This window comes from Paenibacillus sp. P3E, from assembly GCF_001909045.1.
Lineage (GTDB): Bacteria > Bacillota > Bacilli > Paenibacillales > Paenibacillaceae > Paenibacillus_AQ > Paenibacillus_AQ helianthi.
In genome coordinates this window covers 1-46,542 of record NZ_LVWH01000185.1, presented here as the reverse complement: position 1 = coordinate 46,542, position 46,542 = coordinate 1, and the positions used below count along the sequence as shown (strand labels likewise).

At 51.0% G+C, this 46,542-nt stretch carries 37 protein-coding genes and 1 other annotated feature; of the genes, 10 read left to right on the top strand and 27 right to left on the bottom strand.

Annotation, left to right across the window (positions count from 1 at the left end; all coding sequences use genetic code 11):
* On the top strand, positions 1-916 hold a 916-nt coding region (locus A3842_RS21340), incomplete at its 5' end, for a stalk domain-containing protein (RefSeq protein WP_218618692.1).
* 340 nt (positions 917-1,256) lie between these two features.
* A complete protein-coding gene (locus tag A3842_RS21335; RefSeq protein ID WP_074102658.1) occupies positions 1,257-2,228 on the top strand; it encodes a tRNA dihydrouridine synthase in 972 nt (323 codons plus the stop codon).
* 155 nt (positions 2,229-2,383) lie between these two features.
* On the opposite strand, the gene groL is transcribed toward A3842_RS21335, so the two are convergent.
* From groL to A3842_RS21300, 7 genes are all read right to left on the bottom strand, one after another.
* On the bottom strand, positions 2,384-4,015 hold the full coding sequence (gene groL / locus A3842_RS21330) for a chaperonin GroEL (RefSeq protein ID WP_074083125.1): 1,632 nt from the start codon (positions 4,013-4,015) through the stop codon (positions 2,384-2,386).
* Between the two features lie 128 nt (positions 4,016-4,143).
* Positions 4,144-4,425 (bottom strand): co-chaperone GroES, encoded by a 282-nt coding sequence (gene groES, locus A3842_RS21325; RefSeq protein ID WP_074083124.1) that lies wholly within the window; start codon positions 4,423-4,425, stop codon positions 4,144-4,146.
* Positions 4,426-4,813: 388 nt separating this feature from the next.
* Positions 4,814-5,587 carry a twin-arginine translocase subunit TatC gene (tatC, locus tag A3842_RS21320; RefSeq protein ID WP_074102657.1) on the bottom strand — a complete coding sequence of 258 codons (774 nt, stop codon included), beginning with the start codon at positions 5,585-5,587 and terminating at the stop codon, positions 4,814-4,816.
* Between the two features lie 199 nt (positions 5,588-5,786).
* Entirely contained in the window at positions 5,787-6,029 is a 243-nt protein-coding gene (gene tatA / locus A3842_RS21315) for a twin-arginine translocase TatA/TatE family subunit (RefSeq protein WP_074083122.1), read from the bottom strand.
* A 129-nt stretch (positions 6,030-6,158) separates the two neighbouring features.
* On the bottom strand, positions 6,159-6,644 hold the full coding sequence (locus A3842_RS21310; protein WP_020429419.1) for a MogA/MoaB family molybdenum cofactor biosynthesis protein: 486 nt from the start codon (positions 6,642-6,644) through the stop codon (positions 6,159-6,161).
* Positions 6,645-6,697: 53 nt separating this feature from the next.
* Positions 6,698-7,204, bottom strand: a complete 507-nt coding sequence (gene moaC / locus A3842_RS21305; protein WP_074102656.1) for a cyclic pyranopterin monophosphate synthase MoaC — start codon at positions 7,202-7,204, stop codon at positions 6,698-6,700.
* Positions 7,195-7,842, bottom strand: a complete 648-nt coding sequence (locus A3842_RS21300; protein ID WP_074102655.1) for a 5-formyltetrahydrofolate cyclo-ligase — start codon at positions 7,840-7,842, stop codon at positions 7,195-7,197. The genes moaC and A3842_RS21300 overlap by 10 nt, the downstream gene beginning before the upstream one ends.
* Before the next feature lie 310 nt (positions 7,843-8,152).
* Here A3842_RS21300 and A3842_RS21295 point away from each other — a divergent pair, with 310 nt between their 5' ends.
* Positions 8,153-10,108: an ABC-F family ATP-binding cassette domain-containing protein gene (locus A3842_RS21295; protein ID WP_074102654.1), complete on the top strand. Its 1,956-nt coding sequence runs from the start codon at positions 8,153-8,155 to the stop codon at positions 10,106-10,108.
* Positions 10,109-10,603: 495 nt separating this feature from the next.
* Here the strand turns inward: A3842_RS21295 and A3842_RS21290 are convergent, their stop codons facing one another.
* From A3842_RS21290 to A3842_RS21255, 7 genes are all read right to left on the bottom strand, one after another.
* Complete coding sequence (locus tag A3842_RS21290; RefSeq protein ID WP_074102653.1) at positions 10,604-12,178, bottom strand: 2-isopropylmalate synthase; 1,575 nt, start codon at positions 12,176-12,178, stop codon at positions 10,604-10,606.
* A 218-nt stretch (positions 12,179-12,396) separates the two neighbouring features.
* Positions 12,397-12,689: a binding site (T-box leader), on the bottom strand.
* Between the two features lie 449 nt (positions 12,690-13,138).
* Complete coding sequence (tsaD, locus tag A3842_RS21280) at positions 13,139-14,188, bottom strand: tRNA (adenosine(37)-N6)-threonylcarbamoyltransferase complex transferase subunit TsaD (RefSeq protein ID WP_074102652.1); 1,050 nt, start codon at positions 14,186-14,188, stop codon at positions 13,139-13,141.
* Positions 14,185-14,709, bottom strand: a complete 525-nt coding sequence (gene rimI, locus A3842_RS21275; RefSeq protein WP_083607010.1) for a ribosomal protein S18-alanine N-acetyltransferase — start codon at positions 14,707-14,709, stop codon at positions 14,185-14,187. Before rimI ends, tsaD begins: the two co-directional genes overlap by 4 nt.
* Positions 14,709-15,527: a tRNA (adenosine(37)-N6)-threonylcarbamoyltransferase complex dimerization subunit type 1 TsaB gene (tsaB, locus tag A3842_RS21270; RefSeq protein ID WP_074102651.1), complete on the bottom strand. Its 819-nt coding sequence runs from the start codon at positions 15,525-15,527 to the stop codon at positions 14,709-14,711. The genes rimI and tsaB overlap by 1 nt, the downstream gene beginning before the upstream one ends.
* On the bottom strand, positions 15,524-16,015 hold the full coding sequence (gene tsaE / locus A3842_RS21265) for a tRNA (adenosine(37)-N6)-threonylcarbamoyltransferase complex ATPase subunit type 1 TsaE (protein WP_074102650.1): 492 nt from the start codon (positions 16,013-16,015) through the stop codon (positions 15,524-15,526). Before tsaE ends, tsaB begins: the two co-directional genes overlap by 4 nt.
* A gap of 335 nt (positions 16,016-16,350) precedes the next feature.
* The gene (locus tag A3842_RS21260) at positions 16,351-16,536 is read right to left on the bottom strand and encodes an H-type small acid-soluble spore protein (RefSeq protein ID WP_074083113.1); all 186 of its coding nucleotides are present in this window, start codon (positions 16,534-16,536) and stop codon (positions 16,351-16,353) included.
* Entirely contained in the window at positions 16,533-16,730 is a 198-nt protein-coding gene (locus A3842_RS21255) for a hypothetical protein (protein WP_074102649.1), read from the bottom strand. The genes A3842_RS21260 and A3842_RS21255 overlap by 4 nt, the downstream gene beginning before the upstream one ends.
* Positions 16,731-16,873: 143 nt before the next feature.
* Between A3842_RS21255 and ku the strand changes: the two genes are divergently transcribed.
* The 3 genes from ku to ligD are packed head-to-tail and all read left to right on the top strand — an operon-like array spanning position 16,874 to position 19,723.
* Entirely contained in the window at positions 16,874-17,848 is a 975-nt protein-coding gene (gene ku / locus A3842_RS21250) for a non-homologous end joining protein Ku (RefSeq protein WP_074102648.1), read from the top strand.
* Positions 17,849-17,851: 3 nt separating this feature from the next.
* A complete protein-coding gene (locus A3842_RS21245; RefSeq protein WP_074102647.1) occupies positions 17,852-18,799 on the top strand; it encodes an ATP-dependent DNA ligase in 948 nt (315 codons plus the stop codon).
* 39 nt (positions 18,800-18,838) lie between these two features.
* Positions 18,839-19,723 (top strand): non-homologous end-joining DNA ligase, encoded by an 885-nt coding sequence (ligD, locus tag A3842_RS21240; RefSeq protein ID WP_074083109.1) that lies wholly within the window; start codon positions 18,839-18,841, stop codon positions 19,721-19,723.
* Positions 19,724-19,915: 192 nt separating this feature from the next.
* Here the strand turns inward: ligD and A3842_RS21235 are convergent, their stop codons facing one another.
* Positions 19,916-20,824 (bottom strand): YitT family protein, encoded by a 909-nt coding sequence (locus A3842_RS21235; protein ID WP_074083108.1) that lies wholly within the window; start codon positions 20,822-20,824, stop codon positions 19,916-19,918.
* 122 nt (positions 20,825-20,946) lie between these two features.
* The gene (gene cls / locus A3842_RS21230; protein WP_074102646.1) at positions 20,947-22,377 is read right to left on the bottom strand and encodes a cardiolipin synthase; all 1,431 of its coding nucleotides are present in this window, start codon (positions 22,375-22,377) and stop codon (positions 20,947-20,949) included.
* A gap of 236 nt (positions 22,378-22,613) precedes the next feature.
* On the opposite strand from cls, the gene A3842_RS21225 reads away from it, so the two are divergent.
* Together A3842_RS21225 and A3842_RS21220 are read left to right on the top strand one after the other, a co-directional pair.
* Entirely contained in the window at positions 22,614-23,765 is a 1,152-nt protein-coding gene (locus tag A3842_RS21225) for a M23 family metallopeptidase (RefSeq protein ID WP_074083106.1), read from the top strand.
* Between the two features lie 70 nt (positions 23,766-23,835).
* Positions 23,836-24,276, top strand: a complete 441-nt coding sequence (locus tag A3842_RS21220) for a bactofilin family protein (protein WP_074102645.1) — start codon at positions 23,836-23,838, stop codon at positions 24,274-24,276.
* A 69-nt stretch (positions 24,277-24,345) separates the two neighbouring features.
* Here the strand turns inward: A3842_RS21220 and A3842_RS21215 are convergent, their stop codons facing one another.
* The 5 genes from A3842_RS21215 to A3842_RS21195 all read right to left on the bottom strand — a co-directional run bounded on the left by A3842_RS21215 (position 24,346) and on the right by A3842_RS21195 (position 34,521).
* Positions 24,346-25,131 carry an ABC transporter permease gene (locus A3842_RS21215; protein WP_074083104.1) on the bottom strand — a complete coding sequence of 262 codons (786 nt, stop codon included), beginning with the start codon at positions 25,129-25,131 and terminating at the stop codon, positions 24,346-24,348.
* A complete protein-coding gene (locus A3842_RS21210) occupies positions 25,124-26,050 on the bottom strand; it encodes an ABC transporter ATP-binding protein (RefSeq protein WP_074083330.1) in 927 nt (308 codons plus the stop codon). The genes A3842_RS21215 and A3842_RS21210 overlap by 8 nt, the downstream gene beginning before the upstream one ends.
* A gap of 336 nt (positions 26,051-26,386) precedes the next feature.
* Complete coding sequence (gene gltB, locus A3842_RS21205; RefSeq protein ID WP_074102644.1) at positions 26,387-30,982, bottom strand: glutamate synthase large subunit; 4,596 nt, start codon at positions 30,980-30,982, stop codon at positions 26,387-26,389.
* A gap of 431 nt (positions 30,983-31,413) precedes the next feature.
* On the bottom strand, positions 31,414-33,768 hold the full coding sequence (locus A3842_RS21200; protein WP_074102643.1) for a YhgE/Pip domain-containing protein: 2,355 nt from the start codon (positions 33,766-33,768) through the stop codon (positions 31,414-31,416).
* A 177-nt stretch (positions 33,769-33,945) separates the two neighbouring features.
* Entirely contained in the window at positions 33,946-34,521 is a 576-nt protein-coding gene (locus A3842_RS21195) for a TetR/AcrR family transcriptional regulator (protein ID WP_143186335.1), read from the bottom strand.
* A gap of 263 nt (positions 34,522-34,784) precedes the next feature.
* Between A3842_RS21195 and A3842_RS21190 the strand changes: the two genes are divergently transcribed.
* The gene (locus A3842_RS21190) at positions 34,785-35,981 is read left to right on the top strand and encodes an MGDG synthase family glycosyltransferase (RefSeq protein ID WP_074083100.1); all 1,197 of its coding nucleotides are present in this window, start codon (positions 34,785-34,787) and stop codon (positions 35,979-35,981) included.
* Positions 35,982-36,120: 139 nt separating this feature from the next.
* On the opposite strand, the gene A3842_RS21185 is transcribed toward A3842_RS21190, so the two are convergent.
* The 3 genes from A3842_RS21185 to tnpB form a co-directional block, all read right to left on the bottom strand.
* On the bottom strand, positions 36,121-37,014 hold the full coding sequence (locus A3842_RS21185; protein WP_074102641.1) for a cell wall hydrolase: 894 nt from the start codon (positions 37,012-37,014) through the stop codon (positions 36,121-36,123).
* An 83-nt stretch (positions 37,015-37,097) separates the two neighbouring features.
* Positions 37,098-37,703, bottom strand: a complete 606-nt coding sequence (gene thpR, locus A3842_RS21180) for an RNA 2',3'-cyclic phosphodiesterase (RefSeq protein ID WP_074102640.1) — start codon at positions 37,701-37,703, stop codon at positions 37,098-37,100.
* Positions 37,704-37,867: 164 nt separating this feature from the next.
* The gene (tnpB, locus tag A3842_RS21175) at positions 37,868-38,986 is read right to left on the bottom strand and encodes an IS200/IS605 family element RNA-guided endonuclease TnpB (RefSeq protein WP_371916016.1); all 1,119 of its coding nucleotides are present in this window, start codon (positions 38,984-38,986) and stop codon (positions 37,868-37,870) included.
* A gap of 135 nt (positions 38,987-39,121) precedes the next feature.
* On the opposite strand from tnpB, the gene A3842_RS21170 reads away from it, so the two are divergent.
* Positions 39,122-40,078, top strand: a complete 957-nt coding sequence (locus A3842_RS21170; RefSeq protein ID WP_074102639.1) for a D-2-hydroxyacid dehydrogenase — start codon at positions 39,122-39,124, stop codon at positions 40,076-40,078.
* 108 nt (positions 40,079-40,186) lie between these two features.
* On the opposite strand, the gene A3842_RS21165 is transcribed toward A3842_RS21170, so the two are convergent.
* From A3842_RS21165 to A3842_RS33410, 3 genes are all read right to left on the bottom strand, one after another.
* A complete protein-coding gene (locus A3842_RS21165; RefSeq protein ID WP_074102638.1) occupies positions 40,187-41,977 on the bottom strand; it encodes a methyl-accepting chemotaxis protein in 1,791 nt (596 codons plus the stop codon).
* 261 nt (positions 41,978-42,238) lie between these two features.
* On the bottom strand, positions 42,239-46,345 hold the full coding sequence (locus A3842_RS21160) for a glycosyl hydrolase (protein WP_256701799.1): 4,107 nt from the start codon (positions 46,343-46,345) through the stop codon (positions 42,239-42,241).
* Between the two features lie 10 nt (positions 46,346-46,355).
* Positions 46,356-46,542: hypothetical protein (locus A3842_RS33410; protein ID WP_256701797.1), on the bottom strand; the 187-nt coding region annotated here is incomplete at its 5' end.

The window sequence follows — 46,542 nt, the reverse complement described above, 5'->3', positions numbered from 1 at the left end:
TAATTTAGGAGGATTAATTTTAATGACTATTTCGAAAAAAGTGTTTGTCTCTTCCATTTTGGTTACCGGATTACTATGTGGGGCGGTTGGGGTCTACGCTTCCAACGGGGTTTCCGTAGTCCAGGCTTACCTGAATAGTACTATTAAATTCACTGTAAATGGGGCTTCCTGGACACCTAAAGATGCTAATGGAAATAAAATTTCGCCTCTCGTCTACAATGGTTCTACCTACCTTCCCGCAAAGGCAGTAGGTGAAGCAATGAATGCGAATGTCCTATGGAATGGCAGCAGCAAAACAGTTGCCATTACAACCACGGGCGGTGACAATGCAGGAGAACCTTACAACGACGCTTCGCCAACTACAACTGCAACAACAACACCAGCAGCAATAACACCAACTGCAACAACAACACCAACTGCAACTGCTGCACCGGCATCCCAGCCAAGCAGCCTTCCAAGTGGGCTTCTCTCATTACCTGCTAATCATGATCTCACAGCTTCAGGTGAAAAAAATAAATCCATAGGGTTGGCTTTTATCCAAGCTTACGGAAAAGCCCTATCCTCTGGATCAAACTCAGATATGAATGCTCTAGTTGATAAGTACGTCATCGATGATTTAAATGACTATGATATGGGTTACAAAAAAAGATCAAAGGATAATTTTGCCAAAGCAGTAGCCTTGGATATCAAAAACAATGATAGTGAAACTATTACGAAATATGCAGATATTCTAAAGAGCGCAACACTTAGTGGAGTAAGCTTTGATTCGGACCACTCTGATAAAGGTGCTACCTATACTACCCTGTGTTATAAAATAGAATTACCTGGTTTCTTTATTTCTAAATTCAGAGTTTATCTAGAATTTAATATGGATAAGGAGACGAATACTTATTTTCTTGTTGCAGCTAATATGTAAACCACAAAAACTAATAAAAAAGAGGCTTCTCAAAAGTTCGGAGAACGAATATAAAACCTCTCATTGCTGATGCTTAAGACGAACCCCCCTGCTGGCGCAAGGGGGTTTTCGTTGTCTTACATCATACCGCCTATACTACCACACTGTTTGCATGTGTTTTCGACAGGTTGCAGGATTGGAATCTATATCACTCTCACGCCAAATCACACTCCAATATGTCTGTCGCTCACACAATTGATTCTGTGCATCAAACGAAAAATAATGATACTATGTATGATGGGTAAAAGACTTTGCTATAGATTATATCGTTTTTATATGTTGCAACAGGAGAAGATAACAGATGGAATCAAACTTTTGGATGGATCTACCAAAGCCGTTTTTTATATTAGCTCCAATGGAAGATGTCACAGATATTGTATTTCGTCAGGTCATTAGAGAAGCTGCAACACCTGACGTATTTTTCACGGAATTCACAAGTACAGAAAATTATTGTCACCCTGTTGGAAAAGAAAATGTAGGTGGCCGATTAATGTTCACAGATGATGAGCAACCGATTGTCGCTCATATTTGGGGCAATAAACCTGCACTTTTTGAACAGATGAGTATGGATATGAAAAAACTTGGTTTTCGTGGTATCGATATAAACATGGGATGCCCAGTACAAAACGCCGCATCCAGTGGAAAAGGGGCTGGATTAATACGCCATCCTGAAGTTGCAGCAGAAATTATTCAAGCAGCAAAAGCAGGTGGATTGCCGGTTAGTGTTAAAACAAGATTGGGTTACTCTAATATTGACGAGTGGCGCGATTGGTTAGGACATATATTGAAACAAGATATTGCGAATCTTTCCATTCACCTTCGTACAAAAAAAGAGAAGAGTAAAGTAGATGCACACTGGGAACTAATTCCTGATATAAAAAAATTACGCGATGAAATTGCTCCAAATACGTTGTTAACCATTAATGGAGATATTCCCGACCGCGCAACAGGATTACAATTAGTAGAACAATACGACGTTGATGGTGTCATGATTGGCCGCGGCATTTTCACCAATCCGTTTGCTTTTGAGAAAGAATCTAAAGAACATAGCGCGAAGGATTTTCTCAATTTACTTCTTTTGCAGTTGGATCTTCACGATAAATATTCAACAGAAACCCTGCCACGTTCATTTAGACCACTTCTTCGCTATTTCAAAATCTATGTTCGTGGATTTAGAGGCGCAGGCGAACTAAGAGACCAACTAATGAATACCACATCAACTGACGAAGTGCGTCGTTTAGTAAAACCTCTTTTAGATCAAGAGTTAGATTGAAGCACCTAAATAGAACTCCAGTTCCGATAACTTGTTTATCAAAAATAATGAGAGACCTCCCAAAAGTTCAATGAACTCTTGAAAGGTCTCTCATTTTTACACTATGAGGTCATGCAATGGTCGATCATCATCGAATTACTTCGATAATGACTTCATTACATCATGCCGCCCATACCGCCCATGCCGCCCATATCCGGCATACCGCCGCCTTTTTCAGGCTCTGGCTTGTCAGCGATAACCGCTTCGGTAGTCAGGAACATTGCAGCTACGGATGCTGCGTTCTGCAGCGCGTAACGGGTTACTTTGGCAGGGTCAACGATCCCTGCTTCGAACATGTTCACCCACTCATCGGTAGCAGCGTTGTAGCCGATACCTACAGCTTCTTTTTTCAAGCGGTCCACGATAACGGATCCTTCTTGACCAGCGTTAGTAGCGATAGTACGGACTGGCTCTTCGAGCGCGCGCAGCACGAGGTTAACGCCAGTTCTTTCGTCGCCTTCAGCTACAACAGCAGCTACAGCAGCATATACGTTTATAAGAGCTGTACCACCACCGGAAACGATACCTTCTTCAACCGCAGCGCGGGTTGCGTTCAGGGCGTCTTCGATGCGCAGTTTGCGCTCTTTCAATTCAGTTTCAGTTGCAGCGCCAACTTTGACAACAGCTACGCCGCCAGCCAATTTAGCCAGACGTTCTTGCAGTTTTTCTTTGTCGAACTCGGAAGTAGTTTCTTCCAGTTGGGAACGGATTTGGCTTACGCGTGCATTGATGTCCGCTTTGTCGCCACTGCCGTCTACAATAGTAGTGTTTTCTTTGGTTACGCGTACTTGACGGGCATTACCCAGTTGTTCCACAGTAGTGCTCTTCAGGTCCAGACCGAGCTTCTCAGTGATCACTTGGCCGCCTGTCAGAGCAGCGATGTCCTGCAGCATAGCTTCACGACGGTCGCCGAAGCCAGGAGCTTTGACAGCTACAGCGTTGAAGGTTCCGCGCAGTTTGTTCACGATCAGCATGGCTTGAGCTTCGCCTTCAATATCTTCAGCGATGATTACCAGCGGACGTGCCTGCTGTACGATCTTTTCGAGCAATGGCAGGATTTCCTGTGTGCTGCTGATCTTTTTGTCGGTGATCAGGATGTACGGGTTCTCCAGAACAGCTTCCATTTTGTCCGTATCTGTAATCATGTACGGGGAAATGTAACCGCGGTCGAACTGCATGCCTTCTACCACTTCAAGCTCAGTAAGGAAGCCACGGGATTCTTCAACGGTGATAACACCGTCTTTGCCCACTTTTTCCATAGCTTCAGCAATCAGTTGGCCCACTTCGTCGTCAGCAGCGGAGATAGCAGCTACTTGTGCGATAGACTGGGAATCTTCAATTGGTTTTGCGATCTTTTGCAGCTCAGCTACAGCAGCTTTAACCGCTTTGTCGATACCTTTACGCATAACCATTGGGTTAGCGCCTGCAGTAACGTTCTTCAGACCTTCGCGGATCATCGCTTGAGCCAGAACCGTTGCAGTTGTAGTACCGTCACCGGCTACATCGTTAGTCTTGGTAGCTACTTCTTTGACGAGCTGTGCGCCCATGTTCTCAAAAGCATCTTCCAGTTCGATTTCCTTAGCGATAGTTACACCATCGTTAGTGATGAGCGGGCTGCCGAATTTCTTCTCCAGCACCACGTTGCGGCCTTTTGGTCCAAGTGTAACCTTTACAGCATTTGCCAAAGCATCAACCCCACGCAGCATTGCGCGGCGGGCATCTTCACTGAATTTAATTTCTTTTGCCATTGTGTTGTTAACCTCCTAAAAGTTTTGTGAGCTGTACTTCATCGTCTACACATCGTGCAAAACTTGCTTCGAAAGCATAGGCTTGTTTGGTAAGTATATTCGGTTATCACTTATGAAAGGCTATCCGATTAGTCGAGAATCGCGTGAATGTCGCTTTCCTTCATAATCAAATATTCTTTGCCTTCGTATTTAATTTCAGTTCCGGCATATTTCGAGAACAGCACGCGGTCGCCTTCCTTAACTTCCAGCGGCACACGTACTCCGTCTTTCAGGACACCGCTGCCTACAGCGATAATTGTACCTTCTTGCGGCTTCTCTTTGGAGGAGTCCGGAAGCACAATCCCGAAAGAAGTGGTTTGCTCTTGCTCGCTTGGTTCTACCAATACGCGTTCACCTAGTGGTTTGATCATGAAAAAATAGCCTCCTTTGAAATATGTTGTTTACCTTGAAAACATAACTGGGATACCGTGAAGCTTAGGCGTTTCAGCGGCAGTTATGAAAAATAGGATTCTCAGCGCGGCAGATACCGGTGATTTCCTTGTTTTTCATCAGCGTTAGCACTCAACCCTCTGTAGTGCTAACAACAATTTTTATGATACTCAACTTGAAGACGGATTTCAAGTCTTTTACGTAAAATCATCCAGCTTTTGCGGAAAAATATGGTCAGAGGGGTTGTCCGGCCCATACTCTCTTACATTCTATCCACCGGAGGGCAAAATATGCCACTTTTGTGAGGGGAGAATTCAGCCCAGACTATGGCCGTGCCCGGGTGCAGTTCCCTAGGTGCGGCCAAGGCCCCTACCTGGACTCCTCTTCCCTGACATATCTCGCCTCCAGCTCATTGTCCATGGCCAGTTGCTTGCGGTAGACGAAGGCGGACAGGAACACGCTGAATTCGTACAGGATCAGGAGGGGTATCGTCACAAGAAAGTCCGAAATGAAATCCGGCGGTGTGATGACCACAGCAATAAAGACGAGTGCAAAATAAGCGTACCGGCGCATTTTACGCAGACGCAGCGGATTAAGAATCCTCAGCTTGGTCAGGAACATGACCACAAGCGGGAGCTCGAACAGCAGCGCCAGCGGAATGACCAGACTGAATAAAAAGCTGAAATACTGGGCAATCCCGTAGGTCTCCTCCAGCCCCATGCTGCGGGTAATCGTAATGGTGAAGGACAGCGCCATCGGGAACACAATATAGTAGGCGAACGCGATGCCCAGAATAAAAAGGATAAAGACGTAAGGGACGTAGCGCAAAGCCGCACTCCGCTCCACCGGCCGGAGGCCTGGGCTGATAAATGCCCATAGCTGATAGACGATGAACGGCACAGACACGGCCAGCGATACAGCCATGGCGATTTTCATGTACATTCCGATGCCGTCCCAGAAGGAAAACGCATGTAGCACAAAACCTTGAGCCTGATCGGCGTGAATCAGATAGAGATAGATCGGTTTGGCCACGAATAACCCTGCAATCAGACCGGCCACAAATACAATAAGCACATAGATAATCCGCTTGCGCAGTTCGGTTAAATGATCCACCACTGACATTTCTTCCGCTTCCTGAGACATGACTGACACCACCCGATGACTATGTATGAATAATAAGGGATTGAAGCCGCGATACTACACATCGCTTTCAGGCATCCGTTCCAACTAGAAAGAGAAGGACCATTTATAGCGTGAAACATATTATTTCTTGTCTTTCAAAAAAAGGGCGCCGCCCAGTCTAAACAGCACTGAGAGAAACGCCCCTGCGTGAAAAATAGTATTATTCCGGCAGACGTCTGTCCTGCGGAAGTTCTGCTGCCATCGTCTGCGGGGCTGCCGCGGCCGGAGCTTCGCTTTTCTTCACAGGTTCCGGATCACTGATAATTTCCCGCGCCCCATCCTTAAACTCACGGAAGGTACGTCCGACGGCACGTCCCAGTTCAGGAAGCTTGTTAGGACCAAAGAGCAGCAGTGCCAGTATAACCAGTAAAATAATCCCGGGAGCACCAATACCACTTAGCATGTGTTATTCCTCCTTCTCATTCTGTCCGTTCATGATATTGTTAATATAAATTAATAATACCATAACTTATGTCACACATCCATCAGTGATCTCTGACGATTCTTGGTGACACGACCGGAGGAAAAAACATTATTGCCGGTATTGGCCAGTTACCATGAGCAACGCTTCCGGCAGCTGGTCCATAATTGCCGCCAGGTTCTCATGTACCCCCTTGGGCGTACCCGGCAGGTTCACGATTAGAGTTCTTCCACGTATGCCGCAAATCCCCCGGAACAGCATAACCGCCCGGTTCTTCTGCATGACCGTGCTCCGCATGGCCTCCGAGAGCCCGGGCACCTCCCGCTCAATGACACGCCGGGTCGCCTCAGGTGTAACATCACGAATCGCAAGATCGGTGCCACCGGTAGTCAGCACCAAATCCGCCTGGAAATAATCCGTTAATTCAATCAGAGCAGCAATAATCTCATCCTGTTCATCCGGTACGATCCGGTATTCAACGATCTCGCCACCTAGCTCCTCTTCCACCAGTTCCCGAATAACCTGGGCGCTCGTGTCTTCCCGTTCGCCTCTGGCCCCTTTATCGCTGGCCGTCAGGATTGCTGTTTTCCACGCCATAGGTTGTCCCTCCTTCTCACTATTCTATGTATAGACGGCCGCATTCACGGCCTTTAATCAGCGCTTTGACCTGCATCTTGCTGTTCTGTTTCCTCCAGCGCATAATCTCCGGTTTTGCCTCCACTCTTCTGTACCAGCAGTGTAGGTCCGATAATCATATCCTTCTGCAGCGCCTTGCACATATCGTATACGGTCAGCGCGGCTGCCGAAACGGCGGTCAGCGCTTCCATCTCGACTCCGGTCTTTCCTGTTGTCTTGACGGTTGCTTCTATATATAGCTGGTCTTCGTTGTTATCCCAGAAGCGGATATCAATACCGGTCAGCGGCAGCGGATGGCACATGGGAATCCAGTCTGCAGTTTTTTTGGCCGCCATGATTCCGGCAACCTGAGCAACGGCCAGTACATCGCCTTTGCCGATCCGGCCTGCCTTGATCGCTGTGAGCGTTCCGGGGCCCATCCCGACACTGCTGCGCGCAGCCGCTGTCCGTTTGGTAATCTCCTTGTCGCTCACATCCACCATGCGCGCTCTGCCCTGCTCATTGAAATGGCTTAACTCCATGGTTTATTCTCCTTCCGGCAGCGAATGATGCCATCTTCCGTAATCAGCATGTCCATAAAGGCATCATGATCATCCATTGGTACTTCAGGAACCAGTTGTTGGCTGAATGCCAAACCGATCCAAACCGGAGGCTTTCGAGCAAGCGTGGACCTCTGCTGCCAGGAAGCCCGCAACCGGTCATAATAACCTCTTCCATAGCCAAGACGTCCGCCCTGCCGGTCAAAAGCCAGCCCCGGTACAAAGACTACATCCGAAAGCCGGAGCGTTCCTTTCTCCTGCTCATTCCCTGTGCTGGCCAATGGCTCCAGAATACCGTAAGCTCCCGGTGCAAGCTCTTCCCAGGAGCTTACCGGATGAAAGCTTATCGTTTCGGCTTCAGACAAGACACGGGGCAACAGCACCTCCCGGCCATGTGCCCAAGCCTCCGCAATTAGCGCACGGCAGTCCAGCTCCGAACGGAATGGAACATAGGCGAGCAGTGAAGCGGCCTTTTCCTTTTGCAGCCACTCGTGTGCATATCTGCAGACCTGAGCGGACTTAAAGTCCCGTACGTCTGAAGCAATCCCATCACGGACTGCAGCTCGCTCTGCACGAAGATTCCGTTTGAGTCCGGCAAGCAGCGCACCGTTGCCTGTCATAGGCAGCCGCCTCCCTTTGGTTATATCCTAGCTTATCATAGTTTGTAAACTCAGTTTACCACTCTTCCCCCCGGTTCGCCAAGGTTGCACTTATTACACTGTTATAGGAACCGTCAGAGGTCTGAATTCCCTATCCTGTGATGTAGCCATTGCCGGGGGAGAGATCACTTGCCCGGGAGAATACAGCTATGCCAAACCGCACCTCCCCTCGCGCAGCAATCGCTTTTCATGTAAACTATAGAATAAGGTTTTTATACAGCCCCGGCTTAGACGCCGTGGTGAAATATGCAAGGGTGGAGGTTTCATCGGTATGCTTCTTCAAGCGACAGGAATTACAAAATCATACGGAGTACAGAGCGTGCTGGACGGCATCAGCCTGCAGGTGAACGAGAAGGAACGGGTAGGCTTGGTCGGTGTGAACGGGGCCGGCAAGTCCACTTTCCTACAGATTCTCGCAGGTGAAATGTCCTTTGACAGCGGGCAGATTCATAAATCCAAGGAAACCACTATCGGTTACCTGGCCCAGAATAGCGGGCTGCAGTCCGACAAGACTATTCAAGAAGAGATGCTGGCCGTATTCGCCCCGCTGATCGAAGCGGAAGCGGAACTGCGGCAGTTGGAGGCAGATATTGCCGATCCGAAGCTGGCAGATGATCCAAAGCGTTATGAGGATCTGCTGGAACGTTACGCCAGACGCTCGGATTGGTTCAAGGATCATGGCGGCTATGAGATGAACACGCGCATCCGCAGTGTGCTGCATGGGATGGGCTTCGGGGAGTTCTCGCCTGATACGCCGATTGCCACGCTAAGCGGCGGTCAGAAAACCCGGCTGGCGCTGGCCCGCATTCTGCTTCAGGCTCCGGATCTGCTGATGCTGGATGAACCGACCAACCATCTCGACATCGAAACACTCACCTGGCTGGAGGATTATCTGCGCAGCTATGCCGGAGGCATTCTGGTCGTCTCCCATGACCGTTATTTTCTTGACCGCCTGGTGACTACAATCGTCGAGATCGAACGACACCAGTCCCGGAGATATACAGGCAACTATAGCCGCTATATGGATCTGAAAGCTGCAGAATATGAGATCCGGCTGAAGCAGTACGAGAAGCAGCAGGACGAGATTTCGCGGATGGAGGAATTCGTGCAGCGCAATATCGTACGCGCCTCCACAACCAAACGGGCGCAGAGCCGGCGCAAAGCACTCGACAAGATGGACCGTATCGATAAGCCGCTTGGTGATTTGAAAAAAGCCAGTTTCTCCTTCGAACCAGACTTCATGTCCGGCAAAGAGGTGCTTCAAGTGCGGGATGTCGCAGTAGCTTTTAATAAAGATGCAGCACCGCTGTTCCGGAACGCCTCTTTTGAGCTGCGCCGGGGTGAAACGGCAGCCTTGATTGGACCGAACGGTATAGGCAAGTCCACATTGCTGCAGTGTATGACCGGTACGCGTGAGCCCTCTGCAGGCACCGTCAATTGGGGAACCAAAGTAAAAATAGCTTACTATGATCAGGAACAGACACGGCTTAATCCGCGCAATACTGTGCTGGAAGAGCTGTGGAGCGAATACCCGATGCTGGAGGAGGCACGGATCCGCACCATTCTTGGTAATTTCCTCTTCAGCGGCGAAGATGTCCTGAAGAAGGTTGCCGCACTGAGCGGCGGTGAAAAAGCGCGTGTGGCGCTGTCCAAGCTCATGCTGCGCGGTGCCAATATGCTCATTCTCGATGAGCCTACCAACCATCTGGATCTGGTGAGCCGCGAGGTGCTGGAGTCAGCGCTGATTGATTTTGAAGGTACCCTGCTCTTCATCTCTCATGACCGTTATTTCCTGAACAAAATGGCCGAACGCGTACTGGAGCTTCATCCGGGCGGGATTGATCAATATTTGGGCAATTATGACGATTATATCGAGAAAAAGAAAGAGCTCGAAGCTATTGCCCTGGAAGAAGCGGAGCTGGCCTCTGCCAAGACCTCCAAAAACGCCAACACGGAGACTCAGGCAGCAGAAAAAGGCACTGCCCTTTCCTATGAAGCGGAAAAGCAGGCAAAACGGGAGGAACGGAACCGCCAGCGGCGGATTTCGGAACTCGAAGAGAACATTGCTGAGCTTGAGGAGACCATCGCCAGGATTGAGAATGAAATGACCAAACCCGAGGTTTTTCAGGATTATATGGCACTTCAAGAGCATGAAGGTGATTTGAAGCTCAAAAAAGAACAGCTTGGAAATTTATTTAGCGAATGGGAAAACCTTGCTGACGAATAATGTAAATACGTTAAATAAATATTTTTTAACCGTTCCCGATTTGTTCATAAATAGTTATCCACAAGACTATCCACAGTTTTCGTGTATAACTCATAGCACAAAAAGGCCCGTGTGGCCTTTTTTTATGCGTAAAATCGCGTTTTTCCTTGTCAAGGACTTTTTATCCACCGAACTATCCACATTATCCACAATTACCACAAGAAATCGCCTCTTAGTAAATCTGTATTTTCCGGGCAATAAAAAATGCTGTTATTGCTGATTTTACACGGTTTTTACACAATTCAGACAGAATATGTGGATAACGTTGTCCACAGCTTGACAAATGATTCTGCTGTTATCTATTTCTGATTTTTTCGTCAAAAATGCTTGAAATTCAGCAACTACATAAAAAAATGAGCCTCCTCCCGGGACTACGCCCGGGAAGATGACTCGTAGATTGTGTATGGGTATTAAAGGCCGCTGCCGCCTGCTTGGAGATCACATGCGTCAGGCAAGCTACTCCGGAATCTGTACCGCTTCTTCCGGAACCAGCTCCACCTGCTCCTCAGAAGAGAGCAGTGCCGAATTACAAGCCGCGATATAAGCTATCCCCGCCGCCATTACAATGTCCTGATGAATAGCCGTTCCCCTAAATGTATTGCCATCCCATTCCACAAGGACCGCCGCCTCGGCTTGTGCGTTCTCCCCGCTGCCGAGGGAATGCAGCTCAAGTCCGGTAAAGTTAATCTCTTCGGCAATCCCCTGCCCAATCGCAGCAATGATGGCTTCCAGCGGCCCGTCGCCGGTGCTGGTATGCGACGTCTCCTCACCGCTTCTCAAATGCCGCACCGTAACAGCGGCTACGCGTCGCGTCGCGCTGCCGGCCAGCACCTGGACCTCGCCCAGCTCATAGACCTGTGCCTGCTGTCCGGTTGTGCTGCTGACCATCCGCAGCAGTTCATCATCGCTGACAGCCTTTTGGCGGTCAGCCGTCTCCTTGAAGGATTCATACAGGGCGTCCAGCTCCCCGGGACTCAGGGCAATGCCATATTTTGCCGCACGGTCCTTGAGCGCATGCCTGCCGGAGTGCTTACCCAGAATGATCATGCTTCGCGGAATGCCCAGCCGCTCCGGGTCCATAATTTCATAGGTGCTCCGGTCCTTCAGCAGCCCATCCTGGTGAATCCCTGATTCATGCTGGAAGGCATTTCTGCCGACAACCGGTTTGTTGTAAGCAATCGGAAAATGCATCGCCCCGCTGATGATACGTGAGGTGTCATAGAGCTTTTCCAGCACAATTCCAGTTTCCGCACCCAGCACATCTCCCCGGGTCTCCAGCGCCATCACCAGCTCTTCCAGCGCACAGTTTCCGGTGCGCTCGCCCACACCGTTGACCGTTACCTCAATCTGCGTGGCCCCGCCGGCGATAGCGGCCAGACTATTGGCTACAGCAAGCCCCAAATCATTGTGGCAGTGAGCGCTGTAGCTCACGGTATCTCCGCCCCTGGCTCCAAGCCGGACCCGGCGGAACATCTCGCCGTATTCCTGCGGGAGCGCGTAGCCTACCGTATCGGGGAGATTGATAATCGTTGCGCCTTCCTCAATAACAGCCTCCACCATTTCGATCAAATCATCGATGCCCGTCCGCGCGGCATCCATAGCAGTGAATTCCACCACGTCGCAAAGTTGCCTTGCATAAGCTGTCATCTCCCGGGCGGCGGCCACCACTTCAGCCCGGTTCTTGCGCAGCTGATGGCGAAGATGAATATCGGAGGAGGAGATGAACAAATGAATCCGCCGCCGCTCAGCATCCCTTGTCGCCCGGACCGCTGCATCAATGTCTCCTTTGACCGCACGGGCGAAGCCGCAGATTTCCACCCCTTGCACCTTCCGGGAGATCGTCTCCACGGCGGCAAAATCCCCCGGGCTGGATACCGGAAACCCCGGCTCCAGCACGTCCACGCCCAGCTCAGCCAGTTTATAGGCCAGAATAATCTTTTGTTCCGGAGTGAGGCTTGCACCGGGAGCCTGCTCACCGTCACGCAGCGTCGTGTCAAAAATCTGAATTCGTTTCTTTACCGGAATAATCATGGAAAACCTCCTGAAAGTTTTGTGTCCTCACCTAAAGTTTCTTGCAAGAGCCCCACGTCGACTTGCGGCTCTCCTGATATCCCGCCCACTGCTGCCGGCAGCAAGTATAGAGTAGCTGACTGCATATTTATGCGACAGCCTTCACTCTCAATTGCTTTTCCAGAATGGTGCTTTAGCCAGCAACCACCTGAATAACACAAAAAACCCGCCATCTCTATTAAAGAGACGGCGGGTCACCCCTCCGCGGTACCACTCTTTTTGACGCACAGCTTTCTTATGTTAGCAAAGCTTCAAGCTGCGTCCAGCTCTTCCCCACAGGATGCCTGCCAAGCCATAGTGGCTCTCAGCACTCCATGAAGGTCCTGTAACGGGGACATCCGTAGCGGCATATCATCTGCTGTTCCGCCGCTCTGCTCCCGGGCGAGGTTCAATGCCTCCGGTGACTGCGTCGCACCAACCCGCAGCTCTCTGTTCACCGTCATCATCTACTACTCCCGTTCATCGCATGTACTCTATATACGTTCCGTGCCAACCCACGCAAAAAAACCTGCCGTCTCATTCAAGAGACGACAGGCTGTTCACCTTCGCGGTACCACTCTTGTTGATATCCCGGTTCAGCCAGCGCTTTAGCTGTTCCTCACGATATCCACTCTACGCCTTTGCAAGCACACCAGGAGCAATCACTTGTTCCATCCTTGCTGTGCAGGGCGACCCTCTTACGGAGGCAAACCGTAACGGTGTACGAAAGGTCCGGCAAACTTACGCACCGGTTGATGTCCCTATACAAGGAACCTCCTGCTTCCACCGTTCCGCTCCCGGACGAGTTCAGGTCTCCTTCGACTGCGTTGCACCTACCCGCAGCTCTCTAATCCCGGAGGCTCCTTACTGCTTCCATTCATCGCGTTTGTTCAAATTATGAATAATGATTGAACTGATTATACCCGCCAGCTCCAAAAGATGTCAATAGGCTCTTACCGACCATTTTTCCAGCGAGAACCCCGGATCGGCAACCATGTCCAGCGGCGTACTGCCGTCATGCTGCCATTTCACATAAGCCGCGGCACCGATCATAGCTGCATTATCGGTGCAGTACACCGGAGGCGGAATGATCAGCTCGATGCCCTCAGCTCCGCAGCGAGCCGTAAGCGCTTCGCGCAGGCCCTTGTTGGCCGCTACGCCTCCGCTTAGCAGGAGCTGCTGGGCTTGGTTTGCTTTTACAGCACGAACCGCCTTCTCCACAAGTACCTCGACCACTGACTCCTGGAAGCCTCGGGCAATACCGGCCACATCCGGCGTAAGCCCCTTCATCTTGCTCTGATTGACCACATTCAGCACCGCCGACTTCAGGCCGCTGAAGCTGAAATCATAGGAGCCCGGCTCCAGCCAGACACGCGGAAGCGGCACAGCTTCGGTTGCCTCGCGGGCCAAACGGTCCACATGGGGACCCCCGGGATAAGGAAACCCGAGTGCCCGTGCAACTTTGTCATAGGCTTCGCCCACGGCATCGTCGCGGGTACGGCCGATAATCCGGAACTCACCTTCCCGCTGCATGCTGACCAGTTCCGTATGTCCGCCGGATACGACAAGCGTCATGTTCGGATATCGCAGCTCTTTTACCAGCCGGTTGGCATAGATATGCCCGGCAATATGATGCGTGCCGATCAGCGGCTTGCCCCAGGCAAGCGCGAGGCTTTTGGCAGCTACAACACCGACCAGCAACGCCCCTACCAAACCCGGTCCCTGAGTAACCGCAACAGCCGTCAGCTGCTCCGGTTGTACGCCAGCCACCGCCAGCGCTTCCTCTATCACCAGTGTAATAACTTCCACGTGCTTGCGGGATGCCACTTCGGGAACGACGCCGCCGAACGCGCGGTGCGTTTCGATCTGGCTTGAGATGATGTTCGAGAGCACCTCGCTGCCGTCTTTTACCACCGCAACGGAAGTCTCATCGCAGCTGGTCTCAATAGCCAGTATTAGCACAGGCTGGACTTCACCCGTTTGTATCTTCATTTCAGGTCCACGCTTCCTTCCGTCATGCCTTGCTCCCCATACTCCGGCAGATCCGCCCACATGATCAGTGCATCCTCGCGATTATCCGAATAATAACCTTTGCGGGTACCTGCAGGGCGGAAGCCCATTTTGCGGTACAAATTCTGGGCAACCTCATTCGAGACCCGGACCTCCAGTGTGATGGACTTCATGCCCAAAAAAGCAGCCGTCTTCATCAGCTCGTCCAGCAGTCTTTCCCCCCATTTACGTCCCCGGTACGCCTCAAGTAAGGCAATATTGGTGACATGCGCTTCGTCGACAATAGCCCACATTCCCGCATAACCAAGAATATGCCCGTTCAGCTCCATGACCATATATTTAGCAAAATGATTATGGGACAGCTCATTGCGGAAGGCTTCCTCCGTCCACGGCATCGTGAAGGCTTCCCGTTCAATAATCAGAACTTCGGGAATATCCTCAAGCTTCATCAGGCGGAACACAAGCTCCGTTCCCTGATCTTTTACCGGCTCCGACTCCATCATTATTGATTCAGGCTCCCTTCACTGCTCCGGCGCAGATTGGCTTCCGCTTCCGAAAGCTGAGTATAATTCGGGATTAGACTGTGCAGATCATCGCTTCCGGCTTGCAGGCGTTCTTCCCCTAAATAACCTGCCCAGCGGCCTTCCAGCTCATAGGGCACAGCCTGTACCCGTCCCAGCTCGCGCAGCAAAAAGGTCGTTTCTTCGCTGCCGTGCAGCTGCGTCTCTCCGACAAACCAAATCACGCGCGGCTTCATGCCTTCTGCCGCCGCCTTCAGTCTGTCGGCCAGGTGCTGCACCCAGTCTGCCATAAGCCGGATAGCATCCGGTTCAAGCCTGCGGGGCGCCCGATCACCGTCCGCAACGAACAGTGCAGTGTAGGCTTGCCCTCGGCGCGCATCCAAGAGAGGAATGATCCAGTCCGGGCCTGTCCCGGACATTGGATTCCCTTCTGCCCCCTCCGGCTGCCCCAAAGCTGCCGCCAAACCGCCCCAAGCCAACGCCTGCAGGCTGGAAATACCGGCTACTGGCACCTTCCAGGCCCAGGCCAGTGTCTTGGCAGCTGTAACAGCGATGCGTGTTCCGGTATAAGAGCCGGGACCCAGGCCCACAGAGACTCCGCCAATCATGGCGGAAGTCGTACCGGTGGCCTGCAGTGCCTGCTCAATGATAGGCAGCAGGTGCACGGAATGGTTCCGTTCCCCGGAAGCATTCGTCTCGTGCAGCAGCTTGCCGTTTTCTGTTATTGCTACTCCGAGTACAGCCGTGGATGTATCCAGCGCCAAAAACCGCTTGCGCGGCTCTTCCATTTGATTCTTCATCTTTCATTACCCCACTTCTGGATCATAGCCCGGCATAATTCACCGTAAGGCTCCCCGCTTCCGGTCACCGTAATCAGCCGTTCCTCCGGCCCGTAAGTTTCCATCGCTATATGGAGATGCTGCGGTGGCATCAAATCCGAAATTATACTGCTCCATTCGACCAGGCTCACACCCTGCCCATAAAAATACTCATCCAGTCCCAGTTCATCCGCTTCCTGAAGCGAAATGCGGTATACATCCATATGATACAGCGGAAGGCGTCCCTGATACTCCTTGATGATCGTAAAAGTGGGGCTGCTGACGATCCCTTCCACGCCCAAATGACGTGCAAAGCTCTGCGAGAACGCCGTCTTCCCTGCACCCAAATCGCCGTCCAGCCCGATTACCGTGCCGGCAGTCACCAAGGCGGCCAGGTCAGCTGCCAGCAAATCTGTGTCCGCCAGGCTATATGAACGGTAAGTGAACACCGTTTCAGCATTGTTGTTCAAGCTGCAACTACCACCTCTACATATTAAAATACTCCAGCTTTCCAAGTAGCAATACTTTCAATTATATCGGTATGATACTGCCACCGCAACAGCCGTCCTTCACTCTTTGCCCCAGTTCCCGCCTGCCAGCTCCATCCTCCGGTTAAGTACACACGTTACGGCAAAAAACAACGCCGAACAAACACCGAGCAATATGGGACGCACCCTAGATTAACTCTTTTCATCATTTTCACAAGTTCAATATAGGGGTTTGGTTCAGCCTCCGTCAATAATAAAAAACCGATTGAACGGGTACTGCCCCCCTCAATCGGTTCATATTTACAATATCTCTGGGCCTAGCTGCCCTGCTCTTCCAAACGCTCCACGCCTACTGTATGCGTATTTGTCGGACGTGAGCCCACCTGCACTGTAGCCATCCCATTATCCGAATCCACATGTTCGATCCAGACCGGCTCTCCGTCCAGATGTACAGAGATCATATCCTCGGAAGCGTAAATTTCCTTTGCCCGCTGTATGTTCATTTTTGGGTCTCCTTAAATAGGTTATCATCCACCGCCGGCAGTTCGCCGATTGTCGCTTCCGCATCCAGCCGGTCGAAATTTTCGCGCAGCTCTTCGTCTTCCCCAGTCTCTACGATACTCTCCCAATCCACGGCTTCAGCCGGGATATCCTGCTCTGACAAAGCATCGATCCATCCGTTTCGTTCCTGATCCATTTCTGCTACCTCCAATTGAACGCAGGGTATATCCTTCATGCCTGAGCTTATTTTTTCCCAACCGGCGCAAAAAATGCATCAGGCTAGAAAAAGACCTGCTGCCGCATACTAAGCCAAAGCACTTTGGATCAGGAGGGATCATCATGCATACTGTTTGGAAAGGGGCCATCAGCTTCGGGCTTGTCCATGTTCCGGTCAAAATGTTCTCCGCTACCGAGGACAAAGACATATCACTACGCTACATCCATAAGGAATGCGGCAGTCCGCTGTCCTATGTGCGCAAATGCCCTGTCTGCGACAAGGAAGTGGCTTGGGAGGAAATCGGCAAGGGCTACGAGTATGAGAAGGGGAAATTTGTCCTGTTTGACAAAGAAGAGCTGGATCAGCTGACAGAGGAGAGCAGCAAAAACATTACCATTTTGGATTTTGTGGACTTAACGGAGATCGACCCGATCTATTTTCAAAAAACATATTACCTCTCTCCAGACCAGGCGGGAGCTAACGCGTATCGCCTATTGATGGAAGCCATGCGCCAGACCGGCAAGATCGGAATCGCCAAAATTTCCATCCGGTCCAAAAGCAGCCTCGCCGCCATCCGCGTGCTGGCTGATTGCCTGGCAATCGAAACTATATATTATCCCGATGAGGTTCGGCCGGTATCTCAGGTTCCAGGACTGCCGGAGCCCGGTATCGTAAGTGATAAGGAGCTGGATATGGCCAAGCTGCTGATTTCTCAGCTGTCCACCCCGTTTGAGCCGGGCAAATACACGGATGACTACCGCCAGCGGATGCTTGACCTGATTACCCATAAGATTGCCGGCGAGGAATTCCATATTGCTCCGGCCCGCCAGGAGAGCAATGTCATCGATCTGATGGCTGCACTTCAGGCCAGTATCGAGGCGGTACAGCATATTCCGACAGATCCGGGACCATCGCCCGCTGCCGCCAAGACGAATCCGCAAACTGGCGCAGCCGGCAGGAAAAAAACACCCACTGCCAAATCATCCAAAGTCCCAGCCGGTACTGCGGTCGTGAATGAGGCCACCGGTCCGATCCCGGTCATAGCGCCGCCCAAACCCAAACGGCGCACAGCCAAGAGCAAAGAAACCGGTGCTTAACCCATGAAGCTGCAGCCGGTAGTTCCTTTCGAACCTATACTGGCATCACAACTGCCGGAGGGTGATCAGTGGATTGCGCAGATTAAGTGGGATGGTGTGCGTATGCTCTCCTATTACGATGGGAAAGCCGCTGAACTGATTAACCGGCGTGGCAACCGCCGTACCCTGCAGTACCCTGAAATCGCCGACCCCAGAGCTTACTGCAGGGCTGAATCGGTGATACTGGACGGTGAAGTCATCGCGCTCAGCGGCGGCAAACCGTCCTTTCATGAGGTCATGCGCCGGGACAGCCTGAAGAATGCCGCAGCCATCAAGGCTGTCCGCCCGCAGGTGCCCGTGCTCTATATGATATTTGATATTTTGTACTATGATGGCTTATGGCTTCTGGACCAGCCGCTGTCGAGCCGGCAGCAGACCTTAGGCCACATCCTGCTTCCCCATCCCCATGTGCAGAACGTGCCCAGCTATACCCGCCCGTCTGAGCTTTTAGCTGCTGCACAGAACGGAAGCCTGGAAGGGATTGTGTGCAAGGACATTAACAGCACCTATGCACCGGGCGGAAAAGACGGTCGATGGCAAAAGCGTAAGATCATCTCCGACGTAACCGCCGTAGTTGGCGGTGTTACGTATAGGGATGGACTTGTGAATGCTCTGCTCTTTGGCCTTTATGACAGCGAAGACAAGCTGCATTATATCGGGCATGCCGGAGCAGGCCGGATGACCGTACAGGATTGGCGCAGCTTAACTGCACAGGTTGAGAAGCTTCGAACTTCAGACATGCCCTTCACCACTGTCCCGCAGCGGAGTAAGGGAGCCGTCTGGATTCAGCCCCAGCTGGTCTTCAAACTGCATTTCCTGGAGTGGAACCACTCGGGAACCCTGCGTCAACCTGTCATCCAAGCCCAATTGGACCTTCCCCCGCTGTCCTGCCGGTTGGAGCAGAAAGGATGACAATGCAAGATATTTCATATTTCCAAAGGAGGATGCCGGATGCCCAAGACTATCCGGGGTTCCATTACCATCGGAGGACAAGAAATCACCATAACGAACCCGGATAAGCTGTTGTGGCCGGAACGCGGCATTACCAAGCGAATTTACCTGGAAAAACTGGCCGCCCTTTCCCCTTATCTGCTGCAATACTGCCGGGACCGTCTCCTAACGGTGATCCGCTATCCGCACGGCGTGCCAGGCATGTCCTTTTATCAGAAGAATGCACCTGAGCCCCTGCCCGACTTTGTCCGTACAGCAACACATGACAACATCACTTATATCCTTCTTCAAGGGCTGCCGGAGCTGCTCTGGCTGGGCAATATGGCCGCCCTGGAGTTTCATCCTTCGCTTCATTACGCGGGAAGTGAGCTGCCCTGCGAATGGATGATTGACCTTGACCCGTCGCTTGAAGTCGAACCACGGATTATGGAAGCGACTGCAGTCGTAGGCGAGGTGCTCCAATCTCTGGGCATTGCCTCCGTCCCGAAGACCTCCGGTGCAACAGGCGTGCAGATTATTGTACCTATCCGCCCCGGAGTCACTTTTGACGGCCTTCGCCGGATCGGCCACTTTGTCGGTCGGTACGTGACAGAGAAACGTCCCGACCTGTTCACCCTGGAGCGGCTGAAGAAGCATCGGGGGGACAAAATTTATTTTGATTACCTTCAACATTATGGCGGCAAAACGCTTGCTGCACCTTATACGCCACGAGCCCGCCCGCTGGCTACCGTATCTACTCCTCTTCTGTGGGAAGAGGTTCGGCGGAATGTCTCGCCTGCTGATTTCCACCTGCAGAACATCGAGGAGCGCCTCAGCCGCATGGGTGATCTGATCGCCAAAGTGCCTGCACAGCCGGTGGAGGCTCTTATTTCCAAGCTCCCATAGTTTCTCCTCTCCAAAAAGCAATAAGCCCGCAAATGCCTTTTCAGGCTGCGGGCTTATCAGACGTCCATCTTACGGACGGAAGGTATTCTATATGAGAATGCGGCGATACTTGATACAGACGCCGAATTGATTACTCTGTCGTTCGTAAATATACCTTCCTTCGGTTAGCGCTCCCGTTAATTACGGGCAAAGCTAATGGATTGATTTTTTCTTAAAGCGGCCGCCCTTAACATCATGGATATTGCCAATCGCGACAAAAGCTTCGGTATCCCAATCTTCAACAATAGCTTTAAGTTTCGCTTCTTCCAAGCGGGTAATCACTACAAAAATCACTTTCTTGTTATCTCCGGAGAAGCCGCCTTCCCCTTCCAGATAAGTAACACCACGTCCGAGTCGCTCGGTCAGCGCTTCTCCGATATCACGGAATTTATCGCTGATGATCCATACCGATTTCGATTGATCCAAACCCTCAAGCGTAACATCAATCACCTTAAAAGCAATGTAGTAAGCGATTAAAGAGAACATCGCATTGTTCCAGCCAAACACAAAGCCTGCACCGGATAGAATAAACAGGTTGAAGAACATGACTACTTCACCTACGGAGAATGGAAGCTTCTTCGAGACCAGAATAGCGATGATTTCTGTTCCATCCAGCGATCCTCCATACCGTACCACCAGGCCAACACCTACACCCAGAATAACGCCTCCAAACACTGCGGCAAGCAGCGGTTCACCCGTTAGCGGGGCTACAGGATGCAGCAGTTGAGTGCCAATGGACATCAGAACTACAGCAAACAGAGTGGATAAGGCAAAGGTTTTACCGATTTGCTTATAGCCGATTACAAGGAACGGCAGGTTAAGCAGAGTTAATATAATCCCCAGCGGGATATGGAAAATATGGGATATCATAATGGAAATACCGGTAATTCCGCCGTCAATCAATTGATTGGGAACAAGGAAAATCTCCAATGCCACAGACATCATCGCTGATCCAAGCACGATCATTACGATCCTTTGAACCAATTTGGCCCTCTTAAAGGCTTCTGATTTCTGAGGTTTCTTCTGTTCCCCATTCGTGAATAATTGCTGGCTTACAGTCATAGAACTCCCCCTGTTAAAAGTATAGTTACTTCTTATACCTTCATTATATCATAAAAGAGGGTCCTTTATGGCATAGAAAATGTTAGAACCTTCGAAAACTCAAGTTTCTATCGCTTAAACTGTCATAAAAGCGGTGATAACAGCTGACAAAGGTTTTCTATGCATTTGACAATTCCTCCTCTTCTCCGAAAGATTGCCGGCTCAATAAATTCACTATGCTCCAGATCCTGTTCAAAACCAGCAGCAAGCAGCGTAATCACCTCCGGACTAAGCATGACGGCTGTCAGCTCAAAGTTGGAGTAAAAGCTCCGCATATCCAGATTGGCACTCCCCACCGTCCCCAGGATATCATCGATAATCATAATTTTGGCATGCATGAACCCTTTCTGATACCGGTAGAATTTCACTCCGGCATCCTGCAGGTTTTCCAGGTAGGAGAGAGACGCATTGTACACCAGCCTGTTGTCCGGTTTGTCCGGAATGATGATCCGCACATCCACTCCAGCAAGCACCGCACTCTTGAGCGCCCGGCAGATCGTAGGATCGGGAATAAAATAAGGTGAGGTAATCCATATCCGCTCTTTCGCCGCTGTAATTGACGCGAAATACATCTCCTGTGAGGTATCCAGCGCCCCGTCCGGTCCACTGGCGACAACGAGAACGGCCTTTTCTTCCGCACAATCATGCGCCGGGAAAAAGCGGGGATGGCTCACTCCCTCACCTGCTGCCAGCCTCCAATCTTTCAGGAAAACATACTGCAGGCTGTAGACCGCATCCCCTTCCAGACGAAGATGGGTGTCCCGCCAATATCCCAGCTTGGGATTTCTCCCCAGATAATCATCCCCTACGTTCATGCCACCGGTGAACCCCACACGCCCATCGACAACAACGATTTTCCGGTGATTCCGGAAATTGAACCTGCGCTCCAGCAGGGAGTTTAATGGCGGCAGGAAGAAATGAACCTCCACTCCGGCATTTCTCAGCCTTCCAATGAAGTCGCGGCCTAGCTTATGGCTGCCGAGTCCATCACAAAGCAGGCGGACCCTCACCCCCTGGCGCGCTTTACGGATCATGACCTCCTGAAACTGCTTCCCGGTCTCATCATCACGAAAAATATAGAATTCCATATGGATATGCTCCCGCGCTGCTTCCATAGCTTCAAGCATAGAGTCATAAGCTTCCTGTCCGTCAGCCAGTACTTGGCACTTGTTCCGGCCGGTGACCGGAATCTCTGACAGCCGGGAGAGCAGGAACAACAGTCCTTTATAGTCTGAGAAATGCGGATTCCCACTCTCTTCCGCATGTTTCACAAGCTTGACTATACCGGACACATGAGCACGGATCTCCCGAAATAACGAAATACACCTCTTCTCGAGCTTGCGATTCTGCCAATAATCCCGGCCGAAAAAATAATAGAACAACAGCCCGAGCGGCGGGCAGCAGAAGGTAACGAGCAACCAGGCCAACGCTCTTTGCGGGCGGCGGAATTCGAGCAGCAGGATTACAGCAATCTGTAGAATAAAAAGACATAGAATAAACGCCAATATTACCAATCTGTCACCCTCTTGAATGTTTTATAGTGAGTCCATTCTCATTCCAGCTGTCGCTGGCACCCGGCAATTTTGTACCTTCTGTTACCTTCATTCTCCCTCTTTGTTCCAGCAAACCGTTGTCATGTTCCCCACGGACATGGAATACATAGAGTAGTAGGACGATTCGGATGAGCCCTTAGAAATTAGGACTTCAGTGAATACAAGGCGGCTGCACGAGCCGCAGGAAAGGAGAAGCTATGAAGAATCAGCCCGATCATAACCGGATCACGCTGCTTGTTGTCCGTGAAGCCGGACGTCCGGTAAGGCAGCTTCAGCTATCCAAGCCACTCGCTCTTGCGCTGCCGGCCGCTGCCGCCCTTTCTCTGTCCAGTCTGGTCACTTCCATGCATTTTCATGCCTCCCGCTCCATTTCCGAGCTGGAAGCAGAAGCCGCGGCACTGTCCCTGACCAATCTTCGTATGGAAATGAAGGTTGCCGATAAAGATCAGGCCTTGCTGCAGCTTCGCAGTCAGGTTACTGAACTATCGGAGGAAGCAGACAGTATCAAAGACAAACTGAAAAGCGTAAGCGAGCTGGAGCAGCAGCTGCAGTCTCTGATTGACAAGGGAAGCAGTCCGGCTGCCAGCGGCAAGGGGGAATCCTCCTCCGCCAAAACATCCAGTACTGTAGATCCCTCTGCACCTGCAGCGGGTACAGAATTATCTCCTCCGGCAGAAACGCATTATTCTGGCGGGGCTTCTTTTACCGCTGTATCAGCTGCTGCCGCATCGCCGGACGGCACATTCACGCCACAGGTGGGCGGGGAATATATCGCTGTCTACGCGAACGATCCCCTGAAGCTGGTGCGGGAAACGAAGGATGACTATGAGGAAATCCGCAGCATGCTGGATGAAATGATGAGCAGGATCCCTGTGACGATTACAGAAGCCCAAAAGGCAAATACCGCTAAAGCTACTCTCCAGGCCAAAAAGGCTATTGCTGAAAAATCCAGGCTGGCACCTGCCGTCATCTGGCCTACGCAGTCCAAGGTCATTACTTCCAGCTTCGGTTACCGTTCCGACCCTTTCAACGGGACTTCAGCCTATCATTCCGGCATCGATATAGCAGGCAGTATCGGCGATCCCGTATATGCTGCCATGGATGGCGTGGTCACCACCGCCGAGCAAATGGGCGCACGAGGCAAATATATTATTATCAAACATGACAATGGGCTGGAGTCCTGGTACATGCATTTGAATGGAATGCTGGTCTCCCCGGGCACCAGGGTAAGCAAAGGCCAGAAGATCGGCTTGCTAGGCAATACCGGACGCAGCACGGGACCCCATCTTCATTTCCAGGTGGTCAAACAAAACAAACCGGTCAATCCTTTGGGTTATGTACAGCCTTAAGCAGGAAGAAAGTGAAGTACGACGTTATTCAGTGGAGTAATCCTAAATAAACACTCAGGAGGATGAACGCATGTGGAATAAAAACAAACAGCACACGCCGGTGAAATCCACCGACTCGCTGATCGGGCACGGGGGTACGCTGGAGGGCAAAGTCACTTGCGACACTAATTTACGGATTGAGGGCAACTTCAGCGGAGAAATCCACTGCCGGGGCACTGTCACCGTCGGTGAACAGGGAACCGTCCGTTCCACCATCAAAGCACAGGACATCATCATTGCGGGCAAGGTTTACGGCGATGTGGTTGCCGATCAGAGGCTAATGATGACGGGTACCGGACAGCTGCATGGGAATATTCTGGCTGGCACCTTAAGCATCATGGAGGGCAGCTTGCTGAATGGCTCCGTTACCATGGCCGAAGAGCCCGCCACAGAAAAAGCGGGCGGACTTCAGAAAAACGGTCATACGGACAAAGCCGGCAAACGCGGCTCCAAACAAGCAGAAACGGCTTAGCCGTCCCTATGAAATATTAATTCTTATTGTACAGAACAACCTTGAATCGGGCTGGTGCAGCAGCCCGATTTATGCAGCAACATCTCTTTTACGGAACACAATCCAGGACACCAGCATGAATAGAAGATAATAGACGGCTAGTACCGCGATGGCAAACCCCAACGTGACTCCACCCGGGCCTTTATCTGATAACAGATAACCATGCAGATCCATATGGGTGAAGATCAGATATTTAGCCCACTCATAACGCTCAGGGCTAAAGATGGCCACAAAAATATCCTTGGCAAACATAATGAACAGCGATAACCCGATCGCCAGTCCGCTTGCACGGAAGACACTGGACACCATAAAAGCCAGAGCAGCGGTCAGGAATAGCTCAGCATAGCTGCACAGAATGCCTAGGAATGTATATTCTGCTGGACTCCATGCCGACATAGAGGCTCCTCCAAGCCCGGAGGAAGAGGAGAAGATAAGCGCAGACACATATCCAAATACGATCAGTACACCCGTGCTCAGCAAGCTGAACAGGATTAGGGAGATGTACTTGGAGAGCAGTATTTTGGATCGGCTCCATGGGCGGATCAGCAGCAGCTTAATGGTCCCCCAGGAAAATTCGCCCGCAACGGAGTCGGAGGCGATCACAACTGTAAAAATCGTATTGAGGAAAAAAGCGATACTCACAGTCATTTGAAAGCTGTTCCACAGCTCTGTCGTGGAGGTATCGCTGCTGGTAAAGTAGAACAGCGCCGGAAACAGCGCGCTCATCACAGCCAAAATAATGAGCATGATCCATGTACGTATACGACTGTAGATTTTAACGTTCTCATTATGTATGAGAGCCGCGAAATTACCCAATGCCTTCACCTCCGGTGATTTCCAGGAATTGATCCTCAAGTGAACGGGCCAGCACTTTAATGCCGTATACCTTGATCCCGCCTGTGACCAGCTTCGCATTCAATTCAGCGATAGCTTCGCGGTCCGCTGCCACGGCAATTCCACCATCCTTCAGTACCCCGGTCCCCAGCAAGGTCAATGCTGCTTCAGGATCACTAACCTCAAACAGCGTCTCACCGACGGGCAGAACCTCCGTGCCTACAGCCTTAAGCTGTTTCACATCAATCAGCTTGCCATTCTGGATAATTGCCACTGTATCGCACATCAGCTCCATCTCAGACAGCAAATGGCTGGAGACAAATACCGTTGTACCTTCCTCCTGGCATAATCGGCGCAGATAGTCGCGCAGCTCGCGAATTCCCTGTGGATCAAGCCCGTTCGTCGGCTCATCCAGGATCAGCAGCTTGGGACGGTGAAGCAGCGCCTGGGCTACACCCAGCCGCTGGCGCATTCCCAGTGAATAGGTCTTCACCTTGTCGTGTATCCTCTGTCCCAACCCTACCAGCTCCACAACCTCTTGGATCCGCTTCTTGTCCACACCTGGCACCATCCGCGCATATTGGCGCAGATTCTGGTATCCGCTGAGGAACTTGTACATCTCAGGGTTCTCCACGATCGCCCCAATATTCGCAACCGCTTCTTCAAAATGATCCTTGATGCTGCGGCCGCAAATCAGGATATCTCCGCGGCTGATCGAGATCAGTCCGACCATCATACGAATGGTAGTTGTTTTACCGGCACCATTCGGCCCGAGAAATCCGAAGATTTGTCCGGGCGGGATATCGAGCGTCAAGTCGCTAACCAGCGTCTTGTTGCCCATTTTTTTGGTTACACCCATTAAACTGGCTACGGGCTTCACCACTTCTGCCGTGTTCGGCATGGTCTCACTTCCTTTCGTCGGTGTATATAAAATGAGCTTGAGTTTCCAATTGAGGTGCATGCGGTTGAAATCCGTGAACTGATAATGCTTCCGTAGCGAGCTTTCCTTTGGAAAGCTTTTAGGCGGTCGCATTCACTCCTCCAGTTCCAATCTTCCCTCCGTTACTTTCACCTTCATTTTTTCACAATTCATTTTATATGGGTTTTATTCTACCACAACTTCCCTTTTTCCTGAAAAGCGGAAAAAAATGCAGCAATAGTAAAAGGGACAACCTCCCTCCGGTTAAGGAGGGGATGTTGTCCCTTGGTTTATCTTTTATTCGAGAGTGGTTAGCATTTAGCCGCCAACACGGGCAAGCTCACGCATATTCGCTTCAAATGCAGCCATCAGGGCAGCTTCGCCGGTCAGACCGGTCTGTTCCACCTTGCGGATCTGCTCCATCATCCGTTTATAGTCCTTCGGAATGACACGGGCAAATTTCGGCAGGGCCTCATCCCATGTATCCAGGATGCGTTGTCCGGCATTACTGCCTGTAAGCTCGGTATGGCGGATAATCAGACCTTGCAGTTCAGCAATTTCTTCAGGCTCCTCCACACGCTCCAAGAGAACCATCTCAATGTTGCAGCGTTTGACGAACGTATTGTCCGGATCATAGACGTAGGCGATACCGCCCGACATTCCTGCCGCAAAGTTGCGACCCGTTGCACCAAGCACAACCACACGGCCGCCGGTCATGTATTCACAGCCATGGTCGCCCACGCCTTCCACAACGACATTCGCACCAGAGTTGCGGACAGCGAACCGTTCGCCGGCAATCCCGCTGATATAAGCTTCACCGCCGGTAGCACCGTACAGGGCCGTATTCCCGATGATGATATTATCTTCGGCGGCGAAGGTCGCCTTAGAGGACGGCTTAATGATCAGCTTGCCGCCGGAAAGTCCTTTGCCCACATAGTCATTGGAATCCCCTTCAACCGTGATCGTGATTCCCTTCGGTACGAACGCCCCCAGACTCTGTCCCGCCGAACCGGTGAAATGCAGGCGGATCGTATCATCCGGAAGACCTGCTGCTCCATATTTACGGGTCAGTTCACTGCCCAGGATGGTCCCTACCGCACGGTTGACGTTCGTGATCGCAAGTGAAGCTTCAACCACAGCACCGGATTCCAGTGCCGGTGCAGCAAGATCGAGCAGCTTGGAAACATCCAATGTTTCTTCCAAGCCATGGTTCTGGGTCTGACTGCGGTAGCGAGTGCTTCCTTCCGGCATAGCCGGAATGTGCAGCAGGCTGCTCAAATCTACGCCTTTCTTCTTCCAGTGACTCGAAGCTTTGACGGCATCCAGGCAGTCCGTGCGTCCAACCATTTCCTGAATGGTGCGGAAACCAAGCTCCGCCATGATCTCACGCAGATCCTGTGCCACAAAGGTCATAAAGTTCACTACATGCTGCGGATCACCGGTAAAGTTCTTACGCAGCTCCGGATTCTGGGTAGCTACACCTACCGGACAGGTATCCATCTGGCATACCCGCATCATAATACAGCCTACAGCTACAAGCGGTGCAGTGGCAAATCCGTACTCCTCAGCACCGAGCAGCACAGCGACTGCCAGGTCACGGCCGCTAAGCATTTTGCCGTCCGTTTCCAGTACAACACGGTCGCGCAGATTGTTCAGCATCAAGGTCTGATGGGTCTCAGCCAGGCCAAGCTCCCAAGGGAGACCGGCATGACGGATGGAGTTCATCGGCGATGCGCCGGTACCCCCATCGTAGCCGCTGATCAGGATAATATCGGCACGGCCTTTGGCTACCCCGGCAGCGATGGTTCCCACACCGACTTCAGACACGAGCTTCACGTTAATATTGGCACGGGGATTGGCATTTTTCAGATCGTAGATCAATTCTGCCAGATCCTCAATAGAGTAAATATCATGATGCGGTGGCGGTGAGATCAGACCTACACCCGCTGTGGAGCCGCGCACTTCTGCGACCCAAGGATATACCTTGCGGCCCGGAAGCTGCCCGCCTTCGCCAGGCTTGGCCCCCTGCGCCATCTTGATCTGAATTTCATCAGCATTGACCAGGTAATTCGAGGTAACCCCGAATCGACCCGATGCCACCTGCTTGATCGCACTGCGGCGGGAATCGCCATTGCTGTCCGGAGTAAACCGGGCCGGATCTTCTCCACCTTCACCGGTATTGCTCTTGCCGCCGATGCGGTTCATTGCAATCGCCAGTGTCTCATGTGCTTCCTTGCTGATCGAGCCAAAGGACATGGCACCGGTCTTGAAGCGTTTCATGATGGATTCTGCAGACTCTACCTCATCCAGTGGTACTGGTGAATTCGCAGGCTTGAACTGCAGCATGGAACGGAGCGTCTGATGCTTCTCGCTCTCTCCTTGCACAAGTGCCGCATACTTCTTGTACAGCCCGTAATCGCCGCTACGCACGGAGTGCTGGAGAAGATGAATGGTCTGCGGATTGAACAAATGCTCTTCCCCGTCACTGCGCCATTGGTATTCACCGCCGGAATCGAGCACCTTGTCACTGCCATCCTTGTCAGTAAAGGCGCGGTTATGAGAGACAAGCGCCTCTGCTGCCACTTCTTCCAGGCCAATGCCTCCGATACGGGAAGGTGTCCAGGTGAAGTAACGGTCCACGAATTCCGAATTCAGGCCAACAGCTTCAAAAATCTGCGCGCCCCGGTAGGATTGAATCGTCGAGATGCCCATTTTAGACAATATTTTCACTACGCTCTTCGTCGCAGCTTTAATATAATTCTTCACAGCCTTCTCATGTGAAATGCCGCGCAGCAGGCCCTGGCCGATCATGTCATCCAGACTCTCGAAAGCGAGGTAAGGGTTGACCGCACTCACCCCATAGCCGAGCAGCAGCGCATAATGATGCACTTCACGCGGTTCGCCGGATTCCAGCAAAATGCTGACCTTGGTACGGGTTCCCGAGCGGATCAGATGGTGATGCAGGCTGGAAACGGCAAGCAGTGCCGGAATAGCCGCATTCTCACGGTCTACGCCACGGTCAGACAGAATCAGAATGTTATGGCCTTTGGCCATAACTCGGTCAGCCGCTTCATTCATCCGCTCTAGCGCGATACGCAGCCCTTCCGCACCCAGCTCAGCCGGGAACAGAATCGGAATCGACATCGACTTGAACCCTGCGCGGCGGACATGGCGGATCTTCGCAAAATCCTCATTGGACAGGATTGGTGAATCCAGTGAAATCTGCCGGCAGCTCTCGGGTTCCGGCTTAAGCAGGTTGCGTTCAGGTCCGATAGTTGTCGCTGTCGAGGTCACCAGCTCTTCACGGATCGCATCGATCGGCGGATTGGTTACCTGGGCGAACATTTGTTTAAAATAGTTATAGAGACGCTGCGGACGGTCCGACAGTACCGCCAATGGGGCATCATAGCCCATCGAGCCTACAGCTTCGGCACCGGTGGAAGCCATCGGCTCCAGCACCTTGCGCAGATCTTCAAAGGTATATCCGAAGGACTGCTGCAGCTGCTGCACATTGTCATGCTTCGGATTCGGCAGCTCTGGAGCATCAGGAAGCTCGTCAAGGCCAATCAGATGCTCATCCAGCCACTGGCGGTAAGGCTGTTCAGAAGCAATCTCGGCTTTGACCTCTTCGTCGGAAATGATCCGGCCCTGCTTCGTATCCACCAGCAGCATGCGTCCTGGTCTTAACCGGTCTTTGTATAGTACATCCTCTGCAGGAATATCAAGCACTCCGGCTTCCGAGGACAAAATAATCAGATCGTCTTTGGTTACATAATAACGTGAAGGGCGAAGGCCGTTTCGGTCAAGAATCGCACCGATCTGTACACCGTCGGTGAAGCCCATTGCAGCGGGTCCGTCCCACGGCTCCATGAGTGTGCTGTGATATTCATAGAATGCCTTCTTCTCCTCGTCCATGCTGTCATGGTTGCCCCAAGGCTCAGGAACCATCATCATGGCCACATGCGGCAATGAACGTCCGCTGAGGTACAGGAACTCGAAGGTGTTGTCGAACATAGCCGTATCGGAGCCGTCAGGGTTCACGACAGGCTTGATCTTGCTCAGGTCTTCCCCGAATACTTCACTCTTGAACAGCGATTGGCGCGCGTGCATCCAGTTCACATTGCCGCGCAAGGTGTTGATCTCACCGTTGTGGATCATGAAACGGTAAGGGTGTGCACGTTCCCAGCTTGGGAATGTATTGGTGCTGAACCGGGAATGCACAAGGGCAATCGCCGATTCCAGCGCTTCATTCTGCAGATCCAGATAGAACTGGCCTACCTGCGCAGTGGTCAGCATGCCTTTGTATACGATCTTTCGGCAGGACATGCTTGGCACATAAAAAGATTCGCCTTCTTCTGCTCCGCCATAGCGGATCGATAGTTCAGCACGTTTGCGGATGACGTACAGCTTGCGCTCAAATGCCAGATCATCCTTGATTCCTTCGGAGCGGCCGATGAATACCTGGCGCACATAAGGCTTAGCCGCCTTGGCTGTCTTGCCCAGCATCTCGTCAAAAGTAGGTACATCGCGGTAGCCGAGCACCTGCTGGCCTTCCTCGGTGATAATCTCGCTAAGGAGGGCTTCATGGCGGGCCCGGATCTCCTCGTTGTGAGACAAAAAGATCATGCCTACACCGTAATGCCCCTGCTCAGGCAGTTCAAATCCAAGCTTGCTGGCTTCACCGGTAAAGAAACGGTGCGGAATCTGCAGCATAATGCCGGCTCCGTCACCTGAGTTTGGTTCTGCTCCCTGGCCTCCCCGATGCTCCATATTGAAGAGCATGGTCAAAGCGTTACTTACAATATCATGGGATGGCTTGCCTTTGATATGGGCGACAAACCCCATTCCGCAGGCATCCTTTTCGAACTGGGGATCGTACAGGCCTTGTTTGACGGGCAGTTCAGTGTGTCTCATTGTATGCAACCTTTCTATTATAAAGTAGACGGATTTCAGGAAAAATTTTCAGTGGGAATTCTTAATAAATATTCAAGACAGATTGGTTATATTATTTTATCATCGACCTGACATGAGCGCAATTTAAACTTTTTTATGAGCTTGATTAACAATTGCTTTTGCGTCACAGCTTTAGTGAATTGAAGCGTAAAAAATCTTTGTTATGCATAAATATGCATGAATAACGAATAAGCTCTTATTCAATGAAAGCGTTTCATCCATTTTCCTGACACAATCATGGTATTTTTTGGACTGTTTTTCATTCCTGAAATAAGTGGTATCAGCTTCGCCGCCCTTTGCGTGAAACCTATAAATTCTTTGTTTAGGAAAAAACAAAGAACGCCCCGGCAAGGAGCGTCCTTTGTGTGTTTACTCAATGAATTATTTTTCAATTACAAGCTTAATGCTTGTTCTTTCTGCACAGCCATTTCACTATCACGGTCACGGGTCATGAAGTAAGTGAAGGTGCAAACCAGGAATACTACTCCGTAAACGGCCAGCATTCCGGCATCGCTCCACATAGTACCAAAATTACCGGTGGAAATTACTGCCTTGAACCCTCTTACACTATAAGTCATAGGCAGCAACGGGTTGAAGAATTTCATCCAGTCCGGAATCAGCTCAAGCGGGAAGGTTCCTGCACTTGTTGTCAATTGGAATATCAGCAGAACGATAACCACGAACCGTCCTGGTTGATCCATCCAGGTAACAATAGCTTGAATCATCCACATGAAGGCGATACTGGTAATGAAGGTAAAGGCATAGAACAACGGTACATTCTGTACATCCAGGCCAAGTCCGTAGAGAACAATAAGGATTGCCATCAGGGACTGGAACACGCTCATCATTGAGAAAGTAAGGGTGCGGCTGATGAAACGGTTGAACCGGCTGGCACCAATCACCTCGGAATCACGCATTGGAATTACAATGGTGCAGATGAGTGCGCCTACGAACAAACCAAGCGACAGGAAGTACGGTGCAAACCCTGTACCATAGTTTTGTACTGTAGTAAATTCTTTCTCTTCAATCTCTACCGGCTGGGCGAACATCGATACAAGTGCATCGGTTTTCTTCACGGTGCTGGTCTGAGAAGCGGCATCACCGAGTTTCACTGCCAGCTCACCGGAGCCGGCCTTCAGGTCATCCAGTCCGTTCTTAAGCTGTCCGGCTCCATCGCTTAGCTTCTTCGAGCCGTCTGCTACAGAGCTTAGGCCGCTGCTAAGCTGACCGGCTCCATCGAGCAGTTTAGCCGTTCCGGCTTCCAGCGCTTTGCCGCCGTTAGCAAGCTTCGCACCGCCTGCTGCTGCTTCGTTCAGCTTCGCACCGAACTGCTTCATGCCTGCGGCAAGCTTGGTGCCGCCGGTTTCAAGCGCTCCGGCTCCAGCCAGGAGCTGCTTCTGTCCGTCCAGCAGCTGTGTGCTGCCGGCATTCAGCTGCTGTGCCCCGTCATGCAGCTGGGTCACTCCGGCATCCAACTGCTGCGAACCGGTATGCAGCTGGTTCGCTCCCTGCACCAGCTGCTCCTGGCCGCTGTGCAGCGCAGTTGCGCCATCAAGGAGCTGTTGCTGGCTCTGATCCAGCTGTGCGGTGCCTTGAGCGACTGCGGTGCTGGCTGCGAGCAGCTTCTGCACATCCGGGCTTGCCGCCAGCTGCGGATTGGATTTGGCCAGTTGCGACAAGCCATCTGCGACCGCTTTGGCTCCCGCGCTTACCTTCGCGCTGCCGTCCTTCGAAGCTTTAAGTCCTTCTTCCAGCTTCGCACTGCCGTCTACGGAAGAAGTCAGGCCCGCTTCCAGCTTCGCACTTCCATCCACAACAGACTTTGTACCGGCTTGCAGCTTAGTGGTTCCGTCTACAGCCGATTTTGTACCAGCTTGCAATGCAGCTGCTCCGGCAGACGCTTTCTGCAATCCGGCATTGAGCTGTTTGCTGCCGTCCGCTGTCTGTGCTACACCATCCTGCAGCTGTTTATGAGCTGCAGACAACTGCTGAAGTCCGCCTGCAAGTGTACTGCTACCGGTCTGCAGTGCAGCAGCTCCGGTATTCAGATCTGCCACACCCTTTGTAAGAGGTGCTGCTCCATCCAAGAGTTTACCCGTACCTTCGGTCAGCACAAGCAGGTTATCCTTCAGCTTGAGCGCACCGTCATCCAGCTTGGTCGCGCCGTCGGCAATCTTGGTGGCGCCGTCTCCCGCTTCACCAAGACCGCTGGCGATGTCTGTGATTTTATCAAAAACAGAGGTCGTATAAGCTTCCGTAATTTTAGCAGATACTTTTGTCTTGATATCTTTCACGGCTGTGCCGCCGATTTGACCTGCCAAGAAATTATAGCCTTCGTTTGGCTCGTAGATAATTTTGGCCTGCTTTGGACTATCATCCAGCAATGTAGTCGCATTCGCGGAGAAATCTTCCGGAACGACGATAGTCATATAGTAGGTTTCGTCTTTCATGCCGGCGTCCGCCTGCGCCCGGGTGACAAAGTTCCATTTGAACCCGTCCGTTTTCTTGAGCTCCTCTACCAGGTCATTCCCGGCAGTAAGCTTCGTTCCCTCATAGTCGGCACCTTTATCTTCATTGACAACAGCGACGGGCAGCTCATTCATTTTGCCGTACGGGTCCCAGAATGCCTTGAGGAACAATCCGCTGTATAGTACCGGAATGAACAGGACGACAAACATGGGAATCAGCACCTTGGGATTTTTGAACACTGCGCCCAGGTCCTTGGCAAATACGGATAAAGATTTCATTCTGGTTCTCTCCTTCTGATCATATGCTCTCTTTAAAATCCTATTACTATCTAAAAAAGGTGAATCTCTTGAAAACTTGCAGTAACACTAGATGACTGATTTCCCCATTCGGTCACTCATGGGCAAATAAAAACTCCTGCCGGAGTCGTCTGAGACTGTCCATTCTCATGTATGAAGCTACTCTGCCAACCCTTCTGCCAAAAAGAGATGAAAATAATTTTTAATCTGCTCCTTGGTCAAAGGCTCATGCACCCTGTTCAGTTCGGCCGTAAGCACAATATACAGTCTGAACATTACCAGCGATACAATCTTGGGGTCACAGGGCTTCACTTCCCCTTGATCCATCGCATGCTCTACTTCCCGCTGCAAATATTCGAGAACGACATTCTCAAGCTTGTCGAGACCTTCGTTGGCCTGGGGGGTGCCGAAATCACGGCTTTCCTGGGACAACTTGATAAACAGCTCATGTTCACTGCGAAATTCGAGCAGAGCATCGAGAACACGGTGCAGATTTTCAAAAAATGACCGTTCCCGTCTGATCTCCCGTTCGGCGATGACCTTCATATCCATCATCACTTCACGCAGTATCTCATCAAATAACTGTTCCTTGTTCGTAAAAAAGGTGTAGATGGTTCCTTTGCCGACATTTGCGATCTTCGCGACCTGATCCATTGTGGTCGCCTTGTAGCCGAATAATGAAAAAGACTTGGTTGCGGCCTGGAGCACCTGTTGCCTTCGATCTACCACAGCCACCTGCGCGCACTTCCTTTCTTCATGAAATAGGCCTGCCATACGATATGACTGTTTTACTATTTCGGTCAATCGGTCAATACCCACTTTATCACGTTGCTTCTTTGTTTGCAATACTTGGGTGAAATCTTTATTTTTTTTATTTTTGCAGTGTTTTAACTTTCTATTTACGTCTTATTTGTATAATGTGAGAAAAGAAGCAATATCCCTAGTATAATAGAAGAGAAGATTAATCCTACCTATGAAGGAAAGTAGCAGGTGAACTTATGCGAAAGAAAAGAGTACTGCTGTTTTCGGAAGGCTTCGGTACGGGCCATACAGGGGCAGCCTATGCTCTGGCCGAAGGAATAAAGCGTCTTAGCCCGGATGTACAGTGCCGGGTCATTGAGCTTGGCAAATTCCTCAACCCAACGGTCGCTCCCTGGATTCTTTCAGCTTACCGCAAAACAGTCAGCAGCCAGCCGAAGCTGGTCGGCATGATGTACAAAACCCAATATCATAAATCTCTGAACCGGTTGACCAAGCTGGCGCTTCACCGGATTTTTTATACACATGCCTCACAGGTCATCGAACAGCTTAAGCCCGATCTGATTATTTGTACGCATCCCATTCCGGCTGCTGTCATTTCCCGCTTGAAGCGGCAGGGGCTGGATGTGCCAATGTATACACTGATTACGGATTATGATGCACATGGAAGCTGGATCAATGAAGAAGCAAACCGGTACCTGGTGTCCACTTCCCGGGTCAAGTCGATACTTACCGGCCGGGGGGTCTCGCCGGACAAGGTTACCGTCACAGGCATGCCTTTACACCCTAAGTTCTGGGAGAGATCGAACAAAAAGCTGTTGCGGAAGGAACTGGGACTTGCTGATATCCCTACCGTACTGATTATGGGAGGCGGCTGGGGGCTCATGTTCGGAAAAGAAGTCATGAAATCACTCACCGCCCGGACGAATGATATCCAACTGGTGTTTTGTATGGGCAGCAACGACAGGCTTGTAGCTAAAATGAGGGCCAATCCGCTGCTGAACCATCCCAATGTGAAAATTTTGGGATACAGCAGCGAGATCAATAAGCTGATGGACGCCTCCGATCTGCTGATTACGAAGCCCGGAGGGATGACCTGTACGGAAGGCCAGGCCAAAGGCATTCCGATGCTTTTTTACAGCGCCATTCCCGGCCAGGAAGAAAAGAACTGCCAATACTTCGTGGAATTGGGCCTTGCCGAGGAGCTCGATTCAGATGTGGTGGATAAATGGTTCTCACTGCTGATGCGTGAATATGCCGGACTAGAAGAGCTGCGCAGACGGCGGGTCGCCCCGGATCGCCAGCAGCCGAGCCACTGCGCTGCCGCCGTCCTGCAGATGCTGGGCAAACCTGCAGCCGGAACATCTGCAGAGCTCCGGGGGGCACGGGTTGCTGCTCCAGCACGAAATGAAGAAGCCGTGTACGTTACTCCTTAAGCAAAACGATGGCCAATGGAAGAGGGTAGGACTCAAGCAGAAACGGTACCGGGCATAAAGCCCGGTACCGTTTCTGCTTGTAATGAAGCAAAGATGTCCCAATACCATTTTTAGGACTTCGGGACACCTGCTTTATCATTTATTTATAAAAAGTATGATTGCCGATCTTTTTGGCGTACTGCCTGGAATGATGCACCGTCAGATCTTGGGCAAGCTTAAGAGACAGGAAGAAATACGTATCGTCAGTCACTGCCTTGGTTCCGGAGAGTGCGGCGGTAACAGCTTTAATACTGTCCCCGTTGGGCTTCACGCGCTTAAGACGCCCGTTGGCCACAGGACTGAACTGGCTTTTCTGATAGATTACATCATGTATGGTGTCGGGAAAATTGGCTGACCGCAGCCTGTTCAGAACAACGTTGGCGACTGCCACCTTGCCCTGGTACGGTTCGCCTTCTGCTTCTGCCATGACGATTTTTTGCAGCAGTAGCAGGTCTTCTTCGGATACCGCGTAGCTCCAGGTCGCTTGACCTCGCTGCTCCTGGCTTAATAGCTTTGTCCGAGAGAAGAACAATTGAGTGGGGGGATGTTGCTGAATTGCCGTCTTTTGGGTAATTACGGTCTGGCTCCCCTTAGCCACCGCCGTCTTGGCCACTTGCTGCACCATGGGCGGAGTTGACTTCACCACAGCTGCCTTTTGCCGGAGAATCCCAGTCCTTACTGCTGTACCTTTCGGCTTCAGTATATCTGGACTGATCCATTCCAAGGTCTGCCTGATCCTCTGGGTATGGAACAGATTGGCGGCTGTGGTGTAGAGCATGGGTTTCGGGGTATTCTTTGTCCTCACCAAGCTAGTTGAGGCTTCACTGGTCAGGGTCAACGCCGAAGCTTGTCCGTTCGAGTTCAAATGATTCATTTGTACTGTATTTTTGCCCTTTGCGGTTCCTTCAGAACCAAGCAGGCTTATCGCAGAGAAACACACCAGAATAACGCCAACAAGCAGCGCAATACAGCGGTTTTGTTTAAAGATTGCCATTTTTTACCTCCTAAATTTACGGCACATTCCTATTGTATGTAACCGAAAATGGAAGCTTTGAAAACTTTCTTATCGATTTTATATCAGAAAAACGGTAATTTTTCGATCATTTCATACATAGGAATGGCATGCATCCTGGTAGCATACACCAAAAAACCATCCACCGTCCAGCCCGCTGTTCCATTATCTTCCTCAACATCGGGCAGTTGGGCACGTAAATCAGAAAGCCTCTCGATGCTGAACGGGAGGGTATCGCGGTATTTGCGGGCCAATGTAAGATGTGGTTTAAATTCTCTTGCTTCGGGTATGAAACCAAGAGGACGGGTAGCGGAAATCACACGCTTCTGGAGATCCGCCAGTTTATCCATCTCTCCGGAAACCCCCGCCCAGAGCACTTTTGGCGCTTCCAGGCGCCCAAAAGCTCCCCATTCTGTGAGGTGCAGTTGAAATGGCTTACAAGTGGAAGATACCTCCTTTAGAGCCTCAAGAAGATCAGGAATCAACGGCTTGGGTGTATCCCCGAGAAATTGCAGGGTAATGTGATAATCCTCAGAATGTGTCCATTTGGCAAAATTCAGCGTGGCAGACAAGGAGCTGCACTCTTTTCCCAGGCTCTTACATAGTAGGGAGGGAAGATTCACCGCGATGAACAAGCGTTCCATTTCAGAGCCGGACTGCTTACGATCCATTTCAATTTCACCTTTCAGGGTAGATTTGTTATCCTTATTCTATACAGAATCAGACAGCCCTAGTGAACTACACACCACCTAAGAGGTGGGTGCTTCTTGGTCAATAGAGCTACTGCTCCAAGTTTACCCAAGCTTATAGGCTAGTTCCTAGCCCAATCGTTGCCCTATGATATGGCTAATTGTAGTAAGTTTTTAGCTGCGTTTACATCTCTGTCATGTTGTACACTACATTCAGGACAAGTCCATTCTCGTACTGCAAGGTTTTTCACTTCTGCATTTTTGTAGCCACAGCAGGAACAACATTGACTACTTGCGAAGTGTTTAGGCGCAATCATCAATTCTCTACCGTACCATTCTGATTTGTAGGTCAGCATTTCTCTGAACAGGCTCCACGATACTTCGGAGATGGCTTTCGCTAATTTGTGATTCTGCATCATGTTCTTTACACGCAGGTCTTCCATCACGATCACTTGGTTATCGCGTATCATTTGGGTGGACGTTTTGTGCAAGAAGTCTTTACGTTGATTCGCTATTTTTTCATGAAGCTTGGCAACCTTCAGCCTTGCCTTATTTCTGTTAGTGCTCCCTTTTTTCTTTCTCGACAAGTCCTTTTGCAGCTTGGCTAATCGTTGTTCCGAATGACGTAGATGTTTCGGATTTACGATCACTTCACCATCCGAAGTTATCGCGAAGTTTTTTAGTCCCAGATCCACCCCAATTTTCTTTTCTGTTTTCAGCAGAGGGATTCGTTCTGTTTCCACCAGTACGGAAGCAAAATATTTTCCTGATGGTGTTTTGGATAGGGTGCAGGATTTGATTCGCCCGGTGAATGGACGATGGACCTTGATTCGGATTCTTGTCTTTAGTTTCGGAATTTTAATCGTTCCCTCTTCAATGGCTATCGTTCCGTTTTGATTGTTCGTTGTGAAGCTATGGTTGTTCGTCTTCTTGCTTTTGAATTTAGGGAAACCCACGTTCTTATCCCGAAAAAAATGCGTATAGGCTTTCTCCAGGTGGAGCTGAACGTTTGCTAATGCAAGGCTGTCCACTTCTTTCAGCCACGGGAATTCTTTCTTGTACCGGGCAGGTGTATTATGGAGCATTTTCTCCGTTTGTTGATAGTGTTCGATCTTATCCGCAAGCATTTTGTTGTAGATAAAACGGACACATCCGAACACCTTGGCCAGATATTGTTGTTGCTCGGGGTTAGGATAAATCCGGTACTTATACGCTTTATGTTCGAACATGCCACGCAACTCCTTTCCAGGAATTTCCGAATTCATTATAGCACAAATGTTCGCATGCATGGATGTTCATTTCCTTTGGATTAGAAAGACCGTTTACATTCATCCCACCACTTTAGAAGTGGGGGAATTATGACAACTTATTATTAAATAGTATAACGGGAGGGAACCATCTTGACGAAATCCATTGTTTGTTTGCACACTCTTTCACCACGGCAGCAAGAGTTAATCCGCGAAGCCGCTCCAGGTTATTCCCTTATACTTGGAAACAGCAAAGATCCCGATCTTGCCATGCTTGCCGAAGCAGAAATTGTTATCGGCTGGGGTAAAGGAATTAGCGACACGCTGCTGGAGCCCGAGTCTCCGCTGCGCTGGGTGCAGACCTGGTCGGCCGGGGTCGAGAAGCTTCCTCTTGATGCGATGGAGGACAAAGGAATTCTCCTGACCAACGCCAGCGGTGTGCACGCGGAGCCGATTGCAGCGGTCATTTTCGGCTTCATGCTGCTCTTTACCCGTAATCTGCATACAGCGGTTCGCAATCAATTGAACCGCCGCTGGCATTCGGAAGGCAATGAGAGTGAACTGACCGGTAAAACGGCTGTTATCGCCGGAACCGGTGCTATTGGCAGTGAGACCGCAAGAATCGCAAAAGCCTTTCGGATGAAAACCGTGGGAGTAAGCCGCTCCGGCAAGCCGGTGGACAGCTTCGATGAAGTTTACACGACTAGTCAACTTCAAGATGCTGTAGGCCAAGGCGACTTCGTGATCAATACACTCCCGCTTACCGAAGAGACGAAGCAACTGTTCGATGCTGAGATCTTCTCAGCCTGTAAACAGGGCTCTTATTATATCAATATTGGCCGGGGAGCCACAACCCATACAGAAGCTCTGATGGAGGCGCTGAACAGCGGACATTTGGCCGGTGCCGGCCTGGATGTTTTCGAGACAGAACCGCTTCCCCGGGAGCACCCGCTATGGGGGATGGAACAGGTCGTCATCACCCCGCATTGTGCCGGGGCCACGGACCGCTATGCGGACCGGCTGGTTGATATTTTTATAGAGAACATGAAATCCTATTTGAAATCAGGAGCCCCTGCACGCAATCTGGTAGACTACAGCCGCCGGTATTAACGGAGTAAGCAAATAACGGGTGCTGTCCTCTCCCAAGGACAACACCCGTTATTCAATGTTCACGAACAAGTTCCGCATCAGCAAAACATCCGCTAACGCTCCGCTCTGCTATACTTGAAACCGCGTCACTGATTCCTTCAGCTCTCCCAGCAGGGTTCTAAGCTGTTCTATCCCGGTTGCCACCTCATTGGTGGAGCTGACCTGCTCATGGGCTGATGCCGAAGTCTCTTCCACACTGGCCGCCGATTCCTGGGCCAAGGCTGAGATGTGCTGGCTGAATTCATTCATGGTTTCACTTGCCCCGGTCATCTGCTTGAGATCATTGCCCATCTTGTCAATGGTACTGGACATCACGTATACTGACTTGTTAATTTCGGCCAATGCTTCACCTGTTTCCATGATTTTGCGGCTGCCCTCTTCCGTCTTCTCCACACCGCTGCGTAATTGCTGAACCATTTCCCTGGAATCATCCTGGATGCCTTGTGTGATGCCGGTAATCTCCGAGACCGTCTGCTGCACATCCTCCGACAGCTTGCGCACCTCCTGTGCAACAACAGCGAAGCCTCGTCCGCTATCACCGGCTCTGGCAGCCTCGATTGCCGCATTAATCGCCAGAAGATGCGTCTGTTCAGAAATGCTGCGGATCGATCCCACCAGCCTGAATATACCTTCGTTCTTGAGATTAAGTTCTTCTACCGCCTCCATGGACCGTGAGACCACCTCGGCAATTTGGCCCATTTGTGCTACAGAGCTTTCCATCAATTCCTTACCTTTATCGCCCTTCTTCCTAACCTGCTCGGAATGCTCCGACAGTTCTATGCCTTTGCCGGCAAAATTCTCAATCAGCCGGTTCATGTCTTCTACAGCTCTGGATGCATCCACAGCCGCTTCGGCCTGACTTCCTGCCGCCTTGGCCAACTCCTCCATGGTGAGGGCAATCTGGGTGCCCCCTTCCTTGGTTGTAGTTACGTTATTTACCAAGCCTTCACTTTGTTCTGTAATAATCTGGGCAACGCTTCTGATCCGGTTGACGATTTCCAGAAGGGTCCGGTTCGTGTCATTCACTGTCTTTGCCAAGAGGCCGATTTCATCCATATTCCCAATAAGGGTATCCTCCGCAGTCAAGTCACCCCCGGATATACGCTGTAGATGGATAGTCACCTTCTTCACCGGGTGAATCATCAACCGCCGGATGAGCATGTTGATGCCCCCGATTACAATCAGTACCATCGCCAGCGTGATAAGACTCAGGGTCCAGGAAGTCTTGTAAATATCACCAGCCTGCTCTCCTTTATCCGCAGCTTCCTTTTGACTGGATTCCACAAGTTTCACGATATCAATCTGCATGGCGTTAAATGCGGCAATCCCTTTTTTCGAGACTTCCAGGGCAAGCTCCTCATCGCCTGAGCCGCTAAGCTTGATCGTCTGGTTGTTGATAGTCATATACTCATCCCACTTATCCTGGAGAGCATTGAACTGCTGCAATTGACCTTCATTCTTGAGGACAGCCTTATAGCTTTTCATGGTTTCAGCCAACTTGCGGATATACGAATCACGTTCCTGTTCAAGCTTCGCCTTCCCGGTACCCCCGGTATCTAAAATATGCTGCATGCTGACAGACATAATATGTTCTGTGTAGTAATTGATATTGTGGATCTGATTCAGCGCAGGAATCATCTCGTCGACGATTTGGCCTGTATTCTTCTGCATTCCTTTCATTTGAGACAGGGAGACGCCCCCTAGAACCATAACCAGAATGGCCAAGACTACATAACCGGAGGCAATCTTTATTGAGATGCTGCCTCTGACTTTTGCGACCCCCCGCTTCATGATCCCGCTATTCCACCTTCCCGAGGTACCTTTCTTCCCAAAACCTTTCTGCCTAAGCCTCTCAACCATGTCAGCGCCCCCTCAACCTTTGTGAAAACATAGCTTCAACTTCCAATTGTTACTTTTCATTTTCATAAATAGGCAAAACTATAGACTATAGTCTTTATTTCGGAAGAATGAATTAAGAATTTTATACTATGTAAGGTTCAGGAATAGGGAATTAGACATATTTGCAGGTGGACCGGGATTAGCTGGGCTATCCTCATTTATTGTATATGAATAGCCCCCGTGCGGCTGCACGAGGGCGATGTGCTGTTATGAAGTTTTTTGCTACTCCAGAATCATTTCATCGACATATACGCTAGCTGCACTGTCCGTAGAGAATATCTCCAAGCCCAGCGCGCGAACCATTGTCTTATCGATCTTGACCTTTCCGGTCCAGTCATATCCATTCAGATCCAGCGAAATCCATTGGTATTGATCCGTTAAGGTCACTTCATCCGTATTGGCCCAGTCCCAGTTCGCTCCACTTTTCAGGAACATCTTGCCCTTGGCCGTTCCGGATGAAACCCGCACGTGAAGCTTCAAGGTGCTGCCGTTGCTCAGGTCCTTATCACCCACGAAGTTCAGATCGAAGACCTTCGGGGCCTCCGCCTCAAGCGGATAGTCAGCGCTCAGTACCCCTTTGCCTCCGTCAGTACCCGATATCAAATGGCTTGCTCCCATAGTGTTAGCACCAAATGTCCATCCTTGCACAGAGCCTTCGAAGTCAAACAGGGTTCCCAGAGGCAGGCCGCCTCCGGTACTTCCGCCCGGCACATTTCCGGCATTCGGATCATTAACCGCCTTAATGTCGTCAAAGTACATCGAAGATGTCAGCTGCGTACCATCCGGTCTGGCATTGGTGTAGATTGAGAACTTTTGAACATCCTTCAGGTTAGTCTTGGTCAGTGTTCCTGTAGCGCCATTGGCCGGAACGAACTCACTGAACTTCGCAGTTACAAGTACAGCCTCGTCAGTGGTCGTGTCCGGGTAGTACTCGTAAGTGCTGCCGCCGGCATTGATCTGTATTACCAGTTTCTGCCCCTTGGCATCCGGCTTATACCAGAATTGAAGTGCATTGTAAGCGGACCAATCCACGTTAAGCGCCTTGGTCACACCTGAATATCCGCTCGTGCCCAGGGTATAGGTATACTTCATGCCGTAACTGCCGCTATGCTTATTCGCATCTAGCACCGTTTCGGTCGCATCTCCACCCGCATGCACAAATTTTGTATTCAGCGCCTCGTTACTGCCCAGATAGCCTTCGAAATCGTCAACCATTGCCGGATCAGCTCCGGTCTCCACATAGGTGCTGTATAATCCGATATTGTCGATATACAGCGGAATACTCCCGCTTGCCAGTCCACTGCCCACAATGGATACCGCAATATCATCGGCTGCCAGGAGCGCCGCTGCGTCAGTCAAATCAATAGTCGGTGTGAAATGCACATATTCCACGCCATCGATGGTTACTTTTGGCAGATCCGCAAAAGTGACCTGTGTCGTTCCGATCCCATACTTGCCGTTCCAATCCGGAGGCAATTGCACGACTGCCTGCAGACTTGCCTTCCCATTCTCCGGCTGCGCGGACAATGGAACCCATGCTTCCAGCTTGACGCGGGTCACATCCGATAAATACACACTGTCTATAACCGTTTTTGCAGTTTTGAGCTCCAGCTTCAGCTCCTGCCAAGTATCTGCGGGGTTCATCCCGCTTGCATTCACCTTCAGCACACCGCTGCCGTTGAACGAAACCGGCTGGGTGGAGTCTATTGCCGCCTGATAGCCGCCGTTGCTCTGAACACCCTCAATGCCGTTGTCGAATGTATAGACTCCAAGCAGAACTTCACTGATTTTTACATAAACCGTGTTCGTCTGTTCCAACAATACGGTTCCGCCTTCACCGTATACCCTCACCGTGACCGTCGCCATCTTACCGTTCAGCTTCGCGTCCGGGGACCAGTCTGCCACATAAAAGCCTGTTACCGGGTCCAGTACGAGCGGCATCTCCGCAGTAGATCCACCAATGGAATATACCACTTTTGACGGCTCCACATTTAGTACGCGAACACGAATACGGGTCGTCTTCTCCGTTACTGTCGCCTGATTTGCCGGAGAGGCAATGTGCATGAACGGCTGCTCCTTAGCAGCGGTAACTAGCTTTGTATAAGCACCGTTAATCTCGCCGCTGAACAGTGTGTACGCATCATTAAAGAAAGCTTTAAAGTCGGCCATCATCTGATGCTGTTCTCCAGAAACAAGCGGATAAGGAACATAAGAGTTCTCGCTTGGGGTAAAATCAGCCCAGGTCAGCATATAGGCCATTCGCTTGGCATCCGGACTGGATTTTAACGCCGTACTGAGACGGGTATAGAAATCCGGAGTGGAGTTGCCTGCCACCTTCATGTTCTGATAGCCAAATTCAGTCAGCGCGGCAACCTTGTGCTTCGTATCGGCAATCTTCGAGAGCGTTGCGGCCTCTGTCGCCACACCGTCGAACCAGCTTTGCCCTTCCCCGTTGTAGTAGCTGTCGAAGCCCAGAATATCTACATAATCATCACCAGGATAGGTTTCGAGATACTGCTCTTCATCCGTACCAAAACCACCGCCCGGAGAGTACGCATACAGGAAGTTGCGCACTTTCTTAATGTCCCGCAGGTATTCCACTGTGTACCGGTATAACTCTTTATATTGATCCTCTGTTGTAAAAGCACGCCCCCACCAGAACCAGCTGCCGCTCTGTTCATGGAACGGGCGGAAAATAACCGGAATGGGCTGGCCGCTGTCGTCTTTCAGACTGTTCGCAAAGGCCGCGATATCATCCAGAAAGGTGTTGAACTCGGCATGCTTGTCCCCGCCGGGCAGGATATGTGAGACGACAGAGCCCTTAAGGTCATAGAAATCGCCTCCGGTCACAAAGTTAGGCATATGTGAGCTGAGGGTAAGTACACCTCCCGATTCATAGGCTTTCTTCATACTGCCAACGAGGTTGCTAATACTGGCATACACATCCCCTGATACTCCCGGCTTCTCTTTGCCTTCCAGGCTGAGTGTATCCCAGCCGAACAGGGCCGGATGAGCACCAACGGCATTTTTCACATCGGATTCCGTTCCGTCAAGCTTCTTGATGGATTGGCCTTCGTCGGTTACGTGCTGCTGCCCGAAAAGGGTGCCTGTTCCTCTGATATCTTCCAGATAAGCGAACAGTGACCGGGTCGCAGACGATGCATCTGCATCTGCCAAATTCACGAGACGCGGGGACGGTTCGGTTCCCCCGTTACCGCTGCTTGGAGCAGGTGTGACCACCGGGCTGCTTGGTACCGGTGTTACAGATGGATTGCCAGGCGAAGCTGTGGCAACCGGCTGGCTTGGAGCCGGAGTACTGCCCGCTGCGGTCCACGCCGTAGCCACTCCGCCCTTAACACTATAGATTCCGGCCGCCAGAGGCTGGCCGTTCAGGACAACGGATGCTGCGCGGACGTCTAGCTTGCTGATCGTTCCCTTGCCTGCCAGAGAAGTGCCTGCAGCACCGCTGCCGATTACAAGTTCGGAAATCACCGCATTCTCGGCCACCTCAATAATAGAAGCGCTTTCAATTCCCATCCGGCTTACAGTTGTAGCGCCCTCGTCTGCGATACGCACTTTACCTTCCGGCCGGTTGACATTCACTGCAGCCAGCTTGGAATGATTGAAATGAATGGAGTTCTCTCCGCCTCCAGCAGTATATACGGAACCTGTCACGGTTACATTCTCCAAGGTGGCTTCACCGCTGCTGATGCCGGGCGCCAAATATAAATTGCCCGAAATCACACTGTCTTTGAGCACAGCACCTGTGTGGTTGATCAGGACATTGCCCTGAATAGCACCGCCGGTAACCGTTCCGGACGTGTTAATGTAACGGCTGACCAGTCTGTCAACGATGCTCACCAGCTCAGCCCGGGTAATGGGAATGTCCGGACGGAAGCTGCCGTCAGGATATCCGCTAAGCGTTCCGTTCAGCGCTTGAACGGCTTCCCTGGCATAGCCGCTGATAGTGCTACTGTCCGTGAAAGCGGCAGATGCCGCACCAGTATTTGGCTTTAACGAGAACACTGCTGCAAAAAGAGCGGCGGCATCCTGACGGGTGACTTTTGTATCCGCTTTCGCTTTGTTGTCCGGGAAGCCTTTATAATAACCGGCCTGTTTGGCGATAGACAGATCCTTGGCATACCAGACTCCTGCCGGTACATCTGCAAAGGGGTTCACCGCCGCAGCGCTGAATCCGAAGAGCTTATTCACCATGCTGGCCAGCTCAGCCCGGGTCACCTGATTATCCGGCCGGAATGATCCGTCAGGGTAACCCTGAACCACACCGTTTTCCTGCCACTTTGCAATACTGTCCTTGGCCCAGTGCATTCCCATCTTCTCATCCGCCTTGCCGCTTGCAAGCGCAGGAGCCGCCATCGAAATCAGCATGATGGAGGTGAGGAGCAGCGTGAACCCTTTTTTGAATCTCTTCATCCATTTGTCCTCCTTTTGTGTAAGGGTTTTCATTTTTACGAAGAAACATAATAACTACATTGGCAATATTAGCACTACAACCATAAATAAAC

Coding starts and splice junctions, on each gene's coding strand:
- A3842_RS21225 (WP_074083106.1), top strand. CDS start 22,614: ATGAAGAATCAGCCCGATCATAACCGGATCACGCTGCTTGTTGTCCGT.
- rimI (WP_083607010.1), bottom strand. CDS start 14,709: ATGATGGAGTCGGAGCCGGTAAAAGATCAGGGAACGGAGCTTGTGTTC.
- ku (WP_074102648.1), top strand. CDS start 16,874: ATGCATACTGTTTGGAAAGGGGCCATCAGCTTCGGGCTTGTCCATGTT.
- A3842_RS21310 (WP_020429419.1), bottom strand. CDS start 6,644: ATGGCGTGGAAAACAGCAATCCTGACGGCCAGCGATAAAGGGGCCAGA.
- A3842_RS21295 (WP_074102654.1), top strand. CDS start 8,153: ATGCTTCTTCAAGCGACAGGAATTACAAAATCATACGGAGTACAGAGC.
- A3842_RS21190 (WP_074083100.1), top strand. CDS start 34,785: ATGCGAAAGAAAAGAGTACTGCTGTTTTCGGAAGGCTTCGGTACGGGC.
- tnpB (WP_371916016.1), bottom strand. CDS start 38,986: ATGAATTCGGAAATTCCTGGAAAGGAGTTGCGTGGCATGTTCGAACAT.
- A3842_RS21255 (WP_074102649.1), bottom strand. CDS start 16,730: ATGGATCAGGAACGAAACGGATGGATCGATGCTTTGTCAGAGCAGGAT.
- groL (WP_074083125.1), bottom strand. CDS start 4,015: ATGGCAAAAGAAATTAAATTCAGTGAAGATGCCCGCCGCGCAATGCTG.
- A3842_RS21220 (WP_074102645.1), top strand. CDS start 23,836: ATGTGGAATAAAAACAAACAGCACACGCCGGTGAAATCCACCGACTCG.
- thpR (WP_074102640.1), bottom strand. CDS start 37,703: ATGGATCGTAAGCAGTCCGGCTCTGAAATGGAACGCTTGTTCATCGCG.
- moaC (WP_074102656.1), bottom strand. CDS start 7,204: ATGGAGTTAAGCCATTTCAATGAGCAGGGCAGAGCGCGCATGGTGGAT.
- tatC (WP_074102657.1), bottom strand. CDS start 5,587: ATGTCTCAGGAAGCGGAAGAAATGTCAGTGGTGGATCATTTAACCGAA.
- A3842_RS21260 (WP_074083113.1), bottom strand. CDS start 16,536: ATGAACATACAGCGGGCAAAGGAAATTTACGCTTCCGAGGATATGATC.
- A3842_RS21335 (WP_074102658.1), top strand. CDS start 1,257: ATGGAATCAAACTTTTGGATGGATCTACCAAAGCCGTTTTTTATATTA.
- tatA (WP_074083122.1), bottom strand. CDS start 6,029: ATGCTAAGTGGTATTGGTGCTCCCGGGATTATTTTACTGGTTATACTG.
- A3842_RS21185 (WP_074102641.1), bottom strand. CDS start 37,014: ATGGCAATCTTTAAACAAAACCGCTGTATTGCGCTGCTTGTTGGCGTT.
- tsaD (WP_074102652.1), bottom strand. CDS start 14,188: ATGAAGATACAAACGGGTGAAGTCCAGCCTGTGCTAATACTGGCTATT.
- A3842_RS21165 (WP_074102638.1), bottom strand. CDS start 41,977: ATGGTTGAGAGGCTTAGGCAGAAAGGTTTTGGGAAGAAAGGTACCTCG.
- tsaB (WP_074102651.1), bottom strand. CDS start 15,527: ATGAAGAATCAAATGGAAGAGCCGCGCAAGCGGTTTTTGGCGCTGGAT.
- ligD (WP_074083109.1), top strand. CDS start 18,839: ATGCCCAAGACTATCCGGGGTTCCATTACCATCGGAGGACAAGAAATC.
- A3842_RS21290 (WP_074102653.1), bottom strand. CDS start 12,178: ATGATTATTCCGGTAAAGAAACGAATTCAGATTTTTGACACGACGCTG.
- A3842_RS21210 (WP_074083330.1), bottom strand. CDS start 26,050: ATGCCGAACACGGCAGAAGTGGTGAAGCCCGTAGCCAGTTTAATGGGT.
- A3842_RS21200 (WP_074102643.1), bottom strand. CDS start 33,768: ATGAAATCTTTATCCGTATTTGCCAAGGACCTGGGCGCAGTGTTCAAA.
- A3842_RS21160 (WP_256701799.1), bottom strand. CDS start 46,345: ATGCACTGGGCCAAGGACAGTATTGCAAAGTGGCAGGAAAACGGTGTG.
- A3842_RS21235 (WP_074083108.1), bottom strand. CDS start 20,824: ATGACTGTAAGCCAGCAATTATTCACGAATGGGGAACAGAAGAAACCT.
- A3842_RS21245 (WP_074102647.1), top strand. CDS start 17,852: ATGAAGCTGCAGCCGGTAGTTCCTTTCGAACCTATACTGGCATCACAA.
- A3842_RS21300 (WP_074102655.1), bottom strand. CDS start 7,842: ATGACAGGCAACGGTGCGCTGCTTGCCGGACTCAAACGGAATCTTCGT.
- gltB (WP_074102644.1), bottom strand. CDS start 30,982: ATGAGACACACTGAACTGCCCGTCAAACAAGGCCTGTACGATCCCCAG.
- groES (WP_074083124.1), bottom strand. CDS start 4,425: ATGATCAAACCACTAGGTGAACGCGTATTGGTAGAACCAAGCGAGCAA.